Consider the following 52,832-nt stretch of genomic DNA (forward strand, 5'->3'; position numbering starts at 1 on the left):
GCGCGGACGTGCAGGGCGTCCCGGTCCGGGTCGGCGTAGACGGCTACGCTCGCGATCCCGGCATCCCGGCAGGCCCGAGCAACGCGGACAGCGATTTCGCCACGGTTGGCGATGAGCACCTTGCGCACGATGGCTCCCTCCTTGGAACAAGCTGAGTTTAGGGACAGTCCACACGGCCTTTCGACCCTTTCCCCGAGGTGACCTTGCCCACACAGAGTGTGATTCGAGGCCGACTCAGGTCGGTGAACCGTTGTGGCGCCCCAGGTCAGGGAGATCCCCGACTGCACAGTAACCCCACGGTCCCTGCCCGGTCGCTGTGCCCGGGTGCAGCGGAGTCCCGCGATTCTTTGTTGAATCCCTACGAACGGGGCAATCTTTCTTTGCTCCTGTCGGGGGACGGCGGCCGGTGAGATCCACACGCGCAGCCGGTTTTGCCCGGCGGCCCGAGTCCCGGCGCCGCCGCGCGAACCGGTCCGGCCGAATGCCTTGTCCGGGGCTCTACCGGTGAGTAGCCTCCGTGGCGCGAGGGGTTGGGCCGATGCCGGACGTGCGGGGAACGGAGGGTGGGTCGCGGTGATGCGCAGACCTGTGGCGGCTGTGGCCGCGCTGGTGCTCCTGGTGGAGGCGGTGGGTCTCGCGTTCGCCCATCTGGTGCTGGGCTCCACCGTCGACAACCAGTCGATGTCGGTGGCCGGAATGGATCCGGATGTCATGGCCACGGCAACCTATGCGATGGGGGCGGGCATCGCCGCCTTCCTCCTGCTGTGCGCCGCGCTCCTGGCCGTCGCCGCGGTGCGCGACCTGCCGCCCGGGCGCTTCGCCCGCATCGTGCTCATCGCCGCCGCCGTCACGCATGGGCTGCTGGGCGCCCTCGCCGTCGGGCCGGTCGGCTGGACCGCCTTCGCGGTGATGATGCTGGTGTTCTGCCTGCTCGTACTGACCCTGATGCTCTACGCGGCCAGGGCCGAGGAGACGGCGGACGTCCAGGACGCCCCGCCGCCCCCCGGGGAGCTCAGGCCCACAAATCCGTGATGGAAACGCCCAGTTCGCCCAGCAGCGAGCGGAGCAGCGGCAGCGAGATCCCGATCACGTTGCCGTGGTCGCCGTCGATCCCGTCGATGAACGGCGCCGACAGCCCGTCCAGGGTGAAGGCCCCGGCCACGTGCAGCGGCTCCCCGCTCGCCACGTACGCCGCCACCTCCGCGTCCGTCGGCTCGCCGAAGCGGACCGTCGTCGACGCGGTGGCCGAAACCTGACGTCCGCTCGCCGTGTCGATCACGCAGTGCCCGGTGCGCAGTACGCCCGCCCGTCCGCGCATCGACTTCCAGCGGGCCGTGGCCTCCTCGGCGTCCGCGGGCTTGCCCAGCGCCTCGCCGTCCAGCTCCAGCACCGAGTCGCAGCCGATCACCAGGGCGCCCGCGGCCTCGCCCAGGCCCGCGACCACGGCCGCCTTGGCCTCGGCCAGGGCCAGGGCCAGCTCGGCCGGCGTGTCGGCGCTCAGCGTGTCCTCGTCGAAGCCGCTGACGATCACGTGCGGGGCGAGCCCGGCCTGCCGCAGCAGGTTCAGCCGGGCGGGGGAGGCGGAGGCGAGGACGAGCGCGCGCGGTTCAGCAGCAGTCATGGCAGCCATCGTAGGGCTGGCCGCGGGCGCGCCGGAACCGGCTCGGGAGGGGGCCGGGCGGGCGCCGGGGCCCGTCCTGGCGGTCGGGCCGGGCTCTAGAAGTGGTCCACGCCGAGGACGTACACGACCACGATCATGGCGAGGGCGAGCACCACGAGCATCCGCCGCAGCATGGCCTGCGCGTCGCGCATGTCCTTCGGGGGCTCGTTCTTCGGGTCTGACCAGAGCATGCTCCGATCCTGTCCGGTGGCACGCCGGTGGCGCCTGAGTACGAGTACTCAGGCGCCACCGTCCGTTCACGCCATCTTCGGTCTAGCCGGGCCAGTAGGTACGGGCCCACGCGCGCGGCCCCGGCTGCGGCATCCGTCCCCGCGCCAGCCGGGCCGGGGAGGCCCACTCGTCCGCGACCCTGGACGCGCCCGACGGCGCCGAGGCCAGCGCCGCCGCGCGCGCCTGGACCACCGCCAGTGCGGCGGCCAGCTCCTCCGGGGTCGGGTTCCCCTTGACGACCTTGATCACCACTGTGAGCTCCTCGGGGCCTAGAGGGGGATGTTGCCGTGCTTCTTCGGGGGCAGGGACTCCCGCTTGGTGCGCAGCTGGCGCAGCCCCTTCACCACGTGCGCCCGGGTCTCGGACGGCATGGTCACCGCGTCGATGTAACCGCGCTCGGCGGCGGTGTACGGGTTGAGCAGCGCGTCCTCGTACTCGGTGATGAGCCGCGCCCGGGTCGCGTCGACCTCCTCGGGGGAGGCTTCCGCGAGGGTGCGCCGGTGCAGGATGTTCACCGCGCCCTGGGCGCCCATGACGGCGATCTGCGCGGTCGGCCAGGCGAGGTTGAGGTCCGCGCCGAGGTGCTTGGAGCCCATGACGTCGTACGCGCCGCCGAAGGCCTTGCGGGTGATGACGGTGATCAGGGGGACGGTGGCCTCGGCGTAGGCGTAGATCAGCTTGGCGCCGCGCCGGATGATTCCGTTGTACTCCTGGTCCGTGCCCGGCAGGAAGCCCGGCACGTCGACGAACGTCAGCACCGGGATGTTGAAGGCGTCGCAGGTCCGCACGAACCGGGCGGCCTTCTCCGAGGCGTTGATGTCCAGACAGCCGGCGAACTGCATCGGCTGGTTCGCGACGATGCCCACCGGGTGGCCCTCGACCCGGCCGAAGCCGGTGAGGATGTTCGGGGCGAAGAGCGACTGCGTCTCCAGGAACTCCGCGTCGTCCAGCACGTGTTCGATCACGGTGTGCATGTCGTACGGCTGGTTCGCGCTGTCCGGGATCAGGACGTCGAGCTCGCGGTCGGTGTCGGAGACCTCGGTGTCGGCCTCCTCCGGGAAGGCGGGCGGCTCGGAGAGGTTGTTCGACGGCAGGTACGCCAGCAGGGACTTGACGTACTCGATGGCGTCCTTCTCGTCCCCGGCCATGTGGTGGGCCACGCCCGAGGTGGAGTTGTGCGTGCGGGCGCCGCCGAGCTCCTCGAAGCCCACGTCCTCGCCGGTGACCGTCTTGATGACGTCCGGGCCGGTGATGAACATGTGCGAGGTCTGGTCGACCATCACCGTGAAGTCGGTGATGGCGGGGGAGTACACGGCGCCGCCGGCGCAGGGGCCGACGATGAGGCTGATCTGGGGGATCACGCCCGAGGCGTGCACGTTGCGGCGGAAGATCTCGCCGTACATGCCGAGGGCGCTGACGCCCTCCTGGATGCGGGCGCCGCCGGAGTCGTTGATGCCGACGAGGGGGCAGCCGGTCTTCAGCGCGAAGTCCATGACCTTCATGATCTTCTGGCCGTAGACCTCGCCGAGGGCCCCGCCGAAGACGGTGAAGTCCTGGGAGAACACGGCCACCGGCCGGCCGTCCACCGTGCCGTAGCCGGTGACGACGCCGTCGCCGTACGGCCGGGTCTTCTCCAGCCCGAAGTTGGTCGACCGGTGTCGGGCGAACTCGTCGAGCTCGACGAAAGACCCCTCGTCCAGCAGCAGGGCGACCCGCTCACGCGCCGTCAGCTTGCCCTTGGCGTGCTGCTTCTCCACCGCACGCGCTGACCCGGCGTGCGTGGCTTCGTCGATGCGGCGCTGCAGGTCCGCGATCTTGCCCGCGGTCGTGTGCATGTCGATCGGCTCTGAGGGTTGTGACATCGGGGTCGCGGCTCCCTGTGTGGTGTCAACTGCCTGGTCAATTGAATGACAACTGCTGGCTACTGGTGCGTAGCGTATCGGCGCGCATGGCGCTCGGCAGTGCGGCGTTTGACACACCTACTGTGGGTTGCATGACGCCATCAGATGCATCAGCCGGAACTCCCACCGGAGCTTCCGCGGGCCGCTGGTCCAGCCTTGACCGGCCGCCGTTGAACACCGTCGCCCTCCGGCGGGCCCTGGTCACCGACGGGGGGCTGTGGAGCTCCCTGGAGGTGGTCCCCGCCACCGGGTCCACCAACACCGATCTCGCCGCCCGGGCCGCGGAGCTGCCCGAGGGGGCGGTGCTCGTCGCCGAGGAGCAGACCGCCGGGCGGGGCCGCCTGGACCGGACCTGGACGGCGCCGGCGCGGTCCGGGCTGTTCTTCTCCGTCCTGCTGAAGCCGGGCCCGGAGGTGCCGCAGGAGCGCTGGGGCTGGCTGACCCTGCTGGCCGGGGTGGCCACCGCGACCGGGCTGTCCCGGGCGGCGGGCGTGGACACGGCACTCAAGTGGCCCAACGACCTGCTGGTCACCGTGGACGGCGAGGAGCGCAAGACCGGCGGGATCCTCGCCGAGCGGGTCGGCGACGGGGTCGTCGTCGGGATCGGGCTCAACGTCACCCTCACCGAGGAAGAGCTGCCCGTGGACACCGCCGGGTCCCTGGCCCTGGCCAAGGCCGCCGTGACCGACCGGGAGCCGCTGCTGAAGGCCGTACTGCGCTCCCTGGAGGAGTGGTACGGGAACTGGCGCGCGGCCGGCGGGGACCCGGCGGCCAGCGGTCTCCAGGAGACGTACGCGGCGGGGTGCGCGACGCTGGGCAAGCACGTACGGGCGGAGCTGCCCGGCGGGCGCACCCTCACCGGGACAGCCGAAGCGGTGGACTCCGACGGACGGCTCGTCGTACGGACGGCCGACGGCGAGCACGAGGCCGTGGGGGCCGGGGATGTCGTGCACCTGCGGCTGACCCACTAGCACTGCGACAGCCCTGTTTCGGGTGGCGGAGTGGGGAGTGAGCTACGGCACACCTGCCGTATGGTTTAGGCGATCCCGGTCCTCGCGGTGATCAACCGGTTAGGAAGTCGGAATTGCGCACGGAATGGACAGGAGGCGGCCCTTGACCGTCGACGACTCAAAGTCCAGTGCGCCCTCGTCCGGCTCGCCGTCCGGATCCGGGTCCTCCGCCGGTACGGGTACCCCCATCGGGCGGGACCAGCACACTCCCCACCACGAGGTCGACCACACGGCCCAGCCGACGGCCGACCCGCTCGCCATCCGCCTGGAGCAGCTGATCCTGGGCGCCGAGCGCCGTTACACGCCGTTCCAGGCGGCCCGCAGCGCCGGGGTCTCGATGGAGCTGGCCTCCCGCTTCTGGCGGGCGATGGGCTTCGCGGACATCGGGCAGGCCAAGGCCCTGACGGAGGCGGACGTACTGGCGCTGCGCCGGCTCGCCGGCCTGGTGGAGGCCGGCCTGCTGAGCGAGCCGATGGCGGTGCAGGTGGCCCGGTCGACCGGGCAGACCACCGCCCGGCTGGCGGAATGGCAGATCGACTCCTTCCTGGAGGGGCTGACGGAGCCGCCGGAGCCGGGGATGACCCGCACGGAGGTCACGTACCCGCTGGTCGAGCTGCTGCTGCCGGAGCTGGAGGAGTTCCTGGTCTACGTGTGGCGGCGCCAGCTCGCGGCTGCCACCGGGCGGGTGGTGCAGGTCGCGGACGACGAGGAGATGGTCGACCGGCGGCTCGCGGTGGGCTTCGCGGACCTGGTGGGCTTCACCCGCCTGACCCGGCGGCTGGAGGAGGAGGAGCTGGGCGAGCTGGTCGAGGCCTTCGAGACCACGGCGGCCGACCTGGTCGCGGCGCACGGCGGCCGGCTGATCAAGACCCTGGGCGACGAGGTGCTGTACTGCGCCGACGACGCGGCGACGGCGGCGGAGATCGCGCTGCGGCTGATCGAGACGATGGAAGCGGACGCGCAGATGCCGGAGCTGCGCGTCGGGATCGCCTTCGGGACGGTGACCACCCGGATGGGCGACGTCTTCGGGACCACGGTGAACCTGGCGAGCCGGCTGACGTCCATAGCCCCCAAGGACGCGGTGCTGGTGGACGGGGCGATGGCCGAGGAGCTGAGCCGGACCGGGGCCGCGCCGAAGTCGGAGAAGGACGCCGAGACCGAGGAGGGCGGCGGTGCGTACCGGTTCGCGCTCCAGCCGATGTGGCAGCGGCCGGTGCGCGGGCTCGGGGTCGTGGAGCCCTGGTCGCTGACGCGGCGGACACCTAAGATCCCCGGGTAACGTTCGTTAACCGGGAGGGTCCCCAGTGCCTGTGGAGTCGGAGTTCGTAGCGGTACGTCGGCACGGTGACGACGGGGTCGTGGAGCTGGTGCTGGACCGGCCGAAGGCGATGAACGCCGTGTCGACGGAGATGGCGCGGGCCATCGGCGCCGCGTGCGCCGCGCTCGCCGCGGACGCGTCGGTACGGGTGGTCGTGCTGACCTCGGCCGCGGAGCGGGCCTTCTGCGTCGGGGCCGACCTCAAGGAGCGGAACTCGCTGTCGGACGCCGAGCTGGTGCGGCAGCGGCCGACCACGCGGGGTGCGTACGGGGGCGTGCTGGGGCTGCCGGTGCCGACGATCGCCGCGGTGCACGGGTTCGCCCTCGGCGGCGGCTTCGAGCTGGCGCTGGCCTGCGATGTGATCGTGGCGGACGAGACGGCCGTGGTCGGCCTGCCGGAGGTGTCGGTCGGGGTGATCCCCGGCGGCGGCGGCACGCAGCTGCTGCCCAGGCGGGTCGGGGCGGCCCGGGCCGCCGAGCTGATCTTCACCGCGCGGCGGGTGGAGGCGGCCGAGGCCCTGGCCCTGGGGCTGGTGGACTCGGTGGTCCCGGCGGGCTCGGACCGCGAGGAGGCCCTCGCCCTGGCCGGGCGGATGGCGGCGAACTCGCCGGTCGGGCTCCGGGCGGCCAAGCGGGCGCTGCGGCTGGGGCACGGCATGGACCTGGCGGCCGGGCTGGAGATCGAGGACGCCGCCTGGCGGACCGTGGCCTTCTCCGGGGACCGGGCGGAGGGCGTGGCGGCGTTCAACGAGAAGCGCAAGCCGCACTGGCCGGGCGTCTGACGGTCGCGGTCACCCCCGGTGATCTTGGTGCCACCGAAAGTCGCGCCAATTATCACTAAATCAGACAAAACTCCCTAATCTGGGTTGATGGGAGTTGACGGGCGGCTACGAGCCGTCGTGGGCCTCGCGCAGGCCATGGCGGCGGCCTGCGCGCCGCGGGACAGCGTGCGGGCGGCCGCGCGGGGGGCGCGGACGGCCATGGACGGGTCGTTCGCCGCCATCTCCGCGTGGGAGCGCGAGCGGGGGCGGCTGCGGGTCCTCGTCAACGAGGGGGAGCGGCGGGCCGGGGAGGAGGAGTTCCCCGAGGACGAGTCCTACCCCGTCCACGACTTCCCCGAGATCACCGAGTTCCTGCACGAGCGGTGGGTGGGCGGCGGCGGCCCGCACGCCTGGGTCGAGAGCGCCGTCGGCGACCGGCCCGGACGGCGCGGCGAGGCCCTGCGCAGGCGCGGGCGCGGGACCTGCGTGGTCGCGCCCATCGTGCTCAGCGGGCGGGCCTGGGGCGAGCTGTACGTGGCCCGGGACGAGGGCCTGCCGGACTTCGACGAGGACGACGCGGAGTTCGCGACGGTGCTGGCCGCGGTGGTGGCCGCCGGGCTCGCGCAGAACGAGCGCCTCGAAGAGGCCCGCAGGCTCGCCTTCACCGACCCCCTGACCGGGCTCGCCAACCGGCGGGCGGTGGACATGCGCCTCGACGAGGCCCTGGAGGAGCACCGGCGCGCCGGGGCGGTCGTCAGCCTGGTCGTCTGTGACCTGAACGGCCTCAAGAAGGTCAACGACACGCTCGGTCACGCCATGGGCGACCGGCTCCTGGAGCGGTTCGGGTCCGTGCTCAGCCTGTGCGGGGCCATGCTGCCCGGTGCGCTCGTCGCCCGGCTCGGCGGTGACGAGTTCTGCCTGGTGAGCGTGGGGCCCCCGGCGGACCAGGTGGTGCGGGTGACCGAGGAGGTCTGCCGGCGGGCCGCCGAGCTGGAACTGGGCGAGGGGGTGGCCTGCGGGGTCGCCTCGACCGGGGATCCCATCGGGGTGGTGAAGTCCTCCCGGCGGCTGTTCCGGCTCGCCGACGCGGCCCAGTACAAGGCCAAGGCGGCCCGCTCGCCCGGACCCGTCGTGGCCGGACGGGACACCGCCGTGGTGCGGCTCGCGGACGCCGCGCAGGAGGCGGCGGGGGAGCGGCGGCGGTTCCGCGGCCGCGCCTGAGGGCGTGACGGGGGGTAAGGAACCCCTCATCGAATCGGCTAGTGACATGAAGGGATTCAGTCCGTAGGGTGCTGAATATGGATATGCACACTGTCGTGGTGGGGACGTCCGGGACCACCGCCGAGGACGTCATCGCCGTCGCCCGCGGCAACGCACGCGTCGAGCTGTCCGGCGAAGCGCTCGACGCCCTGGCCCGGGCCCGCGGGATCGTCGACGCACTCGCCGCCAAGCCCGAGCCCGTCTACGGGGTGTCCACCGGGTTCGGCGCCCTCGCCTCCCGGCACATCAGCCCCGAGCTGCGCGCGCAGCTCCAGCGCAACATCGTCCGCTCGCACGCCGCCGGCATGGGCCCGCGCGTCGAGCGCGAGGTCGTGCGCGCCCTGATGTTCCTGCGCCTGAAGACCGTCGCCTCCGGTCACACCGGCGTACGCCCCTCCGTTGCCCAGACCATGGCTGCGGTGCTCAACGCCGGGATCACCCCCGTCGTCCACGAGTACGGCTCCCTCGGCTGCTCCGGCGACCTCGCACCGCTGTCCCACTGCGCGCTCGCGCTCATGGGCGAGGGCGACGCCGAGGGCCCCGACGGGGTCGTCCGGCCCGCCGGCGAGCTGCTCGCCGAAGCCGGGATCGAGCCGGTCGAGCTGCGCGAGAAGGAGGGCCTCGCCCTCCTCAACGGCACCGACGGCATGCTCGGCATGCTGGTCATGGCCCTCGCGGACCTCGGCAAGCTCTACACCTCCGCCGACATCACCGCCGCGCTCACCCTGGAAGCCCTCCTCGGCACCGAGAAGGTCCTCCAGCCCGAGCTGCACGCCATCCGCCCGCACCCCGGCCAGGGCGCCTCCGCCGCCAACATGGCCGCCGTCCTGAAGGGCTCCGGGCTCACCGGGCACTTCCAGGAGGAGTCCGCGCCCCGCGTGCAGGACGCCTACTCCGTGCGCTGCGCCCCGCAGGTCGCCGGCGCCGGCCGGGACACCATGGCGCACGCCGCCCTGGTCGCCTCCCGCGAGCTGGCCGCCGCCGTCGACAACCCGGTGGTGCTGCCCGACGGCCGGGTGGAGTCCAACGGCAACTTCCACGGCGCCCCGGTGGCGTACGTGCTCGACTTCCTGGCCATCGCCGCCGCCGACCTCGGCTCCATCGCCGAGCGGCGCACCGACCGGCTCCTCGACAAGAACCGCTCGCACGGGCTGCCGCCGTTCCTGGCGGACGACGCCGGCGTGGACTCGGGCCTGATGATCGCCCAGTACACGCAGGCCGCCCTGGTCAGCGAGATGAAGCGGCTCGCGGTCCCGGCCTCCGCCGACTCGATCCCCTCCTCCGCCATGCAGGAGGACCACGTCTCCATGGGCTGGTCCGCGGCGCGCAAGCTCCGTACCGCCATCGACAACCTGACCCGGATCGTCGCGATCGAGCTGTATGCGGCCACCCGCGCCATCGAGCTGCGCCACGGGCTCACGGCCGCCCCGGCCAGCCTGGCCGCCATTGCGGCCGCCCGGGAGGCGGGCGTCGAGGGCCCCGGGCCGGATCGTTTCCTCGCCCCTGACCTGGCCGCCGCCGACGCCTTCGTACGCTCGGGCGCGCTCGTTGCGGCGGTCGAGACGGTGACGGGCCCGCTTGCCTGACCGGCGACGGCCCGCCTGACCGGCGGCAGTACGAGAAGGGCCGCGCCCCGGGGAGACCCCCTGGGGCGCGGCCCTTCCGCATGGGCCCGTACGGGCCGGTGCGCGGCGCTACTGGATGCGCGAGCGGCGTACGGAGAAGGTCACGAAGCCCGCCCCGATGCCCAGGCAGAGCGTGCCGCCCAGCACGTACGGGGTGGTGTCGATGCTGCCGGTGTCGGCGAGGTAGAGGGCGGCCTCCTGGGGCTCTGTGTTGTTCACGACCATCTCCGAGGAGGTGACCGTGCCCGTGTTGGCGGGACCGGGCGCGCCGGATGAGCCCGTCGCGTGCCCCGGTGCGGTGGCGTTGGCCGAAGGTACGAACCAGAGGGCGGCGAGGAGGCTGGTCGCTCCGAGAGCGGTGAGCAGCGGTCGACGTGCGGACACGGTGCGATCCCCCTTGTGGCAGCAGCGAATTGGCCGTGTGCGCCGATGCTAATGAAAGGGGCGGGTCGTGGGAAAGCCGGGGGTTCCGCGGGCTTACTCTCCGTCGTATGAACCCTTCTGAGACATCACGCTACGTACGGCTTCGGGTGGATTTGGTACTCGAAGTGACCGACACCACGGCACTGACCGGAGCCGCCCTCGCGCACATCAAGGCCGACGAGTTCATGCCGGACGAGGAGCGCGGGCACGCCGAGACGGCGGTGCGCGACGACGAGTCGGAGGCCCTGGCCTACCTCGTCGACCCCACTGACCTGGTCGCGGAGCTTCCCGGGGTGGAACTGGCCCAGGCCTCGTGGAGCAGCGAGCCCGCCGAATACGACCCCGAGTCCATGGAGTGGGACCTGGACGAGGAAGATGGGGACTTCGACGAAGAGCCGACCGACAGCGCCTGACCGTGCGGTTTCACACATTCGAACGGAATGTGGAACCGAACCGGGCCGTTCACGCGTTGTCAGATCCGTGGCAGGGGGCATGTCCCCCTGCCCGGGGATGCTCGGGGGTTCCGGCAACGATGGAGTGGCGTGTGAGGACGGACAGCAAGCGGAGGAGAAGGTCCCTGGTGGCCGTATCCGCCGTGCTCGGTGGCGTACTGATGCTCTCGGCCTGCAATGACGGGGGCGCAGAGCCGAAGGCGGGCGGCGGGGAGACCGGCAAATCGCAGGCGGATGTCGACGCCGCGGCGGCCAAGGACAGCTCCAAGGCCAAGATGGCCATCGCGCCCAAGGACGGTGCCACCAACGTCGGTCTGAACGACGCCACGAGCGTCACCGTCAGCGACGGGACGCTCACCAAGGTCGAGCTCAAGACCTCGGAAGGCGCGCCCGTGGCCGGCAAGATAGCCGCCGACGGCAAGAGCTGGAAGCCGGAGGGCGCGCTCAAGCGCTCCACCAAGTACGCGCTGTCGGCGACCGCCAAGGACGAGGCCGGCAAGGAGGCGCACGAGAACACCTCCTTCACCACGGTCTCCCCGGAGAACAGCTTCGTCGGCTCGTTCATACCGGACGACGGTCAGACCGTCGGCGTGGGCATGCCGGTCTCGATCACCTTCAACAAGCCGATCAAGGACCAGAAGGCCGTCCAGGCCGCCATCAACGTCACCTCCAGCAGCGGCCAGGAAGTCGTCGGCCACTGGTTCGGCTCGCAGCGGCTGGACTTCCGCCCCGAGGAGTACTGGAAGGCGAACTCCACCGTCACCCTGAAGCTGGCGCTGGAGGGCGTGCAGGGCGCACCCGGCATCCAGGGCGTCCAGAACAAGACCGTCACCTTCAAGATCGGCCGGAGCCAGGTCTCCACGGTCGACGCGAAGACGAAGCAGATGACGGTCACCCGGGACGGCGCGGTCCTCAAGACCATCCCGATCTCGGCGGGCTCCCCGGACAACCCGACGTACAACGGCCAGATGGTGATCTCCGAGAAGTTCAAGGAGACCCGGATGGACGGCGCCACCGTCGGCTTCAAGGACGGCGACGGCAAGGGCGAGTACGACATCAAGGACGTCCCGCACGCGATGCGGCTGTCCACCTCGGGCACCTTCATCCACGGCAACTACTGGGGCGCCGACTCGATCTTCGGCAAGGTCAACACCAGCCACGGCTGCGTCGGCCTCAACGACGCCCAGGGCGCCAACGACCCGAACACCCCGGGTTCGTGGTTCTTCGACAACTCGCTGATCGGCGACGTGGTCACCGTGATGAACTCCCCGGACAAGACCATCAAGCCGGACAACGGCCTCAACGGCTGGAACATGAACTGGGCGGAGTGGAAGGCGGGCGCGGCCTCCTGAGGCCGGGCACCCTGACGACGCACACGGCCGGATCCGCTCCGGCCTGACAGCGCGGACGCCTTGAACGCCTTGAACGGCGGGGAACCCCTGGAGGGGGTTCCCCGCCGTTCTCGTTCGGCCCAAGGTGCTGCTGGCTGACGAACCGACCGGCAGCCTCGACGAATCGATGCGCGACGAGGTCATGGACCTGCTCGAAGGGCCGGCGCACGCCGTGGTTCAGGGGGCGGAGGCGGCGGTGGGGCCGGGGGAGCGGGACGGGGCCGACCAGGACGACAGCAGGCGCAGCGCATCGGCCGAAGGGGAGCCCGGCGTCGCGTGGAAGGTGACCAGGGACTGCTCCGGGTCGTCCCGCAGCGTCAGCGTCTCGAAGTGCAGGCTCATCTCGCCCACCACCGGATGCCGCAGCCGCTTCACGCCGTGCGTCTTGTCCGCCACGGTGTGTTCCGCCCACAGCCGCCGGAACTCCTCGTTCTTCACCGACAGCTCCCCGACCAGCGCCGACAGCTGCTCGTCGTCCGGGTACTGCCCCGCGTACATGCGCAGGTTGCTGACCACCTCGCACGCGCGGCACTCCCAGTCCGCGTACAGCTCCGCCGTCGCCCCGTCCAGGAACACCAGCCGCACCAGGTTCCGCTCGGCGGCCGGCAGCGCCCCGAAGTCCCCGAACACCGCCGCGGCCAGCCGGTTCCAGCCGATCACGTCCTGACGCCGCCCCACCAGGTACGCCGGTACGCCCTCCATCGCCTCCATCAGCGTCCGCAGCTCCGGCCGGACCTGCTGGGGGCGCCGGGACGGGCGCCGCTTGCGGGTGCGCGGGTTCGCCAGGTGGGACAGGTGGGCCGACTCCGTGCCGTCCAGCCGCAGCGCCCGCGCGATCGCGTCCAGCACCTCGGAGGACACGTTCTGCCCGTGCCCCTGCTCCAGCCGCGTGTAGTACGCCACCGAGACCCCGGCCAGCTGGGCCAGTTCCTCCCGGCGCAGGCCGGGCACCCGGCGGTGCCGCCCGTAGTCCGGCAGGCCGACGTCCGCGGGGCGCAGCCGGGCCCGGCGGGTGCGGAGGAACTCGCCCAGTTCGGCACGCTGATCAAGCTGGTCCATGAAACCCAGTATCCCCGCGCCCCGGCCGCGTGCCTGACCCCGCCAGTGGTAGGTCCAGCAGACATAGGCTCGGCAGGGGCCTGGGTGACCCGCCCGCACACCGGCAGAGTGGGATGCACCGCAGGAACCCCGCTCAAGGAGCTTCACCATGTCCGTCACCCAGGTCGCCGCCTACGCCGCCCCCGCCGCGAAGGCCCCGCTGGAACGCACGACGATCCCGCGCCGCCCGGTCGGTGAACACGACATCCTCATCGACATCAAGTTCGCCGGCATCTGCCACTCCGACATCCACCAGGCCACCGACGGCTGGGGCACGGGCATCTACCCGATGGTCCCGGGCCACGAGATCGCCGGTGTCGTCAGCGAGGTCGGCCCCGGTGTCACCAAGTACGCGGTCGGTGACCGGGTGGGCGTCGGCTGCATGGTCGACTCCTGCCGGGTGTGCGAGCAGTGCCTGTCCGGCAACGAGCACTTCTGCGTCGAGGGCATGACCGGCACGTACAACGCGCTCGACCGGAACGGCGAGCCCACGTACGGCGGCTACTCCACGCACCTCGTCGTCGACGAGAAGTACGCCGTCCGCATCCCCGACGGCCTCGCCCTCGACGTCGCCGCCCCGCTGCTGTGCGCCGGCATCACCCTCTACTCGCCGCTCAAGCACTGGCAGGCGGGCCCCGGCAAGAAGGTCGCGATCGTCGGCCTCGGCGGCCTCGGCCACATGGGCGTCAAGATCGCGCACGCCCTGGGCGCGGAGGTGACCGTACTGTCGCAGAGCCTGCGCAAGCAGGCGGACGGCCTGAAGCTGGGCGCCTCGCACTACCACGCCACCAGCGACGAGACCACGTTCGAGAAGCTGGCCGGCACCTTCGACCTGGTGGTGTCCACCGTCTCGGCGCCCCTCGCCCTCGACTCCTACCTCGGCCTGCTCAAGGTCGACGGCGCGCTGGTGAACGTCGGCGCCCCGGAGGAGCCCGTCTCGGTCAACCTGTTCGCCCTCATCAACGGCCGCAAGACCCTCGCCGGATCGATGATCGGAGGCATCCCGGAGACCCAGGAGATGCTCGACTTCTGCGCCGAGCACGGCCTGGGCGCCGAGATCGAGCTGATCGGCGCCGACCAGATCAACGAGGCCTACGAGCGGGTGCAGGCCTCGGACGTCCGCTACCGCTTCGTCATCGACGTCTCGACCATCTGAGACCTCTCGACCGTCCGGCCGGTGCGTTCATCCGGTTCGTCCGGTTCGTCTGGCCGGTCAGCCGGTCAGCCGGTCAGCTCCGGCCGGGCCGCCCCCTCCAGCGCCGAGCGCAGCCGGTCGCGCGCGGCCGTCTGTACGGCGATCCGCGCCTCCAGGACCGCCAGCCGCTCCCGGGCCACCGCCAGCCCCTTCGGGGACGGCGGCCCGCCGGCCACGTCCCCGTCCAGGCACGGCAGGAACACCTCCACGTCGGCCAGGGTCAGGCCCGCGTCGAGCAGGGCGCGGATGTTGCGCACCCGTACGGCGGCCCGCGGGCCGTACTCCCGGTAGCCGTTGGCGGCCCGCTCCGAGGAGATCAGCCCGGCCCGCTCGTAGTGGCGCAGGGCGCGCGAGGTGGTCCCGGTCGCCGCCGCCAGTTCCCCGATCAGCATCCGCCCATGATCACCCCGCTCAGGCCACCACCGCACCCCCGTCCACCGGCAGCACCACCCCGGTGACGAACGAAGCCGCCGGATCCGCCAGCCGGCACACCGCCCAGGCCACCTCCTCCGGCCGCCCCACCCGCCCCAACGGGGTCTTCGCCACCTGCCAGGCCCGCACCTCGGCGGCCCGCTCCGGGCTCAGCCCCCGGTGCGCCGAGATCGGCGTGTCCACCGCGCCCGGCGCCACCGCCACGACCCGGACGCCGCGCGGGGCGAGCTCCACCGCCCAGCTGCGCGTGAGGGAGTCCAGCGCCGCCTTGCCGGCGGCGTAGAGGGAGCTCCCGGGCCAGCCGCGCTGCCCCACGGCGGTGGAGACGTTGACCACGACCCCCGCTCCGGCCGCCTCCAGGGCGGGGAGAGCGGCCCGGGTGAGCAGCACGGGAGCCACCAGGTTCACGGCCAGCTGCGCCGCGATGTCGGCCTCCGTGAGGGTGGCGAGGGGGCCGCCGCGCACGATCCCCGCGTTGTTGACGAGCACGTCCAGCCGGCCGTGGGCGCCGAGCACCTCCGCGACGATCCGCTCCGGGGCGCCGGGGGCGGCCACGTCGGCGGTCAGCGGGTGGATCCCGCGATGGCCGGCGGCCGTCTGCGCCAGCACTCCGGGACGCCGCCCGACGACGACCACGCGGTCGCCGGACGCGGCGAAGGCCCGGGCGGTGGCGCGGCCGATGCCGGTGCCGCCGCCGGTGACGAGGACGACCCGCCGTCCGCCGTGATCGCGGTCCATGTCCGATTCCGTGTCCGTTCCCGTTCGCGTGTTCATGCGGAAAGTGGACAACCCTGACGTCAGTGACAGGGTCAAGCCCGGTGTCACACGTTCTTCATGCCCCGTGCATGGCCTTGGCGGCCGCCGGTGCCGACGATCTCCTCACCAGCCTTCCGTCCCACAGGAGTTCGCGATGCCCAGCCGCCGTCACTTCCTCGCCGGATCAGCGGCCGCCGTGGGCCTCGCCGCCCTCCCCCAGCTCGGCGGAGCCGTACCGGCCTCCGCCGCCGAGGCCGCGCCCCCGCACCTGGTGGTGATCCTGGCCGACGACCTCGGATACGGGGACCTCGGCGCGTACGGCCAGCAGCTGATCACCACCCCGCACATCGACCGACTCGCCTCCGAGGGCCTGCGGTTCACCGACGCCTACGCGGCGGCCGCCGTCTGCGCCCCCTCCCGGGCGGCGCTGCTGACCGGCCTGCACACCGGCCACGCCGCCGTCCGCGCCAACCCCGACAGCGGCGGCCAGGGCGGCCTCGGCGCCGGCGACACCACCTTCGCGGAGGTGCTCCGGGCGCGCGGCTACCGTACGGGCCTCTTCGGCAAGTGGGGCTTCGGCCCGGAGGCCGGGGACCAGCCGAGCCACCCGGGCGCGCGCGGGTTCGAGGAGTTCTACGGGTACATCGACCACAGCCACGCCCACGAGTACTACCCCTCCTACCTCTGGCACAACGGCGCCAAGGAGACCGTCGCGGCGGGCACCTTCGCCCCCGCCGCCATCGCCGAACGCGCCCTCGGCTTCATCGACGCGCACGCCGCCGGACCGGACCCCTTCCTGCTGTTCCTGACCCCGAACCTGCCGCACGCCCCGAGCGAGATCCCGGACGTGGGCGCGTACGCCTCGCAGAGCTGGAGCCAGCAGAACAAGGCGCACGCCGCGCAGATCAGCCTCCTCGACGCGCAGGTCGGCGCGGTCGTGGAGCGGCTCAAGGCGCGCGGCATCGCCGACCGGACCGTGGTCCTGGTCGCCTCCGACAACGGCCCGCACGAGGAGGGCGGGGTGAACCCCGACCTCTTCGACGCCAACGGCCCGCTGCGCGGCTACAAGCGCAACCTGTACGAGGGCGGGGTCCGGATCCCGCTGATCGCCTGGGCCCCCGGCCGGATCGCGGCCGGCGCCGTCAGCCCCCGCCCCACCCCGCTCTACGACCTGCTGCCCACCCTCGCCGAACTCGCGGGCGCCCCCGCCCCCGCGGACATCGACGGGCTCTCGGCGGCCGCCGTTCTGGGCGGCGCCCCCGCACTCGCCCCGCTCCACGACCACCTGTACTGGTACCGCGTCGAGCAGGGCGTCACCAGCCGGGCCAACGCGCAGGACGGCGGCCGGGCGAAGCGGGTGGCGGAGGCGATCCGCAAGGACCGCTGGAAGGGCGTCCGCTTCGCGCCCGCGCGGGACCGCAACGCCCCCGACGCGCAATGGCAGTTCGAGCTGTACGACCTGGCCGCCGACACCGGCGAACAGCGCGACGTGGCCGCAGCCAACCCGGCCGTGGTCGCCTCCCTGACGGCCCTGCTGCGGTCGTCCTGGTCGGACACCTACCCGCGCCGCCCCTGGGGCCTCACGGTGACCTCCGACGGCGCCACCGCCACCACGACCCTGTCCAACGGCACGGCGCGCCCCTGGCCGGACGCCCGCGTCACCCTGGCCGTCCCGGCCGGCTGGACCGCCACCCCGGCCGGCCCGGTCACCGCCGCCTCCCTGGCCCCGGGTGCGAAGCTGACCACCACCTGGACCGTCACCGCCCCCGCGCCGGGCTCCGGCCCCGCGGTGCTCACGGCACGCGCCACCACGGGCGCGTTCCGCTTCACGGCGACGAACTCCTTCACGCCGCTCCCGGCCCCGCCCAGCCGGGACAGCTACCTGAGCGACCTCCCGTGGGTGTCGGCCGCCAACGGCTGGGGCCCCGTCGAACTCGACCGCTCCAACGGCCGCAAGGAGGCGGGCGACGGCACCCCGATCGCCTTCGGCGGCGTCACGTACGCCAAGGGCCTCGGCGTCCACGCCCCGTCGGAGCTCGTCTACCACCTGGGCGGCCGCGCGGCCCGCTTCACCGCCCTGGTCGGCATCGACGACTTCTCGACGAAGCAGTCGGCGGCCGGAGCCACCCGCGCCATCGTCCGCGGCGACGGCCGCACCCTCCTGGCCACCCCGGTCCTCAAGGGAGCCACCGGCCCCGTCGCCGTCGACCTCGACGTGACCGGCGTCCGCCTCCTCCACCTGGTGGTGGAGGACGCCAACTCCAACTCCGCCTTCGACCACACCTCCTGGGCCCGCGCCCACGTCACGGTGTCCTGACGCCCCGGGGGCCCGGCCACACCGCGGCCGGGCCCCGAGGGTCTCAGCCGTCGGCCCGGGCCACGCCGATCGGGCAGCTGACGCCCGTGCCGCCGATGCCGCAGTAGCCGCCGGGGTTCTTCTCGAGGTACTGCTGGTGGTGTGCTTCCGCGGGCCAGAAGGGGCGCTCGGAGGCCGGGAGGACGGCGGTGGTGATGTCGCCGTAGCCCGAGGCGTTCAGGACCCGCTGGTAGGCCTCGCGGGAGGCCTCGGCCTCCGCCTGCTGGGCGGGGGAGTGGGTGTAGATCGCCGAGCGGTACTGGGTGCCGACGTCGTTGCCCTGGCGGAAGCCCTGCGTGGGGTCGTGGGACTCCCAGAACAGCTTCAGCAGCGTCCCGTACGAGACGAGCGACGGGTCGAAGACCACCCGGACGACCTCGGTGTGCCCGGTCAGCCCCGAGCACACCTCCTCGTACGCCGGGTTCTCGGTGAAGCCGCCCTGGTAGCCGGCCAGGGTGGTCCACACCCCGGGGGTCTGCCAGAACTTGCGCTCCGCGCCCCAGAAACAGCCCAGGCCGAAGTCCGCCACCTCCAGGTGCGCGGGGTAGGGGCCCGCCAGCGGGTTGCCGAGCACGGCGTGCGCCGGCGGCAGGGCGAAGAGGGGCTCCGCGCGGCCCTTGAGGGCCTCTTCGCGGGTGGGGAGTTCGGGTGTACGGCGGTACGAGAACATGGGTCGCCTCCTTGGTAGTGGGAACAACGGCCGGGGGCGGGCCGGGATTCCCGTACGGGCCGCGCCGGTCCGGCCGGCGTGCCGGCTCGGCGCCCCGGCTCGGCGTGCCGGCTCAGTGCGGCAGCGTCGCCGGGGATCCGCCGTTCGCCTCGTAGCCCGCCACCGCCAGCGCCCGGCACACCGCGTACGCGGACGCCGGGTTCCCGGAGGCGGACCACGGCAGCGCGCCCACGTACCCGTCCACGTGCCGGACCTGCTCGACCGCCTCCGCCCACCGCTCCATGGCCACCAGGAACATGAGCAGCAGGTGCCGTACGTGCGCCAGCATCGGGTCGTCCGCACGCGCCGTGTGCACCGCGTACAGCGCGCCCTCCACGGCCCGCGTGACGACCGCGCTCTCCCAGAAGGAGGACACGAAGTTCACCTCGGGCAGGTGCTCGTACACCGCGAACAGCGGCAGCGCCGCCAGCAGCGAGCCCCGCGGGGCGCGGGCGGCCGCCGCGTGCGTGAAGGCGTCGGCCTTCTCCCGCGAGCCGTGCCACTTCTCGCACCAGTAGTTCAGCGCCGCCAGGTGCGCGCCCATGTGCTGCGGGGCCCGGTCGATGACCTTCGCCCACAGCGCGTCGTACTCCGCCTCGGAGTAGCCCAGCGCCCGGCCGACCGCCAGCTCCGTGATGTACGGGACCGGGTCGCCCGGCGCCAGCAGGGCCGCCCGGTGACAGGCCTCGCGGGCCTCCTCCAGGATGATCCGGTGGTCCTCGGAGCCCACCCCGCCCGAGTGCCGCCAGGCCTGCTGCACCAGCAGCTCCGCGTGCACCTGCGCGCCGCCCGCGTCCTTCGGCGCCTCCAGCCGCCATGCCTTCAGCCACTGGGCGCCCGCCCCGGGCTCCCGCACCAGCTCCAGCGCGGCCGCGCCGCCGAAGGCCTGCACGCGCTGCCAGCGCCGCTCGCCGTCCGCCGGGGTGCCGGCCAGCAGCTGCGAGGCGGCCTGCCACTGCCCGGTGCGCTGGACGTTGTCGAGGGCGTCCATCAGGTCCTGGTCGGGCCCGGGGACCCGGATGTCCAGGTCCTCCTCGCGCTCGAAGCCGTAGTTCGCGGGGTCGGCGGCGTCCGGGCTGCCGGGCGCGACCAGCCGGGCACCGCCCTGCCGGCGCCGTAGGTACGGACCCACGACCGCCACGAGCAGGGCGATCGTCAACAGGAACCACAGAATCTCCATGGCTCCAAGCGAACCAGACTCACCCGGGCCAAGGCCAATGCCTGACCGCGGGCACCGGGCGGCCGGACGGGCGGCGGGGCCGGAAGAGGACCGGGCCCCGGGCGGGGCATAGCATCTGCCCATGAGCGACGACAGCCACCAGCACCAGAGCTTCGAGACCCGCGCGATCCACGCGGGCAACACGGCGGACCCGCAGACCGGCGCGGTCGTGCCCCCGATCTACCAGGTGTCCACGTACAAGCAGGACGGCGTCGGCGGACTGCGCGGCGGCTACGAGTACAGCCGCAGCGCCAACCCGACCCGTACCGCGCTGGAGGAGAACCTCGCGGCGCTGGAGGGCGGCCGGCGCGGTCTCGCCTTCGCGTCCGGGCTCGCCGCCGAGGACTGCCTGCTGCGCACGCTGCTCTCCCCGGGTGACCACGTGGTCATCCCCAACGACGCCTACGGCGGCACCTTCCGCCTCTTCGCGAAGGTCGTCTCCCGCTGGGGCGTCGAGTGGTCGGTGGCCGACACCTCCGACCCGGACTCCGTACGCGCGGCCCTGACCCCGAAGACCAAGGTCATCTGGGTCGAGACCCCCTCCAACCCGCTGCTCGGCATCACCGACATCGCCGTGGTCGCCGACATCGCGCGCACCGCCGGCGCCAAGCTGGTCGTGGACAACACCTTCGCGTCCCCGTACCTCCAGCAGCCCCTGGCGCTCGGCGCCGACGTGGTCGTGCACTCGCTGACCAAGTACATGGGCGGCCACTCCGACGTGGTCGGCGGCGCCCTCGTCACCGCCGACGAGGCGCTCGGCGAGGAGCTGGCCTACCACCAGAACGCCATGGGCGCGGTGGCCGGCCCCTTCGACTCCTGGGTCGTGCTGCGCGGCATCAAGACCCTCGCCGTCCGCATGGACCGGCACGCGGAGAACGCCGCCAAGATCGTCGAGGTGCTCCAGCGCCACCCGAAGGTCACCAAGGTCCTCTACCCGGGCCTGGCCGAGCACCCGGGCCACGAGGTCGCCGCCAAGCAGATGCGCAACTTCGGCGGCATGGTCTCCTTCCAGGTCGCCGGCGGCGAGGAGGAGGCCGTCGCGGTCTGCGGCCGTACGAAGATCTTCACCCTGGCCGAGTCCCTGGGCGGCGTCGAGTCCCTCATCGAGCACCCGGGCCGGATGACCCACGCCTCGGTGGCCGGTTCGGCCCTGGAGGTCCCGGCGGACCTGATCCGCGTCTCGGTCGGCATCGAGAACGCCGACGACCTGATCGCGGACCTGACCCAGGCGCTGGGGTAGTTCCTGCCGTCCCGCCCCGCCGGGCGGTGGCTACCAGCCCTCCAGGGGCGGGGACACATCGCTCGGCGGCGTCACCCACGGCTGGGTCAGCACGGCCCACACCGTGAAGGCCACCGCGGCCGCGAACAGCACCGCCCAGCCGAACCTGCGCAGCGCCCGCCGCCGGCGCAGCAGCCGGTCGCCGCTGGCCGCCGCCGCGGCGGCCAGCCCGAGCGGCACCGCCGGGTGCGGGCCCTCCATCAGCCTGCGGACCTGGGCCGCCTTGCGGTCCGGGAAGGTGCTCATGCCGCCTCCCGGCCGGGTGCGGCGGCCGGGGGTTCCCGCAGCGCCGCGACGGCCCGGTTGCAGAGCGCCTGCACCCGCTCGGCCGGCAGCCCCAGCTGGGCCGCGGTGACCTCCTCCGCGACGCCCTCGTAGATCCGCAGCACCAGGACGAGCCGTTCCAGCGGGCTCAGCCGCGCGAGCAGCCCCGTACCGGCGGGCCGGCGCCACGCGGTGCGGGCGTACGCGGCGCACAGCTCCTGGCGGGTGTAGTCGTACGGGTCGTCCCCGCGCAGCCGGCGCCAGTCGGCGTACGTACGGGCCAGCGCGCCCGCGAGCAGGCGGCGCGCATCGGCCGGGGCGGTCTCGGGTTCCGCCGTCAGCAGGATCGCGACGTGCAGAAGCCGGCCCGCCGCACCCGCGACGAACGCCTCGAACTCCGCGTAGGGCTCCGCCCGGCGGTCCACAGCCCCCATAGCCCACATAGTGCGGCCGGTGGGACCACCCCGGTCAAGGGGTCGGACGCGGCGAGATCCGCGGGGCGTACCGGGAACGGTCCCGGGCGGGGCTCAGGAGGCCGGGCCGGCGTCCGCGACCCGGGCTCAGGAGGCCGGGCCGGCGTCCGCGACCGAGGCCATCAGCTCCGACAGCGACACGTTGAACCGGGTGAGCAGCGAGGTGAACGCCTCGCGCTCCTCCTCCGCCCAGCCGTCGGTCACCCGGGCCATCAGCTCGCGCCGCGAGGAGCGGACCTCCTCCAGCCGCGCCAGCCCGCGCGGGGACAGCGCCAGGACCACGGCCCGGCCGTCCTCGGGGTGCGAGGTCCGCTTGACGAGCCCGCTGTCGACCAGCGGGGCCACCTGCCGGGTGACGGTGGAGGAGTCGATGCCCATTCCGCCGGCGAGCGCCTTGACGCCCATGGGGCCTTCCAGGTCGAGCCGGTTGAGCAGCAGGTAGGCGGCGCGGTCCATCGAGTTGCGGGCCTGGCCGACCCCGCCCAGGCGGGTCTGCTCCGCCCGGCGGGCGAAGACCGCGACCTGGTGCTGGAGCGCGTCGAGGAGACCGGCTTCGGCGGGTGTTTCGGCCACCGTGGGCAGGTCGGAACTGGCCGGGATGGAGGGCATGCCGTGAGCTCTCTTCGCGTGGGTCCGACAAGGATGGGGGACAGAGTACGCGGCTGTGGGGCGGCTCGTACGCCGCGTGAGAGAACTGGTACGGCCGCTGTGTGACGGAGCTCCGGAGCCGTCCCGGATGGCGAGATTTCGCCCCTGTTCGGCACCCTTCCCGGGCCGCCGTCCTGGCCCGCGCCCCGATCCGCGCCGGCTGCGAGACTGGCCGCATGAACTACCGCGTGCCCACGCCCGTCCCGCAGGTCATCCTCGACGACATCCGGGGGGCTCAGAAGATGCTGTCCGGCGTCTCCCGGGTCACCGCGATGGAGGGCAGCCGGCACCTCTCCGCTCTCACCGGCTCCCCGGTCCACCTCAAGTGCGAGAACCTCCAGCGGACGGGTTCCTTCAAGCTGCGCGGCGCGTACGTGCGCATCGCGGGCCTGCGCCCCGAACAGCGCGCCGCCGGTGTCGTGGCGGCCAGCGCCGGGAACCACGCGCAGGGCGTGGCGCTGGCGTCCTCCCTCCTCGGGGTCCGCTCGACGGTGTTCATGCCCGTCGGGGCTCCGCTGCCGAAGGTGGCCGCGACCCAGGAGTACGGCGCCGAGGTGATCATGCACGGGCAGGTCGTCGACGAGACGCTGGCCGCCGCCCAGGACTACGCGGACCGCAGCGGGGCGGTGTTCATCCACCCCTTCGACCACCGCGACATCATCGCGGGCCAGGGCACGGTGGGCCTGGAGATCCTGGAGCAGTGCCCGGAGGTGCGGACGATCGTCGTCGGCATCGGCGGCGGCGGCCTCGCGGCCGGGGTCGCGGTCGCGGTGAAGGCGCTGCGGCCGGACGTGCGGATCATCGGCGTGCAGGCGGCGGGCGCGGCCGCGTACCCGCCCTCGCTGAAGGTCGGCCACCCCGTGTCGGTCGACGATCCGAACACGATGGCGGACGGCATCAAGGTCGGCCGGCCCGGGGACATCCCCTTCAAAATCATCGGCGAGCTCGTCGACGACGTCCGTACGGTGTCGGAGGACGCGCTCTCCAGTGCGCTGCTGCTCTGCCTGGAGCGGGCCAAGCTCGTGGTCGAGCCGGCCGGCTGCAGTCCGGTGGCCGCGCTGCTGAGCGAGCCCGAACTGTACGGCGGCGGCCCGGTGGTCGCCGTTCTGTCCGGCGGGAACGTCGACCCGCTGCTGCTCCAGCGGATCCTGCGGCACGGCATGGCGGCGGCGGGCCGCTACCTGTCGCTGCGGCTGCGGGTGAGCGACCGGCCGGGGGCGCTGGCCGGGCTCCTGGGGGTGTTGTCGGTGGTGGACGCGAACGTGTTGGACGTGAGCCACGTACGGACCGACCCGCGGCTCGGGCTCACGGAAGTGGAGGTCGAGCTGCACCTGGAGACCAAGGGCCCGGAGCACTGTGCCGAGGTCGCGCGGTCGCTGCACGGCGCGGGGTACAAGGTCATGAGCTGAGCCAGGCTCGGCGGCACACGGAAGAGCCCCCGCCCCGGATCCGGTCCGGGCGGGGGCTCTTCCGTGCTGTGGCGGGTGTGCGCCGGACGGCCGGCGCACGGGGTGATCAGCCGGTGAAGGGCTTGACGTCGAGGATCTTGACGGCGGCCTTCTTGCCGTTCGGCAGCTCGTACGAGGCGTCCTCGCCGATCTTCTTGCCCATCACGCCGGTGCCCAGCGGGGACTGCGGGGAGTAGGTCTCGAAGTCCGAGGACGCGTACTCGCGCGAGGCCAACAGGAACTCCATGGTGTCGTCCTCGTCGCCGTCGAAAGCGATCTTGACGAGGGTGCCGGGGGCGACGACGCCGTCGGACGCGGGGGCCGTGCCGACCTTCGCGTTCTCCAGGAGCTGGGTCAGCTGGCGGACGCGGAGCTCCTGCTTGCCCTGCTCCTCCTTGGCCGCGTGGTAACCGCCGTTCTCACGCAGGTCGCCCTCCTCGCGGGCGGCTGCGATCTTCGTCGCGATCTCCGTGCGTGCGGGACCAGAGAGGTAGTCCAGCTCCGCCTTCAGCTGGTCGTACGCCGCCTGGGTCAGCCAGGTGACGCTCTCGCTCGTCTGGGTCACGGGTGCTCCTCGTCGGTACAGGGGACTTCAAAGCCGCCAGCGGCGGACGAAACCACGAGCCTAACAATTCGGGAAGAAAAGGGGGAGGACACCTTGTGTATGAAGTGTGTCATTGCGGGCCGCGGGCTGGCGCTCCGTCCCAGGTCACGCGGTTCCCGCGGGCCATCTCGGGAATCTCCCCGGGCGTGGCGCGGTACTGCTCCGTACGGCCCGCGGGCCACGTACGGACCGGAGACTACCGGGATCCGGCGGCGGCCTGGCAGCCGACGAGCTCGACCATCGCGGCCCGGCCGGTGGTCTTCAGGGAGACGACCTCGTCCACGCGCCCGTTCCTCTGCGGGAAGGTGAAGTCGGCGCGGCCCACCTCACCGTGCCCCTTGTCCTGGGAGCTCAGGGTGCAGACCCCGGTGACCGAGGCGTCCTTGCGGACCTCCAGGTGCACCTTCACCTCGGTGTCCGACACGATCTGGAACTTGATCACCTCGGCGCTGACGCTCTGACCGGCGACGTAGTCCCAGCCGAACCAGCCGACCAGGCCCAGCAGCCCGACGCCGAGCACGGAGCCGACGATCTTGAGCTTCCGGTCCGCGCGCTCGTCCGCCGACCGGCCGTAGCGGCCCTCGGGCAGTCCCTCGCGCACCGTGCTCATTGATCGTTCCTTTCGAGAGGGCCGGATTCCGCTTGTTCCGGGGCCACCCCCGGAATTTTCCGCCCCCCGATTCGGTCACTATAGAAGCCGCCCACCCTGACGAATCACAGAGGATCCTGTCTTGACCGAGCAGCTTCGACTGATGGCCGTCCATGCCCACCCCGACGACGAGTCGAGCAAGGGCGCGGCCACGATGGCCAAGTACGTGTCCGAGGGGGTGCCCGTGCTGGTGGTGACCTGCACCGGCGGTGAGCGCGGCTCCGTCCTGAACCCCAAGCTCCAGGGTGACAAGTACATCGAGGAGCACATCCACGAGGTCCGCGCCAAGGAGATGGACGAGGCGCGCGAGATCCTCGGCATCGAGCAGGAGTGGCTCGGCTACGTCGACTCCGGCCTCCCCGAGGGCGACCCGCTGCCCCCGCTGCCCGAGGGCTGCTTCGCCCTGGAGGACGTGGACGAGGCGGCCGGCCGCCTGGTGAAGAAGATCCGCGCCTTCAAGCCGCAGGTCATCACCACGTACGACGAGAACGGCGGCTACCCGCATCCCGACCACATCATGACCCACAAGATCTCGATGGTGGCCTTCGAGGGCGCGGCGGACACCGAGAAGTACCCCGAGGCAGAGTTCGGCCCGGCGTACCAGCCGCAGAAGCTGTACTACAACCAGGGCTTCAACAAGCCGCGCACCGTCGCCCTGCACGAGGCGCTGCTCTCGCGCGGCATGGAGTCCCCCTACGCCGAGTGGCTGGAGCGCTGGAAGGAGTTCGAGCGCACCGAGCGGACGCTCACCACGCACGTCCCCTGCGCGGACTTCTTCGAGATCCGTGACAAGGCCCTCATCGCGCACGCGACGCAGATCGACCCGGACGGCGGCTGGTTCCGCGTCCCGATGGAGATCCAGAAGGAGGTCTGGCCGACGGAGGAGTACGAGCTGGCGAAGTCGCTCGTGGACACTTCCCTCCCCGAGTCCGACCTCTTCGCGGGCATCCGGGAGAATGCGTAGCTATGAGCGCTACGCAGGCAGCAATCGTCCAGCTCCTTCCGCTGGCCGGGGACACCTTCGACAAGAACAAGGTGACCCCGGGCCTCCTCGGCTTCATCGTGTTCGCGGCCCTCGCCCTCGGTGTGTGGGGCCTGATGAAGTCCATGAGCCGGCACATGGGCCGGGTGGACTTCCAGGAGGCCCCGGACCCGGCAGCAGCCGCCCCCTCGGCGGACCGGGCCCCGTAGGCCCCGCAGGCTCCCGCAGGCCCCGTCGCGGGACCGCACGCCGACCGCCGCCCGCCGTGACACCCGGCGGGGCGGCGGCTTCCGCGCGTCCCGGTCAGCGGCATCCGGGCGGTCAGCGGTATCCGCGCGGCCGCCGGCATCCGGGCGGCCGCCGTGACGGCGCGGCCACCGGCATCCGACGGCGCGGCCGCGCCGTCACGGCGCAGGCGGCACCGGCACCCCCATGATCTCCCGCGAGTGCAGGTTCGGGACCATGCCCAGGCGCCACGCCTGCCAGCCCTCCGCCGGATCCACGCCCCGCCCCAGCACCACCCCGTACGCCTCCAGGAAGTCCTCCAGGCGCCCGTCCCGCAGCGGATGCGGGGCCGCCGCCAGCCGCGCCAGCTCGGCCCGCGCCCCCTCCGGGTCTCCCGGAACGGCGTACGGCAGCAGCGTGCAGCGCAGGAACCGGGCCCAGTCCTCGCCCCGCAGGTCCCCGTACGAGGCGAACAGCCCGGCCGCCTCCTCGCACAGGCCCAGCGCCTGCGACACCCGGCCGTAGCCCGCGTCCACCACCGCCAGCTCCAGGCACGTCCAGCCCTCGCCGTGCGCCAGCCCGATCCGCCGGAAGTCGGCCCGCGCGTCCACCAGCAGCTGACGGGCGAAGCCGGAGTTCTTCAGGTTCCCCGTCTGCGCCGCCCGCTGGTCGCGCGTCACCCGGCCCGAATGGTGACGGGCGTGCGCCAGCCCGTACACGTCCCGCATCCGCGAGAACATCGTCCGGGCCCGCTCCAGCTCCCGGACCGCCGCGTCGCGCTCGCCGCCCTCCTCCAGCGCCTGCCCGAGGTAGTAGAGGGTCCAGGCCTCACCGCGCGCGTCCTCCGCCAGCCGGTGCCGGGCCAGCGCGTCCCGCAGCCGCTCCAGCGCCGGCTCCGGATCCCCGTCGACCACCCGCGCCCGGCCCAGCTGGGTCAGCGCCCACGCCTGGCCGCGGTCGTCGCGCGTGCGCCCGTACAGCTCCAGGGCCCGGCCCAGCTCCCCCTCGGCCCGCTCCACCGCGCCCAGCCGCAGGTACACCTGGCCCAGCTGGAAATGCGCCCAGGCCTCCCCGTGCACGCTCTCGCTCTCCCGGTGGAGGACGAGGGAACGCTCCAGCAGCTCCAGCGCCTCCGCGAGCTGCGCCCGGTCCCGCTGCACCGCCGCCAGCGCGTGCAGCCCCCACGCCCGGTCACCCGCCAGCTCCTCCGGCTCCTGCAGCACCAGCGCCTCCCGCAGGCGGACCGCCGCCTCGGGGAGATTGCCCTGGTGGTGCAGGGTGATGCCGAGCGAGACCAGGGCCATCGCCGCACCCGCCTCCTGCTCGGCCTCCATGTACTGGTCGACCACCGACGTCAAGGTGGTACGGGCCTTGTCCAGGTCACCCAGCTGACGCGCCGCGATGCCCGTACGCCACTGCACCGAGCGGACCAGCCGCCCGTGCGGGCCCGGCTGCCCCTGCCGGCCCGCCTCGACGGACTGCGTCAGCTCGCTGATCTCGCCGAGCCGGTACAGGTCACCGCGCAGCAGACAGAAGTCGCAGAGCGCGCCCAGCAGGTCCAGCACCGCCTGCTGGTCCACGTCCTCCGAATGCCGCAGCGCCGCCGTGATGAAGCTCGACTCGTCGTCCAGCCAGCGCAGCGCCGCGTCGAGCGAGACGAAGCCGTGCCCGCCGAACTGGTTGGCGCGGGTCGACATCTTCCCGTCGACCATCCGGATCACCGAGTCCGCGAGCTGCGCGTAGTTGCGGATCAGCCGCTCGTGCGCGGCCGCCGCCTCCGCCCGGTCCTCGTCCGACGCCAGCCGCGCCGCCGCGTACGAGCGCACCGCGTCGTGCATCCGGTACCGCTCCCCGCGCACGTGGCTCAGCAGCCCCGCCCCCGCCAGCTCGCGCAGCAGCCGCCCCGCCTCCACCTGGTCCGCGTCGATCAGCGCCGCCGCCGCCGACGGGCCGAGCGAGGCCCGCCCCGCCAGCGTGAGCCGCCGCAGCAGCCGGCGCCGCTCCGCGGGCAGCCGTACGTACGCCAGGTCCAGCGCGTGCTCCAGCGTCCCGCCCGGCCCCGGCGCGGCCACGCCGAGCGGGGCCAGCACGCGCAGCGCCAGCGGCAGCCCGGCGCCGAGCTCCAGCAGCCCCCGCAGGGCCTCCTCCCCGTACGGCGCCCCGCCCGCGGCCCGCGCACCCGCCCGCAGCACCTCGGCCGCGTCCGGCTCCGGCAGCCGCGCCACCGCCAGCTGGTGCACCCAGGCCGCCAGATCCGCCGGCAGCTCCAGCGGACCCGGGGCCGTCACCAGCACCAGGCTCTCCGAGCGCTCCGGAACCAGCATCCGCACCTGCGCCGCGTCCACCGCGTCGTCGAGCACCACCGTCACCGGCAGCCCCTGGAGGTGCTGGTGGTACAGCTCCGACAGGCGCCGCACCTGCTGCTCCGCCGACGCCCCCTCGCGGAACAGCAACTGCTCGCGCGGGGCGCCCAGCCGGTTCAGCAGGTGCAGCAGCGCCTCCCGCGTCGACAGCGGAGCCTCCGCGGCCTCGCCGTGCGTCGAACCGCCCCGCAGGTCCACCACGCACGCGCCCCGGAACTGGTCCCGCAGCGCGTGCGCCGCCCGCAGCGCCAGCGCGGTACGGCCCGCGCCCGGCTCGCCGTGCAGCACCACGACCACCGGGCGCGTCTCGGTACTGGCCCGCGCCGCCTGCACCCACTGCGCGATCCGGGTCAGCTCCGCACGCCGCCCCGCGAAGGCCTCCTCCGGCTCCGGGAGCTGCCCGAACGACTGCTCCAGCACGCTGCGCCGCCGGGCCTGCGCACTGCGGTCGGAGCCGCGCAGCACGGGCGGCCCGCCGCCCGCGAGCCTGCCCGTCCCCGCCTGCTTGCCGATGCCGGCCACACCGCCGTTGACCCCGGTCCGGCCGCGCGGCGGGTTGCGCACCGCCGTCGCCACCAGACGCTGCTGCTCCAGGAACGGGCGCACCCCGCGCACCTCCAGCGCCGACAGCCACTGCAGCCGCCGCTGCTCCGGGCCGCCGGGCCGGCCCGCCTCCCCGGCCCGCCGGTTCGCCGCCGGCAGGTGCAGGGCCGTCACCTTGGCCACCGTCGCCGCCGCCCCCGCGACGCCCACGACGAGGCCCGCGCCGAGCGCCGTACCCGCCGCCACGCCGAGCGCCAGGTCCGCGCCCACGGCCGCCGCCGCCCCGACCGCCGTCACCAGCAGGGCCGTCGAGGTGTTCCCGCGCCGGAAGGCCTCGCCGAGGGACTGCTCGCCGGCCGCCGCCTCGTCCAGGGCCCGCACGTAGGCCTCGTACTCCTCGGAGGCGGCCGCGGCGAGCCCGTCCAGCGCCTCCCGGCCGCGCGCCAGCAGCGCCGCCCTGTCGACCGGCGCGTCCGCCGTCGCCTTGCGCGCCTCTTCGTCGACCGCCCGCGCCAGCAGCCGCTCGGCCTCGACGCGATGACTGTCCCGCATCGGCATCCCCCTCAGAGAGCTCGGGCAACGATCCCCAAGTGTCCTGCGGGACGCTGACGAGCGCGAGGGAATCTGAGCTACTTCAGAGGGAACTCGCCACATACGGATACCAGTTGGACTCATCCGCTCGGCCGGGCGCGCGGCCGCACCGCCTAAGGTGGGCCGATGAGGAGACGGCTGGTAACCCGGGTGCCGTGCGCGGTGCTCCTGCTCGCGGCCACGGCCGGATGCGAACAGGCCCCGCCCCCACAGGGGTTCGCCGTACGGTACGAGGAGCCGGCCGCGGGCGACGAGCGCGAGGCGGCCTTCCTGCGGGCGGCGCGGCCGGCCGAGCGGGCCGTGACCGAGCTGAACGGCTACCTCCGCCTCCCCCACCGGGTCACCGTCCTCGCCCGCTCCTGCGCGGGCGAGGGCACCGGCTACGACCCCCACGCCCGCAGCATCGAGCTCTGCTACGACGACCTGACGCAGGAGCGGCAGCTCATGCGGACGGACGACAGGGTCGGCGCGGTCGTCGCGGAGACCGTCTACCACGAGGCGGCCCACGCCCTCGTCGACGCCCTGAGCCTGCCGGCCGGCGACGACGACCGCGAGGAGGAGGACGCCGCCGACCGGTTCGCTGCGCTGATGCTGATCCGCGAGGGCCCGGACGGGGAGCGCAGGCTGCGGATCGCCGCCGAGGAGTACGACCTGGTGGCCGCCGCCGGCCCCGACCCGGACCCCGAGGGCGACGAGCACGCCCCGCCCGCCGCCCGCGCCGCAGCCCACCGCTGCCTCCTGCACGGCGCGGCCCCCGACCGCCACCCCGCCCCGGCCCCTGAGGCCTGCACCCCCGCCTACCCCACCACCCGCGACGCCTGGACCCGCGCCCTGACCCCGCTCCTCCGCCGCCCCTGACCACTGGCCCGCCGACGCCCCTTCGCCGGCGACCGCCCCGTCACGCGCCGCGTGGCCCGCCGTGCGGCAGGATTGGTCTCATGTCGAACCGCCTCGCGAACGAGACTTCCCCCTACCTCCTCCAGCACGTCGACAATCCGGTCGACTGGTGGCCCTGGTGCCCGGAGGCGTTCGAGGAGGCGCGCCGGCGAGGCGTACCCGTTCTGCTGAGCGTCGGGTACAGCTCCTGCCACTGGTGCCACGTGATGGCGCACGAGTCCTTCGAGGACGAGCTGACGGCTGCCTACCTGAACGAGCACTTCGTCGGCATCAAGGTGGACCGCGAGGAGCGGCCCGACGTGGACGCCGTGTACATGGAGGCCGTGCAGGCTGCGACCGGGCAGGGCGGCTGGCCCATGACCGTGTTCCTGACCGGGGACGCCGAACCCTTCTACTTCGGCACCTACTTCCCGCCCGAGCCCCGGCACGGGATGCCCTCCTTCATGCAGGTGCTCGAAGGCGTGCGCACCGCCTGGGCCGGCCGGCCCGAGGAAGTCGCGGAAGTCGCGCAGCGGATCGTGCGGGACCTGTCGGAGCGGCAGCTGGACTACGGCAAGGCCGGCACCCCCGGGCCCGAGGAGATGGCACAGGCCCTGCTCGCGCTGACGCGGGAGTACGACGCCGCGCGCGGGGGGTTCGGCGGCGCGCCGAAGTTCCCGCCGTCCATGGTGCTGGAGTTCCTGCTGCGCCACCACGCCCGCACCGGGTCGGAGGGGGCCCTGCAGATGGCCTCCGACACCTGCGAGGCGATGGCCCGGGGCGGGATCTACGACCAGCTCGGCGGCGGGTTCGCCCGGTACTCCGTGGACCGGAACTGGGTGGTGCCGCACTTCGAGAAGATGCTCTACGACAACGCGCTGCTGTGCCGCGTCTACGCGCACCTGTGGCGGGCCACCGGATCCGACCTCGCCCGGCGCGTCGCCCTGGAGACCGCCGACTTCATGGTCCGCGAGCTGCGCACCCGCGAGGGCGGCTTCGCCTCCGCGCTCGACGCGGACAGCGAGGACCCGCTCAGCGGGAAGCACGTGGAGGGCGCGTACTACGCCTGGACCCCCGCGCAGCTGCGCGAGGTGCTGGGCGAGGCGGACGGGGACGCGGCCGTCGCCTGCTTCGGGGTGACCGAGGAGGGGACCTTCGAGCACGGCACCTCCGTCCTGCAACTCCCGCAGGACGGGCCCGTCCTGGACGCCGCCAAGGTCGCCGACATCAAGGCGCGGCTGCTCGCGGCGCGGGCCGCGCGGCCCGCGCCCGGCCGGGACGACAAGGTCGTCGCCGCCTGGAACGGGCTGGCCGTCGCGGCGCTCGCGGAGTGCGGCGCGTACTTCGAGCGGCCCGACCTGATCGAGCGGGCCACCGAGGCCGCCGACCTGCTGGTGCGCGTCCACTTCGACGCGTCGGCCGGGCGGGCCCGCCTCGCCCGGACCAGCAGGGACGGGAAGGCGGGCCCCAACGCCGGTGTCCTGGAGGACTACGGCGATGTCGCGGAGGGGTTCCTCGCGCTGGCCTCGGTCACCGGCGAGGGGGTCTGGCTGGAGTTCGCCGGGTTCCTCGTCGACCTGGTGCTGGACCTGTTCACCGCCGAGGACGGCTCCCTGTACGACACCGCCCACGACGCCGAGAAGCTGATCCGGCGCCCGCAGGACCCGACGGACACGGCGGCGCCCTCGGGCTGGACCGCCGCCGCCGGAGCGCTGCTCTCGTACGCCGCGCACACCGGCTCCGAGGCGCACCGCACGGCGGCCGAGCGGGCGCTCGGGGTGGTACACGCCCTCGGGCCGCGCGCCCCGCGCTTCATCGGGCACGGGCTGGCGGTCGCGGAGGCACTGCTGGACGGTCCGCGCGAGGTGGCCGTCGTCGGCCATCCGGAGGATCCGGGGACGGCGGCGCTGCACCGGACGGCGTTGCTGGGTACGGCTCCTGGGGCGGTCGTGGCGGTCGGTCTGCCGCGCGCGGCGGACGGGACCGGAGGGGAGTTCCCCCTTCTGGCCGAGCGCACACTGGTGCGCGACCTTCCGACGGCGTACGTGTGCCGCCACTTCGTCTGCTCACGTCCTACGACCGAACTAGTTGAGCTGGCAGAGCAGTTGGGGGCGGTTCGTCCCTGAAGCATCCGGAGTGCCGTCAATTCCGGTTGTCGTACGTCAACTCGGAAACGTGGTTTTTATCTGGGCAGCGCCTCAGCTTCATTTTCGCTGCCTAGTCTCGTGTCTTCGGGACTGACCGAGACGCGCACTGGGGGGTGCGCACGAGGGGGAAGCGGAGGCGGCGGGCCGGGGGGCCCGCCGACTGCCTCCGGGGGGTTTTCGATTCGCCGCCTGGGGTTGCGGCATGTCTGTGGGGGACAGTTTGTACACTTCTGTGTTCATTTCTGCCATTTCGCTGGCACTCTTCTGGATGGCCGCCTTCACCCTGTGGTGGCAGATGCACGCGTGGCGCACACCGGAGACGCTCGCGTCCACGCGCTTCGACCGGCCCGACGGAGGCGGCCGCCTCGCCTTCTCGCTGCTGCTGCCGGCCCGGCACGAACAGGCCGTCCTGGAGCACACGATCGACCGGCTGCTCGAATCGGGCCACAGCGACTACGAGATCATCGTCATCGTCGGCCACGACGACCCCGAGACCGCCGCCGTCGCCGAGCGCGCCGCCGCCCGCGCGCCCGGCCTGGTCCGGGTCATCACCGACCACAACGAGGTCAAGAACAAGCCCAAGGCCCTCAACACCGCCCTGCCGCACTGCCGGGGCGACATCGTCGGGGTCTTCGACGCCGAGGACCAGGTCCACCCCGAGCTCCTCGCCCACGTGGACCACGCCTTCCGCGCGACCGGGGCCGACGTGGTCCAGGGCGGGGTCCAGCTCATCAACTTCCACTCCAGCTGGTACAGCCTGCGCAACTGCCTGGAGTACTTCTTCTGGTTCCGCTCCCGGCTGCACCTGCACGCCGAGAAGGGGTTCATCCCGCTCGGCGGCAACACCGTCTTCGTCCGCACCGACGTGCTGCGCGAGGCGGGCGGCTGGGACCAGAACTGCCTCGCCGAGGACTGCGACCTGGGCGTGCGGCTCTCGTCGGTCGGCAAGAAGGTGGTCGTCGCGTACGACTCCGACATGGTCACCCGCGAGGAGACGCCCGGCTCGCTGATGAGCCTGCTCAAGCAGCGCACCCGCTGGAACCAGGGCTTCCTCCAGGTCTACCGGAAGAAGGACTGGCAGCAGCTGCCCGGCCGCGGCCAGCGCTGGCTGGCCCGCTACACCCTGATGACCCCGTTCATGCAGGCCGCCTCCGGGGTGATCATCCCCGTCAACTTCGCCGTCGCCGTCCTCCTCGACGTGCCCGTCGGCATCGCGATCATCACCTTCCTGCCCATGATCACGGCGATGGTGACCTTCGTCTTCGAGATCGTCGGACTGCACGACTTCGGCCGCCAGTACGGCCTGCGCGTGCGGTTCGTCCACTACCTCAAGCTCGTCGTCGGCGGCCCCTTCTACCAGGTGATGCTGGCCGGCGCCGCGATCCGTGCGGTCTGGCGCGAGCAGCGCGGCCGCAACGAGTGGGAGCTGACCAGCCACACCGGCGCCCACCTCACCCATGCTCCGACCGCCACCGCGCACACCGCGCCCACCGCGATCCGAGAGGACAGCCACCAGTGACCGCCACCCTGCCCACGGCCACTGATCCCCAGCCCCAGTCGGCCAAAGCCGCAGCCGCCACTGCTGCCGCCACCGCCACCGCCCCTGCCTCCGCCGCCACCGGCACCGCCACCGCGCCCCGGGTACCCGCCCAGCGAAGCCCCGGCGGACTCGGAGTCCGCCCGCCCGCCCCGGCCAGACCCCTCGCCCGCTTCCGCTCCTCCCGTCCCGATCTGCTGCTCTGCGGGACGCTGCTGCTCGCGATCGTCCTCGTACAGGGCTGGAACATCACCAATTTCCCCACCCTGAGCGACGACGAGGGCACCTACCTCGCCCAGGCCTGGGCCGTCCAGCAGGGCGACGGCCTCGCCCACTACACCTACTGGTACGACCACCCCCCGCTCGGCTGGATCCAGATCGCGGGCCTGACGTACCTGCCGTCCCTGTTCGTGCCCGACTGGATGACCGTCGCGCCGATGCGGTTCTCCATGCTCGCCGTCTCCGCCGTCAGCTCCGTCCTGATGTACGTCCTCGCGCGCCGGCTCTGGCTGCCGCGCTGGGCGGCCGGACTGGCGATGGGCCTGTTCGGGCTGTCCCCGCTGTCCGTCGTGCTCCAGCGGGAGATCTTCCTCGACAACCTCGCCGTGATGTGGATGCTGCTGGCGTTCTGCCTCGCCGCGTCCCCCAGCCGCCACCTGTGGCACCACTTCGGCTCCGGACTGGCCGCCGCCACCGCCGTCCTGACGAAGGAGACGATGCTGGTGGTGCTCCCGGCCCTGCTGGTGACGATGTGGCGCCACAGCCACCGCGACACCCGCAAGTTCGCCGTCACCGGGGCCGTCACCGCCTGCGCGCTGATAGGGATCTCGTACCCGCTCTACGCCCTGCTCAACAGCGAACTGCTGCCCGGCGCCGGACACGTCTCGCTCATCGACGGCATCACCTACCAGATGAGCCGCCCGGGCTCCGGCTTCATCCTCACCCCCGGCACCGGTTCGAACGGCGTGTTCACCTCCTGGCTCTACTACGACACCGTCCTGCCGCTCGGCGGACTGGCCGGCGCCGTCCTGCTGCTGGCCACCCACCGCTGGTCCGTCACCGCCCGGGCGCTCGCCGGACCCGCGCTGGCCGCCGTGATCCTCGGCATCGTCGCCATGCGCCCCTCCGGCTACCTCCCCGCGATGTACGTCATCCAGGCCCTGCCGTTCCTCGCCCTGGTCCTCGCCGGGGGCGCGGCCAGCATCACGCACGCCGTGCTGCGCCGCCGCCGTACGCCGGGGGAGGGCAGGCCGCTGGTCTGGGGCCGGCGCGCACTGATCGTCGTACTGGCCGCGTCCGCCGCGGTGTACGTGCTCCCGCGCTGGTACGACGGAAACCGCACCGCGCTCACGGTCGACGCGAACGCCCCCTACCGGCAGGCCGCGGCCTGGCTCGGCAGCGAGGTCGCCGAACCGGCGGACACCCGGATCCTCGTCGACGACGCCCTGTGGCTCGACGCCGTCAACCACGGATTCGAACCGGGACTCGGCGCCATTTGGTTCTACAAGGCCGACCTCGACCCCGCCGTGACCAAGACCCTGCCGGGCGGCTGGAGGGACATCGACTACGTGGTTTCCTCCCCCACCGTGCGTCGAGATGCGGTGGACCTGCCCAACGTGAAGGCTGCGCTTGAGCATTCGACCGCGGTGGCCGTCTTCGGTTCGGGCGAGGACCGCATCGAGATCCGGCGGACCGACCGCGAGAGTGGGAGCTGAACCACCATGAGCGAGGACCTGTGGCCCCCGCATGCCCTGAGTGATCCGGAGGTGATTGCTCCGGCCGTGCTTCCCGAAGAGGAGAGGCCCGCCTCCGGGAGCGTCACCCTCATCGTCCCGACCTTCAACGAGTCCGCGAACGTCGCCGAACTGCTGAGCCGACTCACCGGCTCGATGCCCGCACACCTGCCGTGCGAGGTGCTGTTCGTCGACGACTCCACCGACGACACCCCGGCCGCCATCGAGAAGGCGGCCGGCGACTGCCCCTTCCCGGTGGCCGTCCTGCACCGCGACACACCCGAAGGCGGCCTCGGCGGAGCCGTCGTCGAGGGCGTCAAAAGGGCCGCCTCCGACTGGGTCGTGGTCATGGACGCCGACCTCCAGCACCCGCCCCACCTGGTCCCAGAACTCGTCGGCGAGGGGACGCGCACGGGCGCCGACCTCGTCGTCGCCTCCCGCTACATCCCCGGCGGCAGCCGGGCCGGACTCGCCGGCAGCTACCGCGTGGCCGTCTCGCGCGCCGCGACCTGGCTGGCCAAGGGCCTCTTCCCGCGCGCCCTGCGCGGCATCAGCGACCCCATGAGCGGCTTCTTCGCGATCCGCCGCTCGGCCGTCACCGCCGAGGCCCTCAAACCGCTCGGCTACAAGATCCTGCTGGAGCTGGCGGTCCGCAGCCGCCCCGCGAAGGTCGCCGAGGTGCCGTTCGTCTTCCAGGAGCGGTACGCGGGCGAATCCAAGTCCACCGCCCGGGAAGGCCTGCGCTTCCTCGCGCACCTGGCCGCGCTGCGCTCCGCGACCCCGCTCGCCCGGATGATCGGCTTCGGGCTGATCGGGCTCTCCGGCTTCGTACCGAACCTCGGCGCGCTGTGGCTGCTCACCCACGCCGGCATGAACTACCTCGCCGCCGAGGTCGTCGCCAACCAGGCCGGCGTCCTGTGGAACTTCCTCCTCATCGAGACCCTGCTGTTCCGCGACCGCCGCCACCGCCACTGGGCCGACCGGGTCGGCCGCTTCGCGCTGCTCGCCAACGCCGACCTGCTGCTGCGGATCCCGCTGATCGCGCTGTTCGTCGCCAAGTTCGGCCTGGCCGTGCTGCCCGCCACCGCGCTCGCGCTGGTCACCACCTTCGTCCTGCGCTTCGTCGCCACCGAGGCCCTCGTCTACCTGCCGCGCAAGCCACGCCCGGCAGCAGCACCCACCACCAGGAGTTGAGCCGCACCGAAAGGACTTCCGCATGCGTCTGAAGATCCGGCGGCGGGCAGGGCGGCGGGCCGCCCTGACAGCCATCGGGGCGATGGCCGCGGGCCTGCTGCTGAGCGCACCGCAGCAGGCCACGGCCGTAGCGCCCAATCTGCTCACCAATCCCGGTTTCGAGACCGCCGGAGCAGCCGGCTCCGACATGCCGTCCTGCTGGTCCAAATCCGGCTGGGGCGACAACGACTTCACCTTCGCGACCGTCGCCGACGCGCACACCGGCACCAAGGCCATGAAGGTCTCGCTCACCCGCCGGCTGGACGGCGACCGCAAGGCCCTGGTCACCGAGAACGCCACCTGCGCGCCGACCGTGGTCCCGGGCCGGCAGTACGACCTGTCCGCCTGGTACAAGTCGAACACCCCCGACGTGTCGGTGACCGCCTTCCGGCACGACACCACCGCCGGCTGGCAGTACTGGACCGACCTGCAGAATCCGCCGGTCAGTGCCGGATGGGCGCGCACGGAGGTCCGTACGCCCGCGGTGCCCCCCAACACCGACAAGATCGCGTGGGGGCTGTCGGTGTACGGGGTGGGCACGCTCACCACCGACGACTACGCGCTGGAGGAGGTCGGAGCCCTCCCGCCGCAGCCCGCCTGTACGGGCACGCCGGAGCAGTGCGCCAAGGGCCGTTGGGAGGTGATACCGGCGCAGAACCCGGTGCGCTCGATGCACGCGGTGGTGCTCCGGAACGGCAAGGTGCTGCTGATCGCGGGCTCGGGCAACGACATCGCCCAGTTCAACGCGGGCACCTTCACCTCCGCCGTGTACGACCCGGCGAACGGCAGCTTCAAGACCATCCCGACGCCCGTGGACATGTTCTGCTCGGGGCACGTGCAGCTGGCCGACGGCCGGGTGCTGGTGATGAGCGGCAACAAGGGCTACCCGTCCGCGGACGGCACGGTCGGCTACCAGGGGCTGAAGGACTCGTACATCTTCGACCCGGCCACCGAGAAGTACGTGAAGACGAACGACATGAACGGCGGGCACTGGTACCCGTCGGCGACGATCCTCGGCAACGGCGACGTCATCTCCTTCGGCGGGCTGAAGGAGGACTCCACGGGCAACGTGACCGCCGAGAAGTTCTCGGCGGCGCAGGGCAAGTGGCTGCCGATGAACGAGGTCAACCAGACCTGGTCCTACTGGGGCCTGTACCCCTCGATGATCCTCATGCAGGACGGCCGGCTCTTCTACTCGGGCAGCCACACCTTCGGCAACGGCACCCAGGGCAGCGGCGCCTCCGTCTACGACTACGCCGCCAACACCATCACCGACGTGCCCGGCCTGCGCAAGAAGGACGAGCGCGACGAGTCGGCGAGCGTACTGCTGCCCCCGGCGCAGGACCAGCGGGTCCTGACCATCGGCGGCGGCAACAACGAGTCCAACCCGGCGGCGAACCGGCTCACCGACCTCATCGACCTCAAGGCGGCGAACCCCGCCTACACCGCGGCCCCGGACCTGCCGCAGGGCCTGGTCGACGTCGGCGCGGGCAAGCGTCCCCAGACCGGCGCCGAGGGCAAGATGTACGTGTCCGCCGTGCTGCTGCCGGACGGCAAGGTGCTGGAGACCGGCGGCGGGCTGCACGACCGGGCCGACCCGGTCTACGAGGCCTCCTTCTTCGACCCGGTGTCCAACACCTACCAGCCGGGCCTCGCCGCCGACCCGATCCCGCGGACCTACCACTCGGGCGCGTTCCTGCTGCCCGACGGCCGCGTCATGTCGGTCGGCGACAACCCCGGCAACGGCACGTACAACCACGCGGTGTCGATCTACACCCCGCCGTACCTCTTCAAGGGGCCCCGGCCGAAGCTCACCTCGGTGCTCGACACGGAGTGGGTGTACGGGGACACCCAGCGGATCACCGTCGACCGGCCCATCGCCAAGGCGGAACTGATCCGCCCGGCGGCGGTCACCCACTCCTCCGACCCGAACCAGCGCTTCGTGGACCTGCCGATGACCGTGGTCAACGGCACCACCGTCGACCTCAACGTCACCAGCAACCCGAACCTGGCCCCGCCGGGCTGGTACATGCTCTTCGGGGTCGACGCGAACGGCATCCCCTCGGTCGCCACCTGGGTCCACCTGGGCGGCGCGCCCGCGCTGGCGAAGACCGCCGTCGGCGGCGAGCAGCCCTCACCGCACGTGCACGACTTCGCGGACTCCCTCAAGGCGGCCCCGAAGACCAACCCGGCCAAGCGGGACTCCGTCCCCGTCGCGCCCGGCGTGGCCGGCTGCGACCGGCACTACGGCACGGTCAACCTCTGCGTACCGACGAGGTTCCCGGCGGAGGTGAAGGAGACGACGAAGGCCCGCTGCGACTGGCTGGCCTCCCACCAGTACCCGAAGCGGATGAAGATCAACGGCAGCGACCCGCTGCGCCTGGACCCCGACCGCGACGGCTACGCCTGCTGAACGGCCCGACCGGTCACTGCCGACCGCACCTGGAGGCAACGGGACCCCGCCGCGGCGCGCGGCGGGGTCCCGTTGCCGTGCTCGGCTGCTCAGTGCTGGTACGCGGCGAGCGAGATGCCGACGTAGTGGGCGACGAAGGCGGCCAGGGTCAGGGAGTGGAAGACCTCGTGGAAGCCGAAGAAGCGGGGCGAGGGGTTGGGGCGCTTCATGCCGTAGATGACCCCGCCGACGCTGTAGAGGAGGCCGCCGACGATCACCAGGACCAGGACCGCGATCCCGCCGGCCCGCATGAAGTCGGGGAGGAAGAAGACGGCGGCCCAGCCCATCGCGATGTAGCAGGGCGTGTACAGCCAGCGCGGGGCGCCGACCCAGAAGACGCGGAAGGCGATGCCGGCGGCCGCGGCGATCCAGACCGCCCACAGGAGCGTCCGTCCGGTGGAGTCCGGGAGGAGGAGGACCGTCAGCGGGGTATAGGTCCCCGCGATGATGAGAAAGATGTTGGCGTGATCCAGCCGTCGCAGGATGGCTTCGCCGCGGGGCCCCCAGGTCCCGCGGTGGTACACGGCGCTCACTCCGAAGAGCAGGCAGGCCGTGAGGACGTAGACCCCGCAGGCGACCCGTGCGCTGGTCGAGTCGGTGAAAGCCATCAGCACCAGGCCCGCGATCACCACGGCGGGGAACATCCCGGTGTGCAGCCAGCCCCGCATCAGCGGCTTGACCTCCGGAACGGCCGTTTCGGCCACGGCAGCGGCGTCAGATGTCATGGCGGACATGGTATCTACGGGTCCGTAGGTTTCCGTTAGTCCTCTTTACGGAAGATTGACGCGAGTGGTGATGCTCACGTGAGAAGCCCCCTGGACATATGCGCACATGCACCGGATGATCAGATGAGTGCGGTCGGCACCGGATGAGCGGAGCGCGAAGCGTCCGGGTCGCGGCCCCCACGGGGCATACACCAAACAAACCCCTCAACAAGGAGCAATCGTGGCGCGCGACAACGCGGCTCCCACTTCCAACCCGACGAACCACCAGGAGTTGATCTCCTGGGTGGAGGAGATCGCAGCCCTCACCCAGCCGGACCGCGTCGTCTGGTGCGACGGCTCCGAGGCCGAGTACGAGCGCCTGTGCGAGGAGCTCGTCTCGAAGGGCACCTTCACGAAGCTCGACGAGGGCAAGCGACCCAACTCGTACTACGCCGCCTCCGACCCCTCCGACGTCGCGCGCGTCGAGGACCGGACCTTCATCTGCTCCGAGAAGGAGGAGGACGCGGGCCCGACCAACCACTGGAAGGCCCCGGCCGAGATGAAAGACATCTTCTCGGGCGAGAAGGGGATCTTCCGCGGCTCCATGAAGGGCCGGACGATGTACGTCGTCCCCTTCTGCATGGGCCCCCTCGGCTCCGAGCTCTCCGCCATCGGCGTCGAGATCACCGACTCCGCCTACGTCGCCGTCGCCATGCGCACCATGACCCGCATGGGACAGCCCGTCCTCGACGAGCTCGGCACCGACGGGTTCTTCGTCAAGGCCGTCCACACCCTCGGCGCTCCGCTCGCCGAGGGCGAGGCCGACGTGCCCTGGCCCTGCAACACCACCAAGTACATCTCGCACTTCCCCGAGACCCGCGAGATCTGGTCCTACGGCTCGGGCTACGGCGGCAACGCCCTGCTCGGCAAGAAGTGCTACGCCCTGCGCATCGCGTCCGTCATGGCCCGCGACGAGGGCTGGCTGGCCGAGCACATGCTGATCCTCAAGCTCACCCCGCCGCAGGGCGAGGCGAAGTACGTCGCCGCCGCGTTCCCGAGCGCCTGCGGCAAGACCAACCTGGCCATGCTGGAGCCCACGATCCCCGGCTGGACCGTCGAGACCATCGGTGACGACATCGCCTGGATGCGCTTCGGCGAGGACGGTCGCCTGTACGCGATCAACCCCGAGGCCGGCTTCTTCGGCGTCGCCCCCGGCACCGGCGAGCACACCAACGCCAACGCCATGAAGACGATGTACGCCAACACCGTCTTCACCAACGTCGCGCTCACCGACGACGGCGACGTCTGGTGGGAGGGCATGACCGAAGAGGCACCCGCCCACCTCACGGACTGGAAGGGCAACTCCTGGACCCCCGCGTCCGAGACCCCGGCCGCCCACCCCAACGCCCGCTTCGCCGTCCCGGCCTCCCAGTGCCCGACGATCGCCCCCGAGTGGGAGGACCCCAAGGGCGTCCCGATCTCCGCGATCCTCTTCGGCGGCCGCCGCGCCTCCGCCGTGCCGCTGGTCACCGAGTCCTTCGACTGGAACCACGGCGTCTTCATCGGCTCGAACATCGCCTCCGAGAAGACCGCCGCCGCCGAGGGCAAGGTCGGCGAGCTGCGCCGCGACCCCTTCGCCATGCTGCCGTTCTGCGGCTACAACATGGGCGACTACATGGCCCACTGGGTCAAGGTGGCCGCCGACAAGGACCAGAGCAAGCTCCCGAAGATCTACTACGTGAACTGGTTCCGCAAGAACGACGCGGGCAAGTTCGTGTGGCCCGGCTTCGGCGAGAACAGCCGCGTCCTGAAGTGGATCGTCGAGCGCCTCGACGGCAAGGCCGAGGGCGTCGAGACCCCCATCGGCATCCTGCCGACCGTGGACTCCCTCGACACCGACGGCCTGGACCTCCCCGCCGAGGACCTGGAATTCCTCCTCACCGTCGACAAGGAGATCTGGCGCGACGAGGCCGCCCTGGTCCCCGAGCACCTGAACACCTACGGCGACCACACCCCCAAGGAGCTGTGGGACCAGTACCACGCGCTGATCGAGCGCCTGGGCTGACCCCGGCCACAGAGCTGACGCGGGAGTCCCCGACCTAGGATTCCCTACGACCTTCCAAATAGGTCGTGTGCGTCTGCTGACGGCGGGCCTCCGTTTCACGGAGGTCCGCCGTCATGCGTTCCGCCTCGCCGAACAGCACCGACAGCTGCCGCTCCAGGTGCCGCTCCGGCGACTCACCGCCCGCAGTGAGCCGCGTCCACCAGCGCGTCCGGTCGTACGTGTCGACGCACTCCGGGACGTCCAGCCGGATCGCCCGCGACAGCGCGTGCACCGCCTCCGGCTCGGTGGCCAGAACATCCGCCACCCACCCCGGATCCAGCAGCGCCTCGTACAGCTCCAGCAGCTCACTCAGCTTCCCCCCGGCCGCCGGCGGCAGCTCGACCTCCGCCAGATACCCGCGCAGCCGCCCGAAGTCCTCCCGTACCACGCCCAGTTGCCCGACGGGATCCGGGAAGCCGGGGGGTGGGACCCGCTCCGGCGGAGCGATCAGCGCACCCGCGCCGTAGAGGCCCGCGACCACCACCGGCCAGTACGCACCCGCCAGACCCGTCAGGGCCAGCACCACCCCGGCCACCCCGCAGGCACTGCCGGCCAGGTTCTTCCGCGACTCCAGATAGGCCAGCGCCCGGCTCCCCCTACTGGTAGCCACGGATCTCCTCGAAGGCCCCGTCCAGCGAGCCGTTCCCGTCGGTCGCGTCGAACAGCCGGCCCCCGGTCAGCTCCGTGATGTGCGACAGCTCCTTGCGGTCCGAATCCCCGAACAGCACCGCGAAGACCGGTGTGTGTTTCTGGCCCTCCGGCAGTCCGGCGTAGAAGGAGTCGAAGTCCTGCACCTTGTCCCCGCTCTGCCCGTCCGTCATCAGCACGATCGAGGTGAACGCGTCGGCGTTCCCCTTCCCCAGGTGCTGGTACGCCGCCCGCAGGCTGCCGTACACGGCCGTGCCCCCCTCCGGCTGCAGCGACTTCACGTCGCCCCGGATCGCGTCCAGGGAAGGCCCGGGATCGCCCGGCTCGACGACGTGCGTCAGCACCTTCTTCACCTTGTCACCGAAGGGCAGCAGCGTCACCTCCTCGCGGTCCCTGAATCGCTCCCCGGTACCGGAACTCCCCGTCCCGGTAAGGTCGGTGAGGGCGGACTTGAGCCGCCCGATACGGTTGTCCTCACCCATCGAGCCCGAGGTGTCCAGCACGTACACCGTCCGCGAGGGCCGCCGCAGCTCGTTCTCGTACGAGGCCAGCAACCCGTCCGCCACCGACCGCGAACCAGGGAACGGCAGCTCCCGCCGCTTGTCCTCGCCCAGCCCCCGCCCCACGGCCACCCCCGGAGTCACCGGCCGCCGGAACGTCTTCTCCGTGATCTCCTTCTGGGCCCCGGCGCCCCGCAGGTACTCGGTCAGCGCCCGGCCCGAATCCCGCGCGCCGACCGGGGCGGACGCCAGCAGGGTCAGCGGGTAGTGCGCGGTCACCACCCCGTCGCGCGGCCGGATCACCGTCAGGGGCTCCTTCGCCCGGACGTTCATCGACAGCAGCACGGACTCGTAGTTGACCAGCGCGTCCACATCGTCGCGCTTGGCGTACGCGGTCGTCAGCCAGCCCGAGGAACCCGAGGTCAGCTTCTGCCCGGCGAAGAACTCCTTCAGCCGCGGCCGGGACTTCTGCACATCGGCGTCCGTCAGCGCCGCCTGCGCGCCCGACAACCCCGAAGCCACCGAGATCAGCGCCGAGAAACCGGAGTTGGACCGCACCGGATCCGTCATCCCGTACGTCAGCTTCCCGGCGGCGACGGCCTCGTGCACCGCCGACCAGGTCACCTCCTGCGGCTTCCAGCCGAGCCGGGCCAGCGCCTGCGGCTTCACACCGAGCGCGACCGGCGAGGACATCACCGGCGTCTCGCTGCTGAGCTTGCCGGCCGCCTCCGGGCGCAGCCGCAGATAGTCGTTCGACGACAGCCAGACCGCGTCGTACTTCCCGTCGGCCTTCCCCGAAGCCACCTGCTCGGCGGCGTCCAGCGTGCCCGACCAGGTGAACTCGACGGTGACCCCAGTGGCGGCCTTCGCGGCCTTCAGTACCGGCTCCATGTCGGTCAGTTCGCTGGACGCCAGCACCCGCAGCCTGCCCGGCTGGTACTTCGTCTCCTTGGGCGCGTCCGGCCCCGGGCCCGGATCCGCCGACGTACAGGCCGCGGCCCCCAGCAGGGTCGCGGCGAGCGCGACGGCCGCCGCCAGGCGCCTGCGCACGCGTGCGGTGCGCAGGCTCATCGGTCGCGCGCTCACCACGGGCGCGCTCACCACGGGCGTGCTCACGGGTCGCGCGCTCATCGCTCGCCGCCTTCCAGGGTGCTCGCCGTACGGGTGCGGGCCAGGTGGGCGGAGGCCGTCCGCAGCTCGCCGGTCAGGGACTCCACGGTCGCCGCCATGTTCTCGGTGGCCTGGACCTTGAACGTGTCGATCGCGTCGAGCGTCCGGTAGATCTGAGCGAACGCCGTGCGCAGCGTCTCCGCGCCCACGGCCGGATCCGCCGCGATCCGCTGGATCTCCCCGCTCTGCGTCGACAGCATCTGCGCGTTGCCCCGGATCAGCTCCTCGGTCGTCCCGCGCAACGCGTCGACCTGCTCGGCCACCTTGCGCTGGTTGTCCAGCGCCGAGGCCAGCATCACCGCGATCCGCAGCGCCGACACGGTGGTCGTCGCCGCGCGGTCGACACCCTTGATCAGCTCGTCGTTGTTGCGCCGGACCACGTCCATCGCCAGATACCCCTGCGCGCACACCGCCAGCTGCGTCAACAGGTCCTGGTGCTTCTGCCGGACCGGGAAGAGCACGTCCGCCCGCAGCACGTCTGCCCTCAGCCCGTCCGCCGGCAGCGCGTCCGCCTGCTGCGGATCCGTGCGCTCTGCCTCCGCGATCCGCTCCTCGACGGCCGCGTCCAGGGCCTCGGCCAGCACCGCGTACTCCTGGAGCCTGCCCATCGTCTCCCAGAGCCGGGCCCGCTCCGTGTGCAGAGCCGCGTTGTCGCGGCGCAGCTCGTCCTGCCCGCCGCGCAGCGCGCCGACGATCCGGTTGAGCGTGGCCTGGGAGGAGGCGTACCTGGCCACGTGGTCGCGGAACCTGTTGCCGCCCGGGAGCTTCGCGAGGAGCCCCCGCACCCCCTTGGCGGCCGTGTCCCGCGGGTCCAGGTCCTCGACGGTGCGCCGCAGTTCGACCAGCGAGCCCGCCACCCGGGCCTGCGCGTCGCCACCGCCGTCCGAGCCGAGCGAGCGCACCACCCGCTCCAGCATCCGGTTCGACTGCTGCGCGGCGCTGCGGATGTCCGCCGCACCGAGGCCGGTCAGCTCCCCGATCCGGTGGGCGAACTCGGGGGAGCGGGCGTCGACGCCGGCGAGCGAGCCGACGTACTCCCCGGCCCGGCGGGCCATCTCCTCGCGCACCCCGTCGTCCAGCGGGACGAGGCCGCCGGCCTGCTCCCGCCTGACGGGGGCGACGGGCTCGGGAGCGGTGAGGACGAGCGGGCCCGGCGGGTCGCTGTCGGGGTGTGTCGGTGTCATCGTGGTCCCCCTAGCCCTTGGCGCGCTCGGCCAGCGCCATCAGGATCTTGACGGTCGGCGCGCCGACCTGACGGATGCCGGTGAGCCCCGGGTTGAGGTAGGCGGCGTGCGGGGCCGTGGCGGCGGTGAACTCGGCCACCCCCTCCTGCGGCCGGAACCCGTGGCGGACGGCCAGCTCGCGCAGCTTCGGGTCGGTGGCGAGCAGGGCGCCGAGGTCCTCGGCGTTGCCGCTGATCGGCACGAAGGTGTGCGGGGAGTTCACGGTCGTGTCCGGGTAGAGCACCACCATCTCTCCCGCGTCCTGCTTCTGCAGGAGCAGAGAGGCGACCTGGGACTCGTACACCAGGATCAGGGGCTCGCCGCTGCCGCTGATGAAGGCCCGGAACGGGTCGTCGGTGCTCGGCTCCAGCGCCCCCTGCACGGAGATCAGCTTGCGCATCAGGGGCGCGGTCCGCTCGATACCGGCGTCGTCGGCGACGACGCTGAGGTTGTTGGCGACGTTCGAGGTCGCGGCGAGGAAGAGCGCGCCGGAGTTGGAGGTGCCGGGGTCGGTGGTCTTGATGAACACCGTGCCGGTCAGCTCCGGATAGGGCGCGCTGCCCTGCAACTGCTGCCAGGTGCGGTCCTCCGCCGCGGCCTTCAGGTACGGGCCCATGAGCAGGGTGCCGGAGTTCTTGCCGGTCGTCTTCGCGAGGCCGTTGTCCGCCAGCACCTTGGCCGCGTTGGGCCGCGCGATGACGACGAGCGGCGAGAAGAACGGCTTGGTGGTCTGGGCGCCCTTCAGCCCGGCCGAGGCCTCGATCTCCTTGGCGGGTTCACTGCTGCTGGGGAAGGCGAAGTCGTACTCCTTGAGGGCGAGTTGGTTCATCGCCCAGGAGCCCGAGGTCTCCGTCTTCACGGTGTAGCCCTTGCCGGCAAGGGCCTTGATCACGTCAGGGTCGCGGAAGAAGTCGGACTTCTCCGAGCCGATGACGCCACGCACGGTCTTCGTTGCCGTGGTTCCCGGTGTCCGGCCCCCCGCGATGACGGCGATCACGCCGCCGAGAAGGAGGACCGCCAGGGCGATTCCCAAGATGCGTCTCACGGGTGCAGCGTGCTCGCGGAAACCCACATTCCGGACCGGGTTGAATGAACGTCGGGTGTCCAGGCGGTCCCACTTCGAAATGCTGTGTGGGCCCGTGGGTGCTGGTGGGCGGGGCGGGGCCCCGGGAGGATCGTGCCATGGGCGTGAGCGCGTTGAAGTGGCAGGGCTGGCTGGTCGGCCTGGTGGTGCTGGCCGGCCTGCTGGTGTTCGCGCCGCTGGGCCTGTACGTGTGGGCCAGCGGCGAGGGCCCGGGCGGGGGCCCGGGCGCGGGACCGGGCGGGGCGGCGGCCCGGGGGCCGGCTGTCGAGGACGTACGGGTCACCGCGTGCCGGGTCGACGCCGCGAGCCGGCGGGTGGTGGCCTCGGTGGAGGCGACGGGGCGGGGCGGGGCCGGCGGGGCTGACGGCGACGGGGTGGCGGCGGCCGGAGCGTACGTCGTCACCGTGGAGTTCCGCGACAGCGCGGAGCCGGAGCCGGGCGGGCGTGCGGCGCAGGCGCTGGTGAAGATCCCCGGCGTGGCGCCCGGAGCGACGGAGCGGGGCGAGGCGCTCGGACCGGTGTGGCCCGCCGGGAAGGTGCCGTGGTGCGGGGTGGCCGGGGCGGAGTTCAGCCCGGCGCCCTGACCCGGGGGTACATGGCGCCCGATCCGGAGCCTCCGCGGCCCCGGACCGGGGCCGTCAGTGGGCGCCGGCCAGGTCCGCGCCGGAGGCGCGGAGGGCGGCGGCGTGCGCGTCCATGCGCTCGGCGGCGAGGATCGCGACGGTGGTGTCGGCGCGGGACGCGGCGACGAGCAGTGCGCGGGCGGCGAGGTCGTGTGCCCGGCGGTGCAGGGCGACGGTCTCGTCCGCCGACGGGTGGGTCGTCGTCGCCTGGGCCAGCCGGGCGGGCCGGGACTCGCGCAGCCGCGCGACCTGATCGGCGATCCGGGTGGCGGCCTCGTCGAGCCCGAGCTCGTCGGTGACGGCGAGCAGGGCCGCGAGGTGCCCGGCGAGCTGGATGTCCAGCGCTTCGCCGCGGCTGCGGTGCGGGTAGTCGGTACGGCTGCCGCCCATGCGGTGGACGACCGACTGCGTACGGATCGGCTCGTACATGAGGAGGCCTCCTGCGTGGTCAGGAGACCATCCTACATTGGATCCGTTCTAAAGTTGTGCTGGATCTGGTCGCTCTCCAGTCGGCCTGTGGCGGGTGGTGAGGCAGTGCCGTTGGCGCCGTGGCGCCAACGCGTGCCGTGGCGCCAACGCGTGCCGTGGCGCCAACGGGTGCCGTGGCACCAACGGCAGCCGCGGGGACCTACAGCTGGCTGTAACCGTCCAGGAAGTTGCCGATCCGCGTCACCGCGTCCGCCAGGTCCTTGGCGTTCGGCAGCGTCACGATGCGGAAGTGATCGGGGTCGGGCCAGTTGAAGCCCGTACCGTGCACGACCATGATCTTCTCGGAGCGCAGCAGGTCGAGGACCATCTGCCGGTCGTCCTTGATCTTGTAGACCGAGGGGTCGAGCTTCGGGAACAGGTACAGCGCACCCTTGGGCTTCACGCAGGTGATGCCGGGGATCTGGGTCAGTAGGTCGTACGCCGTGTCGCGCTGCTCCAGCAGCCGGCCGCCCGGGAGCACCAGGTCGTTGATCGACTGCCGGCCGCCGAGGGCGGTCGCGACGGCGTGCTGGGAGGGCATGTTGGCGCACAGCCGCATGTTGGCCAGGATCGTCAGGCCCTCGATGTACGACGAGGCGTGCTTCTTGGGCCCGCAGACCGCCATCCAGCCGGCCCGGTAGCCGGCGACGCGGTAGTTCTTGGAGAGCCCGTTGAAGGTCAGGGTCAGCAGGTCCGGCGCGATCGCGGCCGTGTTCGTGTGGGTGGCCCCGTCGAACAGGATCCGGTCGTAGATCTCGTCCGAGCAGACGACCAGGTTGTGGCGGCGCGCGATGTCCGTGAGCCCGCGCAGCATCTCGTCGTCGTAGACGGCGCCGGTCGGGTTGTTCGGGTTGATGATCACGAGCGCGCGGGTGCGGTCGGTGATCTTCCGCTCGATGTCGGCGAGGTCCGGCATCCAGTCGGCCTGCTCGTCGCAGCGGTAGTGCACGGCCGTACCGCCGGCCAGGCTGACGGAGGCGGTCCACAGCGGGTAGTCCGGCGCGGGAACGAGCACCTCGTCGCCGTCGTCGAGCAGTGCCTGCATCGACATCTGGATCAGCTCGGAGACGCCGTTGCCGAGGTAGATGTCCTCGACGTCCAGCTCGATGCCCTTGGTCTGGTAGTGCTGCATGACCGCGCGCCGCGCGGAGAGCAGCCCCTTCGCGTCCCCGTAGCCGTGGGCGTTGCCCAGGTTGCGGAGCATGTCCTCAAGGATCTCCGGCGGGCACTCGAAGCCGAAGGCCGCGGGGTTGCCGGTGTTGAGCTTGAGGATGCGATGACCTGCTGCTTCGAGCCGCATCGCCTCTTCGAGTACGGGGCCGCGGATCTCGTAGCAGACATTGGCGAGTTTCGTTGACTGGATCACCTGCATGACGGGAGCTTACGGGTCCGGATGGCGGACCGCTCCGATATTCGGGCGGAGGGTGGGGGGAGGATTTGCCCCGTTTCGCGCGATGGGTGGGGTGGCGGCGCGGTCCCTCCTTGGAAACGGGGGCGCGGTGGCCGTTCCGCCTTGCGGAATGGGTGCGGGCGGGGGAAGGCGAAGGAATGTGTTGCGCTCATCACCTTGGGGGTGGGGTGGGCTGGTGCGGGTGGTGAGTGGTGGGGGTGGCTGGCTGGGCGGGTCGGCCGGGGGAGCTGGCTGGACGGGCGGGCCGGGCCTGCGGGGCGGCAGCGAGCGCGGTCCTGCTGATCGGCCCGCCGAGGCTGTTCGTACGCCGGGTGGCGAGGCCCGGGTGCGTCCCGGTCCGGGGCGGGGCGATGATCGCCCTGGCCTCCCCCAGCCGGCCGCCGCGGTGGCCCCGTCCCGGGCGGCCTCACCGCTGTGGGCGGCGCTGCCGGTGGCGCTTCTGGCGACGGCCCGCCCGATGACGGAGCGGGGGCGGTGGGGGCGGCTGTTGCGGGGGTGTTGGTGGGGCCCGGCGTCGGGGGTGTTGGCGGGATCCGAGTGCCCGGTGTCGGGGAGGGTCTGGGGGCGTCCCGTCAGTCCACTGTCCTTCCGGTTCGGTCCGGTCCCTCAAGGGCGCTCGCTGCGCTCGCGTCGCTTCGCGATGGCCTTCGGCCACCCTTGACCGACCGGCCCGCCCCGGAATGCCATAAGACTGCCGGGAAGCCCCCAGAGGAATGGCCGGGAGGTTCATGTCCGGTCCCAGCTCCCTCAGCGATGCGCGGGCAGATTCCCTGTTCCCCGCAGCCAGCCGCCCGGCACCTTCGCAGCCACGGCCCCATCACGGCCCACGCCCCAGATCGCTACGCGCTTCTCATCTCTCAGCGTCTGCGGCCTGTCTGTGCCTGGACATAAGCCGCCAGCGGTCTGTCCGTCCTTCTCCTCATCTGGCGTCGATCAGCCCGTCATGGGTTGGACATAGGCCGCGAGAGGCGGGCGAGGGTCCGTCTTGGTCCAGCGTCTGCGGTCCGTCTGTGCTTGGACATAAGCCGCCCCCGGCCTGTGGGTGCTTCTCCTCATCTGGCGTCGATCAGCCCGGCATGGGCTGGACATAAGCCGCGAGAGACGGGCAGGCGCTCGTCTTGGTCCAGCGTCTGCGGCCCGTCTGTGCTTGGACATAAGCCGCCCCCGGCCTGTCCGTTCTTCTCCTCATCTGGCGTCGATCAGCTCGCCATGGGCTGGACATAAGCCGCAAGAAAGGGGCAGGGGCTCGTCTTGGTTCAGCGTCTGCGGGTCGTGTGTGTCTGGACGTCATCGACGACAGGCCGGCAGATGGCTCTGGGCATTAGCGGCCCTCAAGCTGCCTTGGGTAGGGCCTTTGGGCGGCCGTGAGGGTCGGATATTGCTCTTTGCCTGCGTCTTGCGGCCGTTTTCTGGCCGGGGAGGGCTGCGGATGGGGATTGGCGGGCGGTCTGTCGGAGTCTGCGGGTGATGGATTCATCATTTGGCTCCTCTTACGCCCGCAGACGCCCAGATCGCTACCCGACAAGCGCTCCTGGGCGGTCTGTGTGCATCGAATGCCGCCCAGCTCGCCACCAGATCACCTCAAAGCCCCAGACGTCATCGCCCACACCCCAAACAAGCCGCAGACGCCCTCCTCGGCAAGCGCACAGCGATCGATGGCGGCCTATGCGCAGCTCACAACGATCCGATCGACGCTAGATGACGAGAAACGACTGACAGTCCGGGGGCGGCTTATGTCCAGGCACAGACAGGCCGCAGACGCTGAGGGATGAGAAGCGCGTAGCGATCTGAGGCGGCCTATGTCCAGCCCAAGACGGGGCGCGGACGCTAAGCCGAGAGGAGCGCGTAGCGATCTGATGCGCGGGGCTGCCGCCCCGGCCGGAATGGAACCCGGGGCATGTCCGGGGAGACGGGGGGCTGCCCGGACATCGCTGATGTGCCCGTTTCTGGAATGTGTACCTCCCGGCCATTCCTCTGGGGGCTTCCCGGCAGTCTTATGGCATTCCGGGGCGGGCCGGTCGGTCAAGGGTGGCCGAAGGCCATCGCGAAGCGACGCGAGCGCAGCGAGCGCCCTTGAGGGACCGGACCGAACCGGAAGGACAGTGGACTGACGGGACGCCCCCAGACCCTCCCCGACACCGCGGACTTGGATCCCGGCAACACCCCCGCCGCCGCCTGGCTTTCCGTCCGGTGGGGAGACCCGCCCAGTAGCGCCACCGACCCGGCCTACCGTCGCCCCGCCTCGGGACCCGCCCCCCCGCCGCCGCACGGAAATCGCAGGGCGAACATCCCGGCCCGGGGAGAGGATGGGCCGGTGAAACCACTCAGGATCATCGCGGGTGACGCGACCAGCCCGCAGGCCAAGGGGCCGAAGATCATCGCGCATGTCTGCAATGACCTCGGCGGGTGGGGCAAGGGCTTCGTGCTGGCGGTCTCGAAGCGGTGGCCCGAGCCCGAGGCGGACTTCCGCGCCTGGCATCGCGGGCGCAGCAGCAACGACTTCGGGCTCGGCGCCGTGCGGCTGGTGCGGGTGCGGCCCGACGTGTGGGTGGCCAACATGGTCGGCCAGCGCGGGATGCGCACGGGCAGCGGTGGCCCGCCGGTCCGCTACGAGGCCGTCGAGCGCTGTCTGGCCTCGTTGGCGGACCACGCCGTCGAGCTGGGCGCCTCCGTGCACATGCCGCGCATCGGCTGCGGGCTGGCGGGCGGCAAGTGGTCGCGCGTCGAGCCGCTGGTCACCGATGCGCTGTGTGCGCGGGACGTCGACGTGACCGTCTACGACTTCGGGTAGCGGCGATCGGTCGCGCGGTCCTCACGCGGTCACGCGGTCACGCGGCCCTCGGTCACGCGGTCACGCGGTCACGCGGGGGCGGGGGGGGGGGGGGCCGCCTCCCCCCCCCCCCCCCCCCCCCCCCCCCCCCCCGCCCCCCCCCCCCCACCCCCCCCCCCCCGCCCCCGCCACCGACCCAGGTGGTCGGATATCTGTCCCTCACGGTGGGGGTTGGGCTTCGTGGGCGGGGGCGGTGTCGGGGTGGGGTGTTGTCCGGGGCTAAA

General features: G+C 72.3%; 47 protein-coding genes and 1 pseudogene. 24 read left to right on the top strand and 24 right to left on the bottom strand.

The features are described 5' to 3' along the window. Positions 1–128, bottom strand: a 128-nt coding sequence (locus tag ACZ4TG_RS37635; RefSeq protein ID WP_146225392.1) for a biotin carboxylase N-terminal domain-containing protein, incomplete at its 3' end; no start/stop codon positions are given. Positions 129–576: 448 nt separating this feature from the next. Here ACZ4TG_RS37635 and ACZ4TG_RS37640 point away from each other — a divergent pair. Beyond that, positions 577–1,032 carry a hypothetical protein gene (locus tag ACZ4TG_RS37640; RefSeq protein WP_468172787.1) on the top strand — a complete coding sequence of 152 codons (456 nt, stop codon included), beginning with the start codon at positions 577–579 and terminating at the stop codon, positions 1,030–1,032. On the opposite strand, the gene ACZ4TG_RS37645 is transcribed toward ACZ4TG_RS37640, so the two are convergent. From ACZ4TG_RS37645 to ACZ4TG_RS37660, 4 genes are all read right to left on the bottom strand, one after another. After that, positions 1,013–1,630, bottom strand: coding sequence for a Maf family protein (locus tag ACZ4TG_RS37645; RefSeq protein WP_468172790.1), 618 nt, complete (start codon positions 1,628–1,630; stop codon positions 1,013–1,015). The genes ACZ4TG_RS37640 and ACZ4TG_RS37645 overlap by 20 nt on opposite strands. An 86-nt stretch (positions 1,631–1,716) precedes the next feature. Next, positions 1,717–1,851 carry a morphogenic membrane protein MmpB gene (gene mmpB / locus ACZ4TG_RS37650; protein ID WP_468172793.1) on the bottom strand — a complete coding sequence of 45 codons (135 nt, stop codon included), beginning with the start codon at positions 1,849–1,851 and terminating at the stop codon, positions 1,717–1,719. An 82-nt stretch (positions 1,852–1,933) separates the two neighbouring features. Continuing rightward, positions 1,934–2,140 (bottom strand): acyl-CoA carboxylase epsilon subunit, encoded by a 207-nt coding sequence (locus ACZ4TG_RS37655; RefSeq protein WP_468172911.1) that lies wholly within the window; start codon positions 2,138–2,140, stop codon positions 1,934–1,936. Between the two features lie 20 nt (positions 2,141–2,160). Further along, positions 2,161–3,753 carry an acyl-CoA carboxylase subunit beta gene (locus ACZ4TG_RS37660; RefSeq protein ID WP_468172796.1) on the bottom strand — a complete coding sequence of 531 codons (1,593 nt, stop codon included), beginning with the start codon at positions 3,751–3,753 and terminating at the stop codon, positions 2,161–2,163. A 131-nt stretch (positions 3,754–3,884) separates the two neighbouring features. Between ACZ4TG_RS37660 and ACZ4TG_RS37665 the strand changes: the two genes are divergently transcribed. The 5 genes from ACZ4TG_RS37665 to hutH all read left to right on the top strand — a co-directional run bounded on the left by ACZ4TG_RS37665 (position 3,885) and on the right by hutH (position 9,726). Next, positions 3,885–4,763, top strand: coding sequence for a biotin--[acetyl-CoA-carboxylase] ligase (locus ACZ4TG_RS37665; RefSeq protein ID WP_468172799.1), 879 nt, complete (start codon positions 3,885–3,887; stop codon positions 4,761–4,763). Between the two features lie 142 nt (positions 4,764–4,905). Further along, positions 4,906–6,081, top strand: coding sequence for an adenylate/guanylate cyclase domain-containing protein (locus tag ACZ4TG_RS37670; RefSeq protein ID WP_468172801.1), 1,176 nt, complete (start codon positions 4,906–4,908; stop codon positions 6,079–6,081). A gap of 25 nt (positions 6,082–6,106) precedes the next feature. Then, positions 6,107–6,901, top strand: coding sequence for an enoyl-CoA hydratase/isomerase family protein (locus tag ACZ4TG_RS37675; RefSeq protein WP_468172804.1), 795 nt, complete (start codon positions 6,107–6,109; stop codon positions 6,899–6,901). An 87-nt stretch (positions 6,902–6,988) separates the two neighbouring features. Next, complete coding sequence (locus tag ACZ4TG_RS37680; RefSeq protein ID WP_468172807.1) at positions 6,989–8,101, top strand: GGDEF domain-containing protein; 1,113 nt, start codon at positions 6,989–6,991, stop codon at positions 8,099–8,101. Positions 8,102–8,184: 83 nt separating this feature from the next. Further along, positions 8,185–9,726 carry a histidine ammonia-lyase gene (hutH, locus tag ACZ4TG_RS37685; protein WP_468172914.1) on the top strand — a complete coding sequence of 514 codons (1,542 nt, stop codon included), beginning with the start codon at positions 8,185–8,187 and terminating at the stop codon, positions 9,724–9,726. Between the two features lie 108 nt (positions 9,727–9,834). Here hutH and ACZ4TG_RS37690 read toward each other — a convergent pair whose 3' ends face one another. Beyond that, the gene (locus tag ACZ4TG_RS37690) at positions 9,835–10,149 is read right to left on the bottom strand and encodes a hypothetical protein (RefSeq protein WP_468172810.1); all 315 of its coding nucleotides are present in this window, start codon (positions 10,147–10,149) and stop codon (positions 9,835–9,837) included. 164 nt (positions 10,150–10,313) lie between these two features. Here ACZ4TG_RS37690 and ACZ4TG_RS37695 point away from each other — a divergent pair, with 164 nt between their 5' ends. From ACZ4TG_RS37695 to ACZ4TG_RS37705, 3 genes and pseudogenes are all read left to right on the top strand, one after another. Further along, positions 10,314–10,601: a hypothetical protein gene (locus tag ACZ4TG_RS37695; RefSeq protein WP_468172813.1), complete on the top strand. Its 288-nt coding sequence runs from the start codon at positions 10,314–10,316 to the stop codon at positions 10,599–10,601. A 119-nt stretch (positions 10,602–10,720) separates the two neighbouring features. Continuing rightward, on the top strand, positions 10,721–11,992 hold the full coding sequence (locus tag ACZ4TG_RS37700; protein WP_468172816.1) for a L,D-transpeptidase: 1,272 nt from the start codon (positions 10,721–10,723) through the stop codon (positions 11,990–11,992). Between the two features lie 103 nt (positions 11,993–12,095). Next, positions 12,096–12,191 (top strand): annotated as a pseudogene (locus ACZ4TG_RS37705) (ABC transporter ATP-binding protein); the annotation flags it as partial. A 17-nt stretch (positions 12,192–12,208) separates the two neighbouring features. Here the strand turns inward: ACZ4TG_RS37705 and ACZ4TG_RS37710 are convergent. Next, entirely contained in the window at positions 12,209–13,090 is an 882-nt protein-coding gene (locus ACZ4TG_RS37710) for a helix-turn-helix transcriptional regulator (protein ID WP_468172819.1), read from the bottom strand. A 148-nt stretch (positions 13,091–13,238) separates the two neighbouring features. Between ACZ4TG_RS37710 and ACZ4TG_RS37715 the strand changes: the two genes are divergently transcribed. Then, on the top strand, positions 13,239–14,285 hold the full coding sequence (locus ACZ4TG_RS37715) for an NAD(P)-dependent alcohol dehydrogenase (RefSeq protein ID WP_468172822.1): 1,047 nt from the start codon (positions 13,239–13,241) through the stop codon (positions 14,283–14,285). Between the two features lie 65 nt (positions 14,286–14,350). Here the strand turns inward: ACZ4TG_RS37715 and ACZ4TG_RS37720 are convergent, their stop codons facing one another. Both ACZ4TG_RS37720 and ACZ4TG_RS37725 read right to left on the bottom strand, forming a co-directional pair. Further along, positions 14,351–14,716, bottom strand: a complete 366-nt coding sequence (locus ACZ4TG_RS37720; protein WP_468172825.1) for a MerR family transcriptional regulator — start codon at positions 14,714–14,716, stop codon at positions 14,351–14,353. A gap of 19 nt (positions 14,717–14,735) precedes the next feature. Further along, complete coding sequence (locus ACZ4TG_RS37725; protein ID WP_468172828.1) at positions 14,736–15,530, bottom strand: SDR family NAD(P)-dependent oxidoreductase; 795 nt, start codon at positions 15,528–15,530, stop codon at positions 14,736–14,738. 136 nt (positions 15,531–15,666) lie between these two features. On the opposite strand from ACZ4TG_RS37725, the gene ACZ4TG_RS37730 reads away from it, so the two are divergent. Continuing rightward, positions 15,667–17,829: a sulfatase-like hydrolase/transferase gene (locus ACZ4TG_RS37730; RefSeq protein WP_468172831.1), complete on the top strand. Its 2,163-nt coding sequence runs from the start codon at positions 15,667–15,669 to the stop codon at positions 17,827–17,829. 43 nt (positions 17,830–17,872) lie between these two features. On the opposite strand, the gene msrA is transcribed toward ACZ4TG_RS37730, so the two are convergent. Together msrA and ACZ4TG_RS37740 are read right to left on the bottom strand one after the other, a co-directional pair. Then, positions 17,873–18,538, bottom strand: coding sequence for a peptide-methionine (S)-S-oxide reductase MsrA (gene msrA, locus ACZ4TG_RS37735; protein ID WP_468172834.1), 666 nt, complete (start codon positions 18,536–18,538; stop codon positions 17,873–17,875). A gap of 112 nt (positions 18,539–18,650) precedes the next feature. Next, on the bottom strand, positions 18,651–19,757 hold the full coding sequence (locus tag ACZ4TG_RS37740; RefSeq protein WP_468172837.1) for a hypothetical protein: 1,107 nt from the start codon (positions 19,755–19,757) through the stop codon (positions 18,651–18,653). A 121-nt stretch (positions 19,758–19,878) separates the two neighbouring features. Between ACZ4TG_RS37740 and ACZ4TG_RS37745 the strand changes: the two genes are divergently transcribed. Continuing rightward, the gene (locus ACZ4TG_RS37745) at positions 19,879–21,036 is read left to right on the top strand and encodes a cystathionine gamma-synthase (RefSeq protein ID WP_468172840.1); all 1,158 of its coding nucleotides are present in this window, start codon (positions 19,879–19,881) and stop codon (positions 21,034–21,036) included. Positions 21,037–21,066: 30 nt separating this feature from the next. Here ACZ4TG_RS37745 and ACZ4TG_RS37750 read toward each other — a convergent pair whose 3' ends face one another. The 3 genes from ACZ4TG_RS37750 to ACZ4TG_RS37760 form a co-directional block, all read right to left on the bottom strand. Next, positions 21,067–21,321, bottom strand: coding sequence for a hypothetical protein (locus ACZ4TG_RS37750; RefSeq protein ID WP_468172842.1), 255 nt, complete (start codon positions 21,319–21,321; stop codon positions 21,067–21,069). Continuing rightward, positions 21,318–21,773 (bottom strand): sigma factor-like helix-turn-helix DNA-binding protein, encoded by a 456-nt coding sequence (locus tag ACZ4TG_RS37755; RefSeq protein ID WP_468172845.1) that lies wholly within the window; start codon positions 21,771–21,773, stop codon positions 21,318–21,320. The genes ACZ4TG_RS37750 and ACZ4TG_RS37755 overlap by 4 nt, the downstream gene beginning before the upstream one ends. A 126-nt stretch (positions 21,774–21,899) precedes the next feature. Continuing rightward, positions 21,900–22,421: a MarR family winged helix-turn-helix transcriptional regulator gene (locus tag ACZ4TG_RS37760; protein WP_468172847.1), complete on the bottom strand. Its 522-nt coding sequence runs from the start codon at positions 22,419–22,421 to the stop codon at positions 21,900–21,902. Between the two features lie 215 nt (positions 22,422–22,636). Here ACZ4TG_RS37760 and ilvA point away from each other — a divergent pair, with 215 nt between their 5' ends. After that, positions 22,637–23,869 carry a threonine ammonia-lyase gene (gene ilvA, locus ACZ4TG_RS37765; protein WP_468172850.1) on the top strand — a complete coding sequence of 411 codons (1,233 nt, stop codon included), beginning with the start codon at positions 22,637–22,639 and terminating at the stop codon, positions 23,867–23,869. A 106-nt stretch (positions 23,870–23,975) separates the two neighbouring features. Here ilvA and greA read toward each other — a convergent pair whose 3' ends face one another. Continuing rightward, entirely contained in the window at positions 23,976–24,473 is a 498-nt protein-coding gene (greA, locus tag ACZ4TG_RS37770) for a transcription elongation factor GreA (RefSeq protein ID WP_468172853.1), read from the bottom strand. Between the two features lie 235 nt (positions 24,474–24,708). Then, positions 24,709–25,122 carry a DUF4307 domain-containing protein gene (locus ACZ4TG_RS37775; protein ID WP_468172855.1) on the bottom strand — a complete coding sequence of 138 codons (414 nt, stop codon included), beginning with the start codon at positions 25,120–25,122 and terminating at the stop codon, positions 24,709–24,711. A 121-nt stretch (positions 25,123–25,243) separates the two neighbouring features. Here ACZ4TG_RS37775 and mca point away from each other — a divergent pair, with 121 nt between their 5' ends. Together mca and ACZ4TG_RS37785 are read left to right on the top strand one after the other, a co-directional pair. Continuing rightward, the gene (mca, locus tag ACZ4TG_RS37780; RefSeq protein WP_468172858.1) at positions 25,244–26,125 is read left to right on the top strand and encodes a mycothiol conjugate amidase Mca; all 882 of its coding nucleotides are present in this window, start codon (positions 25,244–25,246) and stop codon (positions 26,123–26,125) included. 2 nt (positions 26,126–26,127) lie between these two features. After that, on the top strand, positions 26,128–26,352 hold the full coding sequence (locus ACZ4TG_RS37785) for a hypothetical protein (protein WP_468172861.1): 225 nt from the start codon (positions 26,128–26,130) through the stop codon (positions 26,350–26,352). A gap of 195 nt (positions 26,353–26,547) precedes the next feature. Here the strand turns inward: ACZ4TG_RS37785 and ACZ4TG_RS37790 are convergent, their stop codons facing one another. Continuing rightward, positions 26,548–29,826 carry a tetratricopeptide repeat protein gene (locus ACZ4TG_RS37790; RefSeq protein WP_468172864.1) on the bottom strand — a complete coding sequence of 1,093 codons (3,279 nt, stop codon included), beginning with the start codon at positions 29,824–29,826 and terminating at the stop codon, positions 26,548–26,550. A gap of 165 nt (positions 29,827–29,991) precedes the next feature. Between ACZ4TG_RS37790 and ACZ4TG_RS37795 the strand changes: the two genes are divergently transcribed. The 6 genes from ACZ4TG_RS37795 to ACZ4TG_RS37820 all read left to right on the top strand — a co-directional run bounded on the left by ACZ4TG_RS37795 (position 29,992) and on the right by ACZ4TG_RS37820 (position 39,804). Beyond that, a complete protein-coding gene (locus ACZ4TG_RS37795) occupies positions 29,992–30,723 on the top strand; it encodes a DUF4344 domain-containing metallopeptidase (protein WP_468172867.1) in 732 nt (243 codons plus the stop codon). Between the two features lie 80 nt (positions 30,724–30,803). Beyond that, on the top strand, positions 30,804–32,867 hold the full coding sequence (locus ACZ4TG_RS37800) for a thioredoxin domain-containing protein (RefSeq protein WP_468172870.1): 2,064 nt from the start codon (positions 30,804–30,806) through the stop codon (positions 32,865–32,867). A gap of 241 nt (positions 32,868–33,108) precedes the next feature. Continuing rightward, positions 33,109–34,407 (top strand): glycosyltransferase, encoded by a 1,299-nt coding sequence (locus ACZ4TG_RS37805; protein ID WP_468172873.1) that lies wholly within the window; start codon positions 33,109–33,111, stop codon positions 34,405–34,407. Further along, on the top strand, positions 34,404–36,140 hold the full coding sequence (locus ACZ4TG_RS37810) for an ArnT family glycosyltransferase (protein WP_468172876.1): 1,737 nt from the start codon (positions 34,404–34,406) through the stop codon (positions 36,138–36,140). The genes ACZ4TG_RS37805 and ACZ4TG_RS37810 overlap by 4 nt, the downstream gene beginning before the upstream one ends. A gap of 6 nt (positions 36,141–36,146) precedes the next feature. Beyond that, a complete protein-coding gene (locus ACZ4TG_RS37815) occupies positions 36,147–37,352 on the top strand; it encodes a glycosyltransferase (protein WP_468172879.1) in 1,206 nt (401 codons plus the stop codon). Positions 37,353–37,374: 22 nt separating this feature from the next. Continuing rightward, entirely contained in the window at positions 37,375–39,804 is a 2,430-nt protein-coding gene (locus tag ACZ4TG_RS37820; protein ID WP_468172882.1) for a galactose oxidase-like domain-containing protein, read from the top strand. An 89-nt stretch (positions 39,805–39,893) separates the two neighbouring features. Here the strand turns inward: ACZ4TG_RS37820 and trhA are convergent, their stop codons facing one another. Then, positions 39,894–40,577, bottom strand: a complete 684-nt coding sequence (trhA, locus tag ACZ4TG_RS37825) for a PAQR family membrane homeostasis protein TrhA (protein ID WP_468172885.1) — start codon at positions 40,575–40,577, stop codon at positions 39,894–39,896. Positions 40,578–40,788: 211 nt separating this feature from the next. On the opposite strand from trhA, the gene ACZ4TG_RS37830 reads away from it, so the two are divergent. Then, positions 40,789–42,612: a phosphoenolpyruvate carboxykinase (GTP) gene (locus ACZ4TG_RS37830; protein ID WP_468172888.1), complete on the top strand. Its 1,824-nt coding sequence runs from the start codon at positions 40,789–40,791 to the stop codon at positions 42,610–42,612. A gap of 34 nt (positions 42,613–42,646) precedes the next feature. Here ACZ4TG_RS37830 and ACZ4TG_RS37835 read toward each other — a convergent pair whose 3' ends face one another. From ACZ4TG_RS37835 to ACZ4TG_RS37850, 4 genes are read right to left on the bottom strand one after another with little or no spacing between them, the layout of a single operon-like run. Then, entirely contained in the window at positions 42,647–43,261 is a 615-nt protein-coding gene (locus ACZ4TG_RS37835; protein WP_468172891.1) for a hypothetical protein, read from the bottom strand. Further along, a complete protein-coding gene (locus ACZ4TG_RS37840; RefSeq protein WP_468172917.1) occupies positions 43,248–44,870 on the bottom strand; it encodes a substrate-binding and vWA domain-containing protein in 1,623 nt (540 codons plus the stop codon). Before ACZ4TG_RS37840 ends, ACZ4TG_RS37835 begins: the two co-directional genes overlap by 14 nt. A 56-nt stretch (positions 44,871–44,926) precedes the next feature. Next, positions 44,927–46,153 (bottom strand): toxic anion resistance protein, encoded by a 1,227-nt coding sequence (locus ACZ4TG_RS37845; RefSeq protein WP_468172894.1) that lies wholly within the window; start codon positions 46,151–46,153, stop codon positions 44,927–44,929. A gap of 10 nt (positions 46,154–46,163) precedes the next feature. Then, complete coding sequence (locus ACZ4TG_RS37850; protein ID WP_468172897.1) at positions 46,164–47,237, bottom strand: hypothetical protein; 1,074 nt, start codon at positions 47,235–47,237, stop codon at positions 46,164–46,166. A 143-nt stretch (positions 47,238–47,380) separates the two neighbouring features. Between ACZ4TG_RS37850 and ACZ4TG_RS37855 the strand changes: the two genes are divergently transcribed. Beyond that, positions 47,381–47,860 (top strand): hypothetical protein, encoded by a 480-nt coding sequence (locus ACZ4TG_RS37855; RefSeq protein WP_468172900.1) that lies wholly within the window; start codon positions 47,381–47,383, stop codon positions 47,858–47,860. 54 nt (positions 47,861–47,914) lie between these two features. Here ACZ4TG_RS37855 and ACZ4TG_RS37860 read toward each other — a convergent pair whose 3' ends face one another. Both ACZ4TG_RS37860 and ACZ4TG_RS37865 read right to left on the bottom strand, forming a co-directional pair. After that, entirely contained in the window at positions 47,915–48,328 is a 414-nt protein-coding gene (locus tag ACZ4TG_RS37860; protein ID WP_468172903.1) for an SCO4983 family protein, read from the bottom strand. Between the two features lie 199 nt (positions 48,329–48,527). Continuing rightward, entirely contained in the window at positions 48,528–49,739 is a 1,212-nt protein-coding gene (locus ACZ4TG_RS37865; RefSeq protein ID WP_468172906.1) for a pyridoxal phosphate-dependent aminotransferase, read from the bottom strand. A 2,353-nt stretch (positions 49,740–52,092) separates the two neighbouring features. On the opposite strand from ACZ4TG_RS37865, the gene ACZ4TG_RS37870 reads away from it, so the two are divergent. Continuing rightward, entirely contained in the window at positions 52,093–52,569 is a 477-nt protein-coding gene (locus ACZ4TG_RS37870; RefSeq protein ID WP_468172908.1) for a macro domain-containing protein, read from the top strand. Positions 52,570–52,832 lie beyond the last annotated feature (263 nt).

This window comes from Streptomyces sp. NPDC028314, from assembly GCF_055565795.1.

Bases quoted from the DNA above. Each gene is read 5' to 3' on its own strand.
- ACZ4TG_RS37640 (WP_468172787.1), top strand. From the start codon at position 577: ATGCGCAGACCTGTGGCGGCTGTGGCCGCGCTGGTGCTCCTGGTGGAG.
- ACZ4TG_RS37645 (WP_468172790.1), bottom strand. From the start codon at position 1,630: ATGGCTGCCATGACTGCTGCTGAACCGCGCGCGCTCGTCCTCGCCTCC.
- mmpB (WP_468172793.1), bottom strand. From the start codon at position 1,851: ATGCTCTGGTCAGACCCGAAGAACGAGCCCCCGAAGGACATGCGCGAC.
- ACZ4TG_RS37660 (WP_468172796.1), bottom strand. From the start codon at position 3,753: ATGTCACAACCCTCAGAGCCGATCGACATGCACACGACCGCGGGCAAG.
- ACZ4TG_RS37665 (WP_468172799.1), top strand. From the start codon at position 3,885: ATGACGCCATCAGATGCATCAGCCGGAACTCCCACCGGAGCTTCCGCG.
- ACZ4TG_RS37680 (WP_468172807.1), top strand. From the start codon at position 6,989: ATGGGAGTTGACGGGCGGCTACGAGCCGTCGTGGGCCTCGCGCAGGCC.
- hutH (WP_468172914.1), top strand. From the start codon at position 8,185: ATGCACACTGTCGTGGTGGGGACGTCCGGGACCACCGCCGAGGACGTC.
- ACZ4TG_RS37700 (WP_468172816.1), top strand. From the start codon at position 10,721: ATGGAGTGGCGTGTGAGGACGGACAGCAAGCGGAGGAGAAGGTCCCTG.
- ACZ4TG_RS37710 (WP_468172819.1), bottom strand. From the start codon at position 13,090: ATGGACCAGCTTGATCAGCGTGCCGAACTGGGCGAGTTCCTCCGCACC.
- ACZ4TG_RS37715 (WP_468172822.1), top strand. From the start codon at position 13,239: ATGTCCGTCACCCAGGTCGCCGCCTACGCCGCCCCCGCCGCGAAGGCC.
- ACZ4TG_RS37720 (WP_468172825.1), bottom strand. From the start codon at position 14,716: ATGCTGATCGGGGAACTGGCGGCGGCGACCGGGACCACCTCGCGCGCC.
- ACZ4TG_RS37725 (WP_468172828.1), bottom strand. From the start codon at position 15,530: ATGAACACGCGAACGGGAACGGACACGGAATCGGACATGGACCGCGAT.
- ACZ4TG_RS37730 (WP_468172831.1), top strand. From the start codon at position 15,667: ATGCCCAGCCGCCGTCACTTCCTCGCCGGATCAGCGGCCGCCGTGGGC.
- msrA (WP_468172834.1), bottom strand. From the start codon at position 18,538: ATGTTCTCGTACCGCCGTACACCCGAACTCCCCACCCGCGAAGAGGCC.
- ACZ4TG_RS37740 (WP_468172837.1), bottom strand. From the start codon at position 19,757: ATGGAGATTCTGTGGTTCCTGTTGACGATCGCCCTGCTCGTGGCGGTC.
- ACZ4TG_RS37745 (WP_468172840.1), top strand. From the start codon at position 19,879: ATGAGCGACGACAGCCACCAGCACCAGAGCTTCGAGACCCGCGCGATC.
- ACZ4TG_RS37750 (WP_468172842.1), bottom strand. From the start codon at position 21,321: ATGAGCACCTTCCCGGACCGCAAGGCGGCCCAGGTCCGCAGGCTGATG.
- ACZ4TG_RS37755 (WP_468172845.1), bottom strand. From the start codon at position 21,773: ATGGGGGCTGTGGACCGCCGGGCGGAGCCCTACGCGGAGTTCGAGGCG.
- ACZ4TG_RS37760 (WP_468172847.1), bottom strand. From the start codon at position 22,421: ATGCCCTCCATCCCGGCCAGTTCCGACCTGCCCACGGTGGCCGAAACA.
- ilvA (WP_468172850.1), top strand. From the start codon at position 22,637: ATGAACTACCGCGTGCCCACGCCCGTCCCGCAGGTCATCCTCGACGAC.
- ACZ4TG_RS37775 (WP_468172855.1), bottom strand. From the start codon at position 25,122: ATGAGCACGGTGCGCGAGGGACTGCCCGAGGGCCGCTACGGCCGGTCG.
- ACZ4TG_RS37785 (WP_468172861.1), top strand. From the start codon at position 26,128: ATGAGCGCTACGCAGGCAGCAATCGTCCAGCTCCTTCCGCTGGCCGGG.
- ACZ4TG_RS37790 (WP_468172864.1), bottom strand. From the start codon at position 29,826: ATGCGGGACAGTCATCGCGTCGAGGCCGAGCGGCTGCTGGCGCGGGCG.
- ACZ4TG_RS37795 (WP_468172867.1), top strand. From the start codon at position 29,992: ATGAGGAGACGGCTGGTAACCCGGGTGCCGTGCGCGGTGCTCCTGCTC.
- ACZ4TG_RS37800 (WP_468172870.1), top strand. From the start codon at position 30,804: ATGTCGAACCGCCTCGCGAACGAGACTTCCCCCTACCTCCTCCAGCAC.
- ACZ4TG_RS37815 (WP_468172879.1), top strand. From the start codon at position 36,147: ATGAGCGAGGACCTGTGGCCCCCGCATGCCCTGAGTGATCCGGAGGTG.
- ACZ4TG_RS37820 (WP_468172882.1), top strand. From the start codon at position 37,375: ATGCGTCTGAAGATCCGGCGGCGGGCAGGGCGGCGGGCCGCCCTGACA.
- trhA (WP_468172885.1), bottom strand. From the start codon at position 40,577: ATGTCCGCCATGACATCTGACGCCGCTGCCGTGGCCGAAACGGCCGTT.
- ACZ4TG_RS37840 (WP_468172917.1), bottom strand. From the start codon at position 44,870: ATGAGCCTGCGCACCGCACGCGTGCGCAGGCGCCTGGCGGCGGCCGTC.
- ACZ4TG_RS37845 (WP_468172894.1), bottom strand. From the start codon at position 46,153: ATGACACCGACACACCCCGACAGCGACCCGCCGGGCCCGCTCGTCCTC.
- ACZ4TG_RS37860 (WP_468172903.1), bottom strand. From the start codon at position 48,328: ATGTACGAGCCGATCCGTACGCAGTCGGTCGTCCACCGCATGGGCGGC.
- ACZ4TG_RS37865 (WP_468172906.1), bottom strand. From the start codon at position 49,739: ATGCAGGTGATCCAGTCAACGAAACTCGCCAATGTCTGCTACGAGATC.